Source organism: Streptomyces sp. NPDC001407 (assembly GCF_042895325.1).
Taxonomy (GTDB): domain Bacteria; phylum Actinomycetota; class Actinomycetes; order Streptomycetales; family Streptomycetaceae; genus Streptomyces.
On record NZ_JBIAWF010000019.1, the window covers coordinates 55,420 to 112,022 of the forward strand.

General features: G+C 72.1%; 49 protein-coding genes and 4 tRNA genes (1 of these 53 running past the window's edge). 19 read left to right on the forward strand and 34 right to left on the reverse strand.

The features are described from left to right. Nucleotides 1–68 precede the first annotated feature (68 nt). From ACFY1P_RS24420 to ACFY1P_RS24455, 8 genes are all read left to right on the forward strand, one after another. Nucleotides 69–140: transfer RNA gene (locus tag ACFY1P_RS24420), tRNA-Gly, on the forward strand. A 56-nt stretch (nt 141–196) separates the two neighbouring features. Next, a tRNA-Gly gene (locus ACFY1P_RS24425) sits at nt 197–268 on the forward strand. Nucleotides 269–345: 77 nt separating this feature from the next. After that, a tRNA-Gly gene (locus ACFY1P_RS24430) sits at nt 346–418 on the forward strand. Between the two features lie 266 nt (nt 419–684). Beyond that, on the forward strand, nt 685–1,689 hold the full coding sequence (locus ACFY1P_RS24435) for an ABC transporter ATP-binding protein (RefSeq protein WP_390751874.1): 1,005 nt from the start codon (nt 685–687) through the stop codon (nt 1,687–1,689). Then, nucleotides 1,689–2,483 (forward strand): ABC transporter permease, encoded by a 795-nt coding sequence (locus ACFY1P_RS24440; protein ID WP_390751875.1) that lies wholly within the window; start codon nt 1,689–1,691, stop codon nt 2,481–2,483. The genes ACFY1P_RS24435 and ACFY1P_RS24440 overlap by 1 nt, the downstream gene beginning before the upstream one ends. Nucleotides 2,484–2,523: 40 nt before the next feature. Further along, entirely contained in the window at nt 2,524–2,949 is a 426-nt protein-coding gene (locus tag ACFY1P_RS24445; RefSeq protein WP_390751876.1) for a hypothetical protein, read from the forward strand. An 8-nt stretch (nt 2,950–2,957) separates the two neighbouring features. After that, nucleotides 2,958–3,623, forward strand: a complete 666-nt coding sequence (locus ACFY1P_RS24450; protein ID WP_361527889.1) for a response regulator transcription factor — start codon at nt 2,958–2,960, stop codon at nt 3,621–3,623. Between the two features lie 34 nt (nt 3,624–3,657). Further along, nucleotides 3,658–3,730, forward strand: a tRNA-Gly gene (locus ACFY1P_RS24455). Nucleotides 3,731–3,847: 117 nt separating this feature from the next. Here the strand turns inward: ACFY1P_RS24455 and ACFY1P_RS24460 are convergent. Then, on the reverse strand, nt 3,848–5,230 hold the full coding sequence (locus ACFY1P_RS24460) for a HAMP domain-containing sensor histidine kinase (RefSeq protein WP_361527891.1): 1,383 nt from the start codon (nt 5,228–5,230) through the stop codon (nt 3,848–3,850). After that, nucleotides 5,227–5,919, reverse strand: coding sequence for a response regulator transcription factor (locus ACFY1P_RS24465; RefSeq protein ID WP_361527893.1), 693 nt, complete (start codon nt 5,917–5,919; stop codon nt 5,227–5,229). Before ACFY1P_RS24465 ends, ACFY1P_RS24460 begins: the two co-directional genes overlap by 4 nt. A gap of 151 nt (nt 5,920–6,070) precedes the next feature. On the opposite strand from ACFY1P_RS24465, the gene ACFY1P_RS24470 reads away from it, so the two are divergent. Next, nucleotides 6,071–7,258 carry a UDP-N-acetylglucosamine--N-acetylmuramyl-(pentapeptide) pyrophosphoryl-undecaprenol N-acetylglucosamine transferase gene (locus ACFY1P_RS24470; RefSeq protein ID WP_361527895.1) on the forward strand — a complete coding sequence of 396 codons (1,188 nt, stop codon included), beginning with the start codon at nt 6,071–6,073 and terminating at the stop codon, nt 7,256–7,258. Nucleotides 7,259–7,287: 29 nt separating this feature from the next. Beyond that, entirely contained in the window at nt 7,288–8,298 is a 1,011-nt protein-coding gene (locus ACFY1P_RS24475) for an SDR family NAD(P)-dependent oxidoreductase (protein WP_361527897.1), read from the forward strand. Nucleotides 8,299–8,621: 323 nt separating this feature from the next. Here ACFY1P_RS24475 and ACFY1P_RS24480 read toward each other — a convergent pair whose 3' ends face one another. From ACFY1P_RS24480 to purD, 4 genes are all read right to left on the reverse strand, one after another. Then, nucleotides 8,622–9,521 (reverse strand): phosphoribosylaminoimidazolesuccinocarboxamide synthase, encoded by a 900-nt coding sequence (locus ACFY1P_RS24480; protein WP_361531352.1) that lies wholly within the window; start codon nt 9,519–9,521, stop codon nt 8,622–8,624. Between the two features lie 69 nt (nt 9,522–9,590). After that, nucleotides 9,591–11,060: a N,N-dimethylformamidase beta subunit family domain-containing protein gene (locus tag ACFY1P_RS24485; RefSeq protein WP_390751877.1), complete on the reverse strand. Its 1,470-nt coding sequence runs from the start codon at nt 11,058–11,060 to the stop codon at nt 9,591–9,593. 180 nt (nt 11,061–11,240) lie between these two features. Then, complete coding sequence (locus ACFY1P_RS24490) at nt 11,241–12,938, reverse strand: hypothetical protein (RefSeq protein WP_390751878.1); 1,698 nt, start codon at nt 12,936–12,938, stop codon at nt 11,241–11,243. A 294-nt stretch (nt 12,939–13,232) separates the two neighbouring features. Then, nucleotides 13,233–14,480, reverse strand: coding sequence for a phosphoribosylamine--glycine ligase (gene purD, locus ACFY1P_RS24495; protein ID WP_361531376.1), 1,248 nt, complete (start codon nt 14,478–14,480; stop codon nt 13,233–13,235). A gap of 272 nt (nt 14,481–14,752) precedes the next feature. Here purD and ACFY1P_RS24500 point away from each other — a divergent pair, with 272 nt between their 5' ends. After that, nucleotides 14,753–15,484 (forward strand): SLATT domain-containing protein, encoded by a 732-nt coding sequence (locus ACFY1P_RS24500; RefSeq protein ID WP_205519200.1) that lies wholly within the window; start codon nt 14,753–14,755, stop codon nt 15,482–15,484. A 54-nt stretch (nt 15,485–15,538) separates the two neighbouring features. Here the strand turns inward: ACFY1P_RS24500 and ACFY1P_RS24505 are convergent, their stop codons facing one another. The 4 genes from ACFY1P_RS24505 to ACFY1P_RS24520 form a co-directional block, all read right to left on the reverse strand. Continuing rightward, on the reverse strand, nt 15,539–16,189 hold the full coding sequence (locus ACFY1P_RS24505) for a hypothetical protein (protein WP_361531361.1): 651 nt from the start codon (nt 16,187–16,189) through the stop codon (nt 15,539–15,541). Between the two features lie 910 nt (nt 16,190–17,099). Then, on the reverse strand, nt 17,100–19,586 hold the full coding sequence (locus ACFY1P_RS24510) for a dolichyl-phosphate beta-glucosyltransferase (protein ID WP_390751879.1): 2,487 nt from the start codon (nt 19,584–19,586) through the stop codon (nt 17,100–17,102). Between the two features lie 103 nt (nt 19,587–19,689). Then, nucleotides 19,690–20,361, reverse strand: coding sequence for a GntR family transcriptional regulator (locus ACFY1P_RS24515; protein WP_361531367.1), 672 nt, complete (start codon nt 20,359–20,361; stop codon nt 19,690–19,692). Nucleotides 20,362–20,496: 135 nt separating this feature from the next. Further along, nucleotides 20,497–21,852, reverse strand: coding sequence for an aspartate aminotransferase family protein (locus ACFY1P_RS24520; protein ID WP_390751880.1), 1,356 nt, complete (start codon nt 21,850–21,852; stop codon nt 20,497–20,499). A 317-nt stretch (nt 21,853–22,169) separates the two neighbouring features. Between ACFY1P_RS24520 and ACFY1P_RS24525 the strand changes: the two genes are divergently transcribed. Next, nucleotides 22,170–22,373, forward strand: a complete 204-nt coding sequence (locus ACFY1P_RS24525) for a cold-shock protein (protein ID WP_015607926.1) — start codon at nt 22,170–22,172, stop codon at nt 22,371–22,373. A gap of 93 nt (nt 22,374–22,466) precedes the next feature. On the opposite strand, the gene ACFY1P_RS24530 is transcribed toward ACFY1P_RS24525, so the two are convergent. Together ACFY1P_RS24530 and ACFY1P_RS24535 are read right to left on the reverse strand one after the other, a co-directional pair. After that, nucleotides 22,467–23,054: a Uma2 family endonuclease gene (locus ACFY1P_RS24530; protein ID WP_361531373.1), complete on the reverse strand. Its 588-nt coding sequence runs from the start codon at nt 23,052–23,054 to the stop codon at nt 22,467–22,469. A 167-nt stretch (nt 23,055–23,221) separates the two neighbouring features. Then, on the reverse strand, nt 23,222–24,508 hold the full coding sequence (locus ACFY1P_RS24535; protein WP_361535631.1) for an adenylosuccinate synthase: 1,287 nt from the start codon (nt 24,506–24,508) through the stop codon (nt 23,222–23,224). A gap of 175 nt (nt 24,509–24,683) precedes the next feature. Here ACFY1P_RS24535 and ACFY1P_RS24540 point away from each other — a divergent pair, with 175 nt between their 5' ends. After that, nucleotides 24,684–25,649: a diacylglycerol kinase gene (locus ACFY1P_RS24540; RefSeq protein WP_390751881.1), complete on the forward strand. Its 966-nt coding sequence runs from the start codon at nt 24,684–24,686 to the stop codon at nt 25,647–25,649. 330 nt (nt 25,650–25,979) lie between these two features. On the opposite strand, the gene ACFY1P_RS24545 is transcribed toward ACFY1P_RS24540, so the two are convergent. From ACFY1P_RS24545 to ACFY1P_RS24605, 13 genes are all read right to left on the reverse strand, one after another. Continuing rightward, entirely contained in the window at nt 25,980–26,639 is a 660-nt protein-coding gene (locus tag ACFY1P_RS24545; RefSeq protein WP_361533587.1) for a response regulator transcription factor, read from the reverse strand. Further along, entirely contained in the window at nt 26,636–27,964 is a 1,329-nt protein-coding gene (locus ACFY1P_RS24550; RefSeq protein ID WP_361533590.1) for a histidine kinase, read from the reverse strand. The genes ACFY1P_RS24545 and ACFY1P_RS24550 overlap by 4 nt, the downstream gene beginning before the upstream one ends. A 132-nt stretch (nt 27,965–28,096) precedes the next feature. Next, nucleotides 28,097–28,819, reverse strand: a complete 723-nt coding sequence (locus tag ACFY1P_RS24555; RefSeq protein ID WP_390751882.1) for an alpha/beta hydrolase — start codon at nt 28,817–28,819, stop codon at nt 28,097–28,099. Then, nucleotides 28,816–30,066: a kynureninase gene (kynU, locus tag ACFY1P_RS24560; RefSeq protein ID WP_390751883.1), complete on the reverse strand. Its 1,251-nt coding sequence runs from the start codon at nt 30,064–30,066 to the stop codon at nt 28,816–28,818. Before kynU ends, ACFY1P_RS24555 begins: the two co-directional genes overlap by 4 nt. Continuing rightward, nucleotides 30,059–30,910: a tryptophan 2,3-dioxygenase family protein gene (locus tag ACFY1P_RS24565; RefSeq protein ID WP_390751884.1), complete on the reverse strand. Its 852-nt coding sequence runs from the start codon at nt 30,908–30,910 to the stop codon at nt 30,059–30,061. Before ACFY1P_RS24565 ends, kynU begins: the two co-directional genes overlap by 8 nt. Nucleotides 30,911–31,127: 217 nt before the next feature. Beyond that, entirely contained in the window at nt 31,128–31,541 is a 414-nt protein-coding gene (locus tag ACFY1P_RS24570) for a DUF3151 domain-containing protein (RefSeq protein WP_361533602.1), read from the reverse strand. A 489-nt stretch (nt 31,542–32,030) separates the two neighbouring features. Further along, nucleotides 32,031–33,557 (reverse strand): DHA2 family efflux MFS transporter permease subunit, encoded by a 1,527-nt coding sequence (locus ACFY1P_RS24575; RefSeq protein WP_390751885.1) that lies wholly within the window; start codon nt 33,555–33,557, stop codon nt 32,031–32,033. A gap of 115 nt (nt 33,558–33,672) precedes the next feature. Then, nucleotides 33,673–34,695: a class II fructose-bisphosphate aldolase gene (gene fbaA, locus ACFY1P_RS24580; RefSeq protein WP_361533608.1), complete on the reverse strand. Its 1,023-nt coding sequence runs from the start codon at nt 34,693–34,695 to the stop codon at nt 33,673–33,675. A gap of 189 nt (nt 34,696–34,884) precedes the next feature. Further along, nucleotides 34,885–35,424 carry an orotate phosphoribosyltransferase gene (gene pyrE / locus ACFY1P_RS24585; protein WP_361521372.1) on the reverse strand — a complete coding sequence of 180 codons (540 nt, stop codon included), beginning with the start codon at nt 35,422–35,424 and terminating at the stop codon, nt 34,885–34,887. A 10-nt stretch (nt 35,425–35,434) separates the two neighbouring features. Beyond that, complete coding sequence (locus tag ACFY1P_RS24590; RefSeq protein WP_390751886.1) at nt 35,435–36,238, reverse strand: aldose 1-epimerase; 804 nt, start codon at nt 36,236–36,238, stop codon at nt 35,435–35,437. A 111-nt stretch (nt 36,239–36,349) separates the two neighbouring features. After that, nucleotides 36,350–37,171, reverse strand: coding sequence for an SRPBCC domain-containing protein (locus ACFY1P_RS24595; RefSeq protein WP_390751887.1), 822 nt, complete (start codon nt 37,169–37,171; stop codon nt 36,350–36,352). A 91-nt stretch (nt 37,172–37,262) separates the two neighbouring features. After that, nucleotides 37,263–37,910 (reverse strand): NAD(P)H-binding protein, encoded by a 648-nt coding sequence (locus ACFY1P_RS24600; protein WP_361521363.1) that lies wholly within the window; start codon nt 37,908–37,910, stop codon nt 37,263–37,265. 44 nt (nt 37,911–37,954) lie between these two features. Then, on the reverse strand, nt 37,955–38,578 hold the full coding sequence (locus tag ACFY1P_RS24605) for a DsbA family protein (RefSeq protein ID WP_390751888.1): 624 nt from the start codon (nt 38,576–38,578) through the stop codon (nt 37,955–37,957). A gap of 126 nt (nt 38,579–38,704) precedes the next feature. Here ACFY1P_RS24605 and ACFY1P_RS24610 point away from each other — a divergent pair, with 126 nt between their 5' ends. Next, complete coding sequence (locus ACFY1P_RS24610) at nt 38,705–39,622, forward strand: AraC family transcriptional regulator (protein ID WP_361521357.1); 918 nt, start codon at nt 38,705–38,707, stop codon at nt 39,620–39,622. Here ACFY1P_RS24610 and ACFY1P_RS24615 read toward each other — a convergent pair. Beyond that, entirely contained in the window at nt 39,597–41,192 is a 1,596-nt protein-coding gene (locus tag ACFY1P_RS24615; protein ID WP_390751889.1) for a polyamine aminopropyltransferase, read from the reverse strand. The two genes, ACFY1P_RS24610 and ACFY1P_RS24615, sit on opposite strands and share 26 nt — an antisense overlap. A gap of 98 nt (nt 41,193–41,290) precedes the next feature. Continuing rightward, nucleotides 41,291–41,809 (reverse strand): DUF2617 family protein, encoded by a 519-nt coding sequence (locus ACFY1P_RS24620; protein WP_361521352.1) that lies wholly within the window; start codon nt 41,807–41,809, stop codon nt 41,291–41,293. 846 nt (nt 41,810–42,655) lie between these two features. Between ACFY1P_RS24620 and ACFY1P_RS24625 the strand changes: the two genes are divergently transcribed. Further along, nucleotides 42,656–43,864, forward strand: coding sequence for a hypothetical protein (locus tag ACFY1P_RS24625; protein ID WP_361521349.1), 1,209 nt, complete (start codon nt 42,656–42,658; stop codon nt 43,862–43,864). 176 nt (nt 43,865–44,040) lie between these two features. Here the strand turns inward: ACFY1P_RS24625 and ACFY1P_RS24630 are convergent, their stop codons facing one another. Together ACFY1P_RS24630 and clpB are read right to left on the reverse strand one after the other, a co-directional pair. Further along, a complete protein-coding gene (locus tag ACFY1P_RS24630) occupies nt 44,041–44,571 on the reverse strand; it encodes a YbjN domain-containing protein (protein WP_361521346.1) in 531 nt (176 codons plus the stop codon). Between the two features lie 77 nt (nt 44,572–44,648). Then, nucleotides 44,649–47,318 (reverse strand): ATP-dependent chaperone ClpB, encoded by a 2,670-nt coding sequence (gene clpB / locus ACFY1P_RS24635; protein ID WP_390751890.1) that lies wholly within the window; start codon nt 47,316–47,318, stop codon nt 44,649–44,651. Nucleotides 47,319–47,519: 201 nt separating this feature from the next. On the opposite strand from clpB, the gene ACFY1P_RS24640 reads away from it, so the two are divergent. Continuing rightward, on the forward strand, nt 47,520–47,924 hold the full coding sequence (locus ACFY1P_RS24640; protein WP_361521340.1) for a TIGR03618 family F420-dependent PPOX class oxidoreductase: 405 nt from the start codon (nt 47,520–47,522) through the stop codon (nt 47,922–47,924). Between the two features lie 96 nt (nt 47,925–48,020). Then, entirely contained in the window at nt 48,021–48,392 is a 372-nt protein-coding gene (locus tag ACFY1P_RS24645; RefSeq protein WP_361521337.1) for a hypothetical protein, read from the forward strand. Between the two features lie 78 nt (nt 48,393–48,470). Here ACFY1P_RS24645 and ACFY1P_RS24650 read toward each other — a convergent pair whose 3' ends face one another. The 4 genes from ACFY1P_RS24650 to dnaK are packed head-to-tail and all read right to left on the reverse strand — an operon-like array spanning nt 48,471 to nt 52,649. After that, nucleotides 48,471–48,932, reverse strand: coding sequence for a heat shock protein transcriptional repressor HspR (locus ACFY1P_RS24650; protein ID WP_361521335.1), 462 nt, complete (start codon nt 48,930–48,932; stop codon nt 48,471–48,473). Nucleotide 48,933: 1 nt separating this feature from the next. Beyond that, nucleotides 48,934–50,106, reverse strand: coding sequence for a molecular chaperone DnaJ (dnaJ, locus tag ACFY1P_RS24655; RefSeq protein WP_361521332.1), 1,173 nt, complete (start codon nt 50,104–50,106; stop codon nt 48,934–48,936). A gap of 42 nt (nt 50,107–50,148) precedes the next feature. Further along, nucleotides 50,149–50,790, reverse strand: coding sequence for a nucleotide exchange factor GrpE (grpE, locus tag ACFY1P_RS24660; protein WP_361521329.1), 642 nt, complete (start codon nt 50,788–50,790; stop codon nt 50,149–50,151). Further along, nucleotides 50,787–52,649: a molecular chaperone DnaK gene (gene dnaK, locus ACFY1P_RS24665; protein WP_361521326.1), complete on the reverse strand. Its 1,863-nt coding sequence runs from the start codon at nt 52,647–52,649 to the stop codon at nt 50,787–50,789. Before dnaK ends, grpE begins: the two co-directional genes overlap by 4 nt. Nucleotides 52,650–52,926: 277 nt before the next feature. Here dnaK and ACFY1P_RS24670 point away from each other — a divergent pair, with 277 nt between their 5' ends. Together ACFY1P_RS24670 and ACFY1P_RS24675 are read left to right on the forward strand one after the other, a co-directional pair. Next, nucleotides 52,927–55,191 (forward strand): (Fe-S)-binding protein, encoded by a 2,265-nt coding sequence (locus ACFY1P_RS24670; protein ID WP_361521323.1) that lies wholly within the window; start codon nt 52,927–52,929, stop codon nt 55,189–55,191. Between the two features lie 207 nt (nt 55,192–55,398). Beyond that, on the forward strand, nt 55,399–56,331 hold the full coding sequence (locus ACFY1P_RS24675; RefSeq protein ID WP_390751915.1) for a YIP1 family protein: 933 nt from the start codon (nt 55,399–55,401) through the stop codon (nt 56,329–56,331). Between the two features lie 103 nt (nt 56,332–56,434). Here ACFY1P_RS24675 and ACFY1P_RS24680 read toward each other — a convergent pair whose 3' ends face one another. Beyond that, nucleotides 56,435–56,603 carry the final stretch of a phosphoribosyltransferase gene (locus ACFY1P_RS24680; RefSeq protein ID WP_390751891.1) on the reverse strand. The gene runs 329 nt beyond the window's last position, so only the last 169 of its 498 coding nucleotides appear in the window; the start codon falls outside the window, past its right edge; it ends in the stop codon at nt 56,435–56,437.

Here is a 56,603-nt window from a genome sequence, read left to right on the forward strand (position 1 = left end):
CTGTCACCCGCTCTGATCGTTCCGACGGTCGTCCCACATCTGTGGACCGGCCGCTCGTGACGACACTTGCGGGTGTAGCTCAGTAGTAGAGCGCCCTCTTTCCAAGAGGGAGGCGCAGTGTGCGATTCCTGTCACCCGCTCTGATCGTTCCGACGGTCGTCCCACATCTGTGGACCGGCCGCTCGTGACGACACTTGCGGGTGTAGCTCAGTAGTAGAGCGCCCCCTTTCCAAGGGGGAGGCGCAGTGTGCGATTCCTGTCACCCGCTCTCATCACGTACCGACCACTCCTGTGGTTCCGGTACAGTGGTGTTCGCACCGCCCGGTGAGAGCCGGTCGGCAGCATGCGGACGTAGCTCAGTTGGTAGAGCACCACCTTGCCAAGGTGGATGTCGCGAGTTCGAGTCTCGTCGTCCGCTCAGCGAACGAAGGCCCCGATCATGATGATCGGGGCCTTCGTCGTATCTCTGTTGTCTGTATCCCGTTGTGCGCGTCCCGCTGTCCGTATCCCGCGGTCCGCGTCTCGGTGTCCGTATCCCGCGGTCCGTATGCCGCCGTCCCGTACGGGTGCGTCCTCGAGTGCGTCCTCAACGCACGTTTCGCATGGGCTGCGGATGACATCCGTCATCGGAGGTCATGACAGCTCGCACTGCCTCCGCTCCGGATCCGGGGGGAGCCTTGAGACATGGACATCGGGGACAGTGTGATCGAGGTCACGGGGCTGCGGCGGCGCTACGGCCCGGTCGGTGACAAGGGGTTCGAGGCGGTGCGGGGCGTGTCCTTCACCGTGGGGCGCGGCGAGTTGTTCGCCCTGCTCGGCACCAACGGCGCGGGCAAGACCTCCACGGTCGAGCTGCTGGAGGGGCTGGCCCGGCCGAGCGGCGGCCAGGTGCGGGTGCTGGGCCACGATCCGTACGGGGAGCGCGGCGCGGTCCGGCCGCGGGTCGGGGTGATGCTCCAGGAGGGCGGCTTCCCCTCCGACCTGACGGTCACGGAGACCGTGCGGATGTGGGCGGGCTGCACCAGCGGGGCCCGGCCCGTCGCGGAGGCGCTCGGCCTGGTGGGCCTGGTGGAGCGCGGCGGTGTGCGGATCAAGCAGCTGTCCGGCGGTGAGCGGCGGCGGCTCGACCTCGCGCTGGCCCTGCTCGGCCGCCCCGAGGTCCTCTTCCTCGACGAGCCGACCACCGGTCTGGACCCCGAGGCCCGGCACACCACCTGGGAGTTGGTGCGCCGGCTGCGCGAGGAGGGCACGACCGTGCTGCTGACCACCCACTATCTGGAGGAGGCCGAGGCGTTGGCGGACCGGCTCGCGATCATGCGGGAGGGCCGGATCGTCGCGTCCGGGGCGCCCGGTGAGGTCATCGGCGCCTATCCGTCCCGGATCCGCTTCGCCATGCCGGTCGGCTGGTTCGTCGGTGATCTGCCGCCCCTGGCCGAGCTGGGCGTGATGCGGCACGAGGAGGCCGCGGGGCGGATAGAGCTCCAGACACGGGAGTTGCAGCGCACCTTGACCGGGCTGCTGCTCTGGGCGCGCGAGAAGGGCATAGAGCTGGAAGGGCTGGACGCGCGGACGGCCTCCCTGGAGGAGGCGTTCCTGGCCATAGCGGGCGGGGGCAAGGCCGCCGCGGGGGCCGATGCGGAGACGGGCGCGGCCGTCGGTGCGGGCGCCGGTGCGGGGAGGGGCGAGTGATGGCGACATCCACAGCGGCATCGAGGCCGGTGTCCACGCCGGTGTCGCGGGTGCTGGCGCTGGGGCGGGCGGAGCTGACCCTGCTCGGGCGGAGCAAGACCGCGCTGTATATGGGCCTGCTGATGCCGGCCGTCATGGTCTACGCGATGCACAACGCGACCGCCGGCGTCGATCTCGGCAAGACCGGCATGTCGGTCGCCGCGGTCTCGGTCACCGGGGGCTTCGGCTTCGTTCTCATCTTCGCCGTCTATCAGAACCTGGTCACCGCCTATGTCTCACGGCGCGAGGAGCTGGTGCTCAAGCGGCTCCGTACGGGCGAGGCGAGTGACATGGAGATCCTCGCGGGCACCGCGATACCCGCGGTGATCATCGCGCTCGCCCAGTGCGTGCTGCTGGTGGTGGCCGGAGTCGCCTGGCTGAAGCTGGGTGCGGTGGCCAGGCCCGAACTGCTCCTGGCCGGGCTGGTGTCGGGCATCGTCCTGTGCATCACGCTGGCCGCGGCCACCGCGGCCTGGGCCAAGTCGGTCGAGGGCGCACAGTTCGTGACCACCCCCATGTTCCTGATCTCCATGGCGGGTTCGGGGCTGGTCTTCCCCCTGGAGGCGATGCCGGACGCGATGGCGCAGGTATGCCGGCTGCTGCCGCTGACCCCGGCGATGGAGCTGATACGCGGCGGCTGGCTGGGCGGGCTGGACGCGGGCGGGGTGCTGCGGGCGCTGGTCACGGCTTTGATCTGGATCGCACTGGCCGTGTTTGCTGTACGGCGTTGGTTCCGGTGGGAGCCTCGGCGGTAGGCGGACCGCGAAGGCGGTGACGTAGGAGGGGGACGGGCGCATGAGCATCTGGGCACGGGCACGGGGCTGGCGGAGGCGCACCAGGGTCGCCAAGGTCGACAGCTACACGCGGTGGCTGCTGTATGTCCTGGTGTGCGCCTATCCCTTGCTGAACGGCGTGAGCGCGCTGTTCAGGAGCGAGTCGCTGCCCGCGCGGGTGATGGATGCCCTGTGCGTCGTCCAGGTGCTGCTGGGCGCGGCGGGGGGTGGGGCGCCGGGAGTGGGCGCACCGGAGGTCAGTGCACTGGGAGTCAGCGCACCGGGAGTCAGCGCACCGGGAGTCGGCGCGTCCCCGGGCCCGGCGGGCTCCGTCCCGGAGGAGGGGGGCCGTGCCGCCTCGGGTGGCAGCGGTGGCTCGGGGTCGCGGGGCGGGAGCGGTGGGCGCCCGGCGGTGGGCGCCGGTTCGTGGCTCGGAGGGGAAGCGTGACGGGCGGCATGGGTACGAGGGCCGTGGGTGGCGGGCCCGGAGCGGGGGGCGTCAACGAGGGGCGGCGCCCCGTACGGGTGATGCTGGCGGACGACGAGCATCTGATCCGGGGCGCGCTGGCCGCGTTGCTAGGGCTGGAGGACGATCTCCAGGTGGTCGCGGAGGCCGCTTCGGGGCCGGAGGCGTTGGCCATGGCCCGGGCCCAACGGCCGGACGTGGCCGTACTGGATCTCCAAATGCCAGGGGCGGACGGTGTGATGGTGGCCACATCCCTGCGGACCGAGGTGCCCGACTGCCGCACCATGATCGTGACCGGTCACGGGCGGCCGGGGCATCTGAAGCGGGCACTGGAGGCGGGGGTGCGGGGGTTCGTGCCGAAGACCGTCTCGGCGCAGCAGCTCGCCGAGATCATCCGGGCCGTGCACGGCGGAAGCCGTTATGTGGACCCGGAGTTGGCGGCGGACGCGATAAGCGCCGGGGACTCCCCGCTGACCGCGCGGGAGGCGGAGCTGCTGGAGCTGGCCGAGGACGGGGCGCCCGTCGCGGAGATCGCGGAGCGCGCCTCGCTGACGCCCGGGACGGTCCGGAACTACCTCTCGTCGGCCGTCGCGAAGCTCGGCGTCGAGAACCGTCACGCGGCCGCGCGCGTCGCACGTGCTCAGGGTTGGCTATAGTGGTGCACGCACCGCACGAGAGCGCGGCGCGAATGCGGACGTAGCTCAGTTGGTAGAGCACCACCTTGCCAAGGTGGATGTCGCGAGTTCGAGTCTCGTCGTCCGCTCAGCGAACGAAGGCCCTGGTCATGACGACCGGGGCCTTCGTCGTATCCGGGCCGTCCCGCATACGGCCTTCGTATCCAGGCCCGTGTGTCCGGCCCGTGTGTTCGGGCCCGGGCCGGTCAGCCTTCGGGGAAGCTCAGGCGGAAGCGGGCGCCGCCCGTCTCCGCGCGTTCCGCCGTCAGCTCGGCGCCGTGCGCGCGGGCGATCTGGCGGGCCATGGCGAGCCCGAGGCCGGAGCCGGGGAGGGCGCGGGCCTGCCGGGAGCGGTAGAAGCGGTCGAAGACGTAGGGCAGGTCCTCGGGGGCGATGCCGGGGCCGTGGTCGCGGACGGTGAGGTCGAGACCGTGGTCCGTGCGCGCCAGCCGCACCTCGACCATCGCGCCGGGCGGGCTGAACTTGGCCGCGTTGTCGAGCAGGTTGGACAGCAGCCGCGCGAGGCGGGCCGGGATGCCGGGGACGGTCACGGCGCCCGCCGAGTCCAGGTCGGCGGTGAAGGGCGTGCCGGGCCAGTGGCCGCGCGCGGCGGCCACACAGCGCTCGGCCAGCAGGTCCAGCCGGACCTGTTCGACGAGCTGCTGCGGTTCCTCGTCGCGGGCCAGCTCGATGAGGTCGTTGACCATGCCGGTGACCTCGCGGAGCTGGCGGCCGAGGGCGGCGGCGGCGCGGTCGCGCTGGGCAGGCGAGAGCCGTTCGGCGCGGGCGAGGAGCTCGGCGTTGGTGCGCAGCGCGGTCAGCGGGGTGCGCAGTTCGTGGGAGGCGTCGGCGACGAGCCGGCGCTGGGCGGCGACGGCCTCCTCCAGTTCGCCCAGCATGGTGTTGAAGCTGGTCGCCAGGCGGGTGATCTCGTCCTGGCGGCGAGCCTCGTAGGGCGGCAGGACGATGCGGTGGGCGGGGTCGCGGGTGGCGGCGATGCGTTCGGCGGTGGCCGTGAGCCGGGTCACGGGCCGCAGGGACGTACGGGACGCGAAGTAGCCGAGGCCCGCGGCGAGCAGCACCCCGGCGCCTCCGACACCGGCGAGGAGCAGCCCCGCCTGCCGCACGCCCTGGTCGACCGTGTCGGAGCGGACCGCGACCTGGAGGGCCCGGTCGTCCTTGAGGTGCGTGGTGAACATCCGCATGTCGCGGCCGTCGAGCTTGATGTTGCTGTAGAACTCCCCGAGCCTCCCGGCCGCGACGCGGCGCGTGGCCCCCGTCACCGGCAGCACGAGGCCGCCCTGGCCCGGCGCCGCGGGGTCGGCGCGGACCACCTGGGCGCAGGCGGGCGCGGCGAGCCAGTGGCACTCCCCGTAGAGGACCCCGGTGCTCCCCCGGCTCTGCTGGGTCATGATCCCGGCCTGCTGCTTGAGCTGGAGGTCGAGCTGGCGCACGAGCTCGTAGCGGATCACGACGTACGCGGCGGCGAGCACGCCGATGGCGACGACCGCGACGGCCGCCGACGTGACGAGCGCCAGCCGGGCGCGCAGGGGTCTGCGGCCGAGGAGGCGCGCGCGCAGTGCTCTCACCGTTCCGCCAGCCGGTAGCCGATGCCGTGCACGGTGTGGACGAGGCGGCGGGCGCCGCCCGCTTCCAGTTTCCGCCGGAGGTAACCGACGTAGACGGCAAGGGAATTGGAATCCGGTCCGAAATCGGTTCCCCAGACCCGTTCCTGGATGACCTCACGGGGCAGCACCTGGCCCGGGTGCCGCATCAGCACTTCGAGCAAGGCGAATTCGGTGCGGGTGAATTCGAGCGGATTGCCGCCGCGCCTGCCGGTGCGGGTCTGCGGGTCCACGACGAGATCGGCGAAGACCAACTCGTCGCTCTCCTCCGCCGGTTCGACGGGCGCCGCCCGGCGGAGCAGTGCCCGGAGCCGGGCGAGGAGCTCGTCCAGGGCGAAGGGTTTGACGAGATAGTCGTCGGCGCCCGCGTCCAGGCCCGCGACCCGGTCGGAGACGGCGTCGCGCGCGGTGAGGACGAGCACGGGCGTACGGTCGCCGACGCCGCGCAGCCTGCGGCACACGGCGAGGCCGTCGAGCACGGGCATGGCGAGGTCGAGGACGATGGCGGCGGGCGGGTCGGCCGCGACGGCGGACAGCGCCTCCAGGCCGTCCGCGGCGGAACGCACCGCATAGCCCTCCACGGTGAGGCCGTCGACGACGGCTGCTCTCACTTCGGGGTCGTCGTCGACGACGAGGACGCTCGTCTCGGCCATTTCGCCTCCGGCAGGGGTGCGCGTATCGATCACCTACCTTGTCAGAGGGTGTCTGAGAGGGCTCTTAGGACAGGTCCGTCCGGCGCCCGTGACCGCCGGGGACGCGGCCGGACTTAAAAGCCTCTTAGAGCGCGTCCGCACGCTGCCGGTCATGGCAAACGCATGCGACACCCTTTCCGTTGTCGTCGGTGCCGGTGGGACCGGGGGCCACATCTATCCGGGGCTCGCCGTCGCGGACGCGATCCAGCGGGCCGTGCCGGACGCGGTCATCAGTTTTGTCGGGACCGAGCGCGGGCTGGAGACCCGGCTGATCCCCCGGGCCGGATACCGGCTGCACACGGTCGACATGATCCCCTTCGACCGCTCGCTCGGCTCACGCCGCTTCCTGCTGCCCGCCGATCTGCTGCGCTCGGGGATGCAGGCACGCCGCGTGATCGAGGAACAGGGCGCGCACGTCGTCGTCGGCATGGGCGGCTATCCCAGCGCTCCCGCCGTGCTCGGGGCGCGGATGGCGGGGCGGCCCGCGCTCGTCCACGAGTCCAACGCGGTCCCGGGCCGCGCGAACCGGTTCGCCACCGCCCTCACCCCGCATGTCGCCCTCGCCTTCGACCGGACCCGCGACCACCTCGCGGCCCGCGCGGGCACCCGTGCCGAGACCGTGGGCATGCCGCTGGTCGGCGCGGTCGCCGGGCTGGACCGGGCGGCGCTGCGCGAGCCGGCCCGGCGGGCCTTCGGGGTGCCCGACGGCGCGCGGATGGTGCTGTTCAACGGCGGCAGCCTGGGCGCCGCGCGGCTGACCGAGGCCGCCGTCCGGCTGGCCGCGCGGTGGCGCGGACGGCCCGATGTCCACCTCGTGATCAAGACCGGCCCGCAGGCCCTGGAGGCGACCCGGGCCCGGCTGGCCGCCGACGGCGGCGACCGCGTCGCCACCGCCGTCGGCTACCTCGACCGGATGGACCTCGCCTACGCCGCCGCCGACCTCGTGGTGTGCCGCGCGGGTTCCGCGACGGTCGCGGAGCTCGCGACCGTACGGGTGCCCGCGGTGCTGGTCCCCTACCCCCACGCGCCCCACGACCACCAGACCCACAACGCCCGCGTGCTCTCCGACGCCGGTGCCGGGCTGCTGCTCCCCGACGCCGAGACGGACGGCGACCGGCTCGCGGAGCTGATCGAGCCGCTGCTCGCGGACCCGGCGCGGCTGGCCGCGATGAGCGCGGCGGCCGACCCCGGCACGCACGCCGTCGCCGCGGAGCTGATGGCGGCCTGGGTGCTGCGCCTCGCCGGGCACACCGCCGCCGTGCCCTCGGCGGGCGGCCCGGCCGGGCCGCTCGCCGCGTGATGACTTCCCGCATCCGAAAGGAACGCCTCATGACCACAAACCTCAACGCACAGAGCTGGCACGGCCGTACCGTCCTCGTCACCGGGGCCGAGGGGTTCATCGGCTCCACGCTCGTCGACCTGCTGGTGGAGCGGGGTGCGCGGGTCCGGGTGCTCGTGCACTACAAGCCGTACGCCGAGCGCGGCCACCTCGCCCGCTACCTCGGGCCCGGCTCGCCCGTGGAGACGCTCGCCGGTGACGTCCGCGACGCCGGGCGCGTGATGGACGCCGTCGCCGGGTGCGACACGGTATTCCACCTGGCGGCGCTGATCGGCATCCCGTACAGCTACGCGTCCCCGGAGGCATACGTCCAGACCAATGTGGCCGGTACGGAGAACGTCGCCGCCGCCTGCCGCCGGCATGGTGTGCGGCGCATGGTGCACACGTCCACCAGTGAGGTCTACGGGACCGCTCTCACCGCCCCCATCAGCGAGGACCACCCGCTTCAGCCGCAGTCCCCGTACTCCGCCTCGAAGATCGGCGCGGACATGCTCGCGCTGTCCTACGCGCACTCCTTCGAGCTGCCTGTCACCGTCGTGCGCCCCTTCAACACGTACGGGCCCCGGCAGTCCGCGCGGGCCGTCATCCCCACGATCCTCGCGCAGCTGCACTCCGGCGCCGACGAGATCCGGCTCGGATCCACGTCCCCGACGCGGGACTTCACGTATGTGACGGACACGGCGGAGGGCTTCCTCGCACTCGCCGAGTGCGACCGGGCGATCGGGCACGCGGTCAATCTCGGGACGGGGCGCGAGATCTCGATCGGCGATCTCGCGGAGTCCTTGATCCGGGCGTCGGGGCGCGAGGCGAAGGTCGTGGTCGACGAGGCGCGGCTGCGGCCGTCGGGGAGTGAGGTGGAGCGGCTGCTCTCCGACAACTCGCGGGCGCGGGAGTGGGCGGGCTGGGTGCCGTCGGTGGACCTGGAGGAGGGGCTGGCCCGGACGTCGGATTGGGTGCGGGAGAATTTGCGGCTCTTCGCGGCGGATCGCTATCAGGTCTGAGGGCGGGGGATTTCTTCCCCAGCCCCGCCCCTTCCCGAACTGGGGCTCGTGCCCCAGACCCCCGGCTATGGGCCGGTGGGCGCCTGCGGCGGGCTTTTTCCCCTACCCCGCCCCTTCCCGAAACTGGGGCTTCGCCCCAGACCCCTGACCGCGCTTCGCGCGGTGTCCTCAAACGCCGGACAGGCTGAATGTGCTGGCTACGGTCCGCACCAATCAGCCCGTCCGGCGTTTGAGGACGCGCCCGCAGGGCGCTCCCGCCGCAGGCGCGAACCGACCCGCAGCCGAGGGCCTGGGGTACGCGCCCCAGACGTACCCCACCGCCACTACACCCAGCTCAGCCCCGTCAACCGCTCATACGCCTCCACATACTTCGCCCGAGTCCGCTCCACGACCTCCAAAGGAAGCGGCGGGGGCGGGAGTTCGCCGTGGCGGTCCCAGCCGGAAGCCGGGGACGTCAGCCAGTCGCGGACGAACTGCTTGTCGAAGGACGGCTGGGCGCGGCCCGGCTGCCACTCGTCGGCGGGCCAGAAGCGGGAGGAGTCGGGGGTGAGGACCTCGTCGGCGAGGACCAGTTCGCCGTTGTCGAAGCCGAACTCGAACTTCGTGTCGGCGAGGATGATGCCGCGGTCCCGGGCGATGTCGCGGGCCCGGCCGTAGACGGCGAGCGTCGTCTGGCGCAGCTGCGCGGCGGTCTCCGCGCCGACCTGCCGGGCGACCTCCTCGTAGGAGACGTTCTCGTCGTGCTCGCCGACCTCCGCCTTCGTCGCGGGTGTGAAGATCGGGGACGGCAGCTCGGAGCCGTCGGTGAGGCCCTCGGGGAGGGCGAGCCCGCAGACGGTGCGGGTCTGCCGGTATTCGGCGAGGCCGGAGCCCGTCAGATAGCCGCGGGCCACGCACTCGACGGGGACCATGTCCAGGGACCGGCAGATCAGCGTCCGGCCCTCCCAGTCGGCGGGGGCGCCGGCGGGCAGCTCGGTGGACAGGACGTGGTTCGGTACGAGGTCGGTGAGCCGGTCGAACCACCACAGGGACAGCTGGGTGAGCACCCGTCCCTTGTCGGGGATCTCGGTGGGCAGCACCCAGTCGTAGGCCGACTGCCGGTCGGAGGCGACCATGACCAGCCGGCCGGCCTCGTCGCGGTAGAGGTCGCGGACCTTGCCCGTGTGCAGGTGCACAAGGCCGGGCACCTCGACCGGTTCGGGCTTCTCTACAAATCCGGACACGCGTCCTCCTGGTGGTTTGTCCAAGCACCACGATTCTGCCGTACGGCCGGACGCGCGGTCCGACGAGGGTCAGCAGCGCTTGCAGATGCGATCCAGGAGGTTGGCCGTGGCCCGCTGCACGCGGGCGTCCACATGGCCGGGCCGGTCCAGGGCCGGGGACCAGGCGAAGGTTCCGGAGGCGAAGACCAGGGCGCCGCTGGGGGCGCGGTAGAGCGAGGTCTCCTGGTGCCGCACGGCGCCCTCGGCGTCCTCGTACGGCGAGTGGGCCAGCAGGATGCGGCGGGTGTGCTGCGGCAGGGCCGTACGGGGGAAATAGCGGTCGGCCTCGCCCGCGACCAGGCCCGGGAGCTCGTCGCCCTCACCGGCGCCGGTGGCGTCCCACAGCCAGTGGCCGGCGTTGCGGACGACCATGGGGGACGGCTCGGGCACCCGGCCGCCGTACTGGATGCCCAGCAGCTGTTGTTCGGCGGGCGAGGCGTCGCGCCAGAGGGCGGAACTGCCCGGCCCGCGACGTTTTCGGCAGGTGAGCAGGCGGTCGGGGCCGGCGGGCGAGGGGGCCAGTTCGCACTGCCAGTACATGGTGTTCGCGGACAGGAACACCAGTGAGGTGCCGGAGTCGCGGGCCAGCTCGGCGGAGCGGCGCATGGCGGGCGACCAGTATTCGTCGTGGCCGGGGAAGACCAGGCCGCGGTAGCGCGAGGGGTCGACGCGGCCCGCGTGCAGGTCGCGGGTGTCGGCGTAGGCGAGGTCGTAGCCGTAGCGCTCGGCCCAGCGGATGAAGTCGTAGGCGTGCCCCACGTGGAGCGGCAGGCCGGCGCCCGCGAAGGGGCGGTCGAAGGAGACCGTGGTGGCCGCCTCGTCCTCGCCCAGCAGCCGCCCCTCCTCGTCCCACGCGTGGTAGAGGCTCGCGCCCGTGCGGCCGTCCTCGGGATAGAGGTTGTACGCCTGCCAGGTGATGTCGGGCAGGACGAGCAGCAGGTCGGCGGGGCGGCCGTCGCGGACCAGGAAGGGGATGTGGCTGCGGTGGCCGTCGGCGGTGGTCAGGACGGCCACATAGGCGCCGAGGCTCCAGTAGCCGGGGATCTGGAGGCGCCAGGACAGCCACCAGTGGTGGCAGGAGACCGTGCGGTCGACGGTGAGCGGCGGGGGCTGGACGATCCCCGACAGCCGGGGGCTGGTGGTGATCTTCGCGGCGCCGTCGCCCGCGTAGTGGCCGACGCGGTAGACGTCCACGCTGAACGGCTGCGGCGGGTCCACCGTGATGCGGAAGTCCATGGCCTCGCCGGGGGCGACGGCGCTGTTGGACGCGAAGCCCTTGATCTGCCGGCGCACGTCGTCGGCGGTGCGCGGCACGGGGACGCGGGAGCCGCGCCGCCGGTCGGGCACATGGCTCTCGGCGTACCAGGCGAGCAGCCGGCCCGACTCGTCGATGTAGGTCTCGCTGTCGCGCAGCCAGGGCAGCGGGCCCTGGCCGAAGGGGTCCGCGACGGCGTGTGCGAGCGCCCCCGACTCCCAGCGGCGGATCCGGTCCGTCCCCATCGCGCTCCCTCCCCGCGCTCCCGACGCGTACGCATTCCCGTCATCCGGCCCGGTGTCCCCCGGCGCGGCCGCACCCGTCGCCCCCAGCACACCACATGGAGCATCCGCACCGTCACGGTCTGTCGCACTTTTCGGTGGCGGGCGCCGGTCACACCGGCGGGCAGGGGGCGGCACGGGCCCTCACACCAGGCGGACCGGTTTTTCGGGTCGCACGCCGACCTCGCCCAGCCAGGCGCGCAGCGGCTCGGCGTCGCCGTCCTCGATCAGGCTCAGGACCGTGCGGGCCAGGTCGGCGCGGCGGGCGCCGCCGACCAGCAGGGCCGGGCCGTCCAGCCAGTCCAGGCCGGGGCGGGCGCCGGCGGTGTCGACGGCGGCACAGCACACCATGGCCGTCACATGGTCGGTGAGCAGCTCCCGGCCGCTGCGGGGCGGCTGGAGCGGGAAGAGCGGGGTGAGCCCGTCGAGCCAGGGCTCGGCCGCCGAGCCGAACGCGGCGCGGTCCACGGAGCTCTCCTCCAGGGCGGCCTCCCGGGCCACCTCGGTGCTCAGCCGCGCCTCCAGCTCCTCCGCGACCCCGGTGGCCGCCGGGCCGGTGAGGCGCTCCAGGACCCGGGCCACGGTGGGCGCGGCGGCACCCTCGGCCGGGCAGACGGGCGCGGGCAGGGCAGGCGGTGCGGCACGGGCGGGGACGGGAGCGGCGAGGCCGTCCGGGACAGGCGGCCCGTCCGCGGGTGCCGGATACGGGAGTGGGATGTCGTCCAGGACGCGGTGCAGGCGGGCCGCCTCCAGCCGCCACTTACGGTCCACGACCTCCTCCGGATACTGGCTCCAGGCGACCGGCGACCAATCGGGCCCCGCCATGGCGGGGCCGCCGTGGAAGAGGCGGGCGGCCAGCAGGGAGGCCGCCTCGTCCATCGCGCCGGGCTCCTCCAGCAGATCGCACGCGGGACGCTCGCCCAGCCGGGAGGTGAAGCCCTCGGCGAGGCGGTCGCGGCGGGAGAGCTCGGTGAGGGCGGAGACGACACCGGCGTCCAGCCGGGAGGGCCAGCGGCCCATGCGCCAGGCGGGGAGCGCGACGCGGTTCAGCAGCCGGTCCCAGCCGGCGTAGGCGAGGCCCACCTGCTCCTGGGCGACGACCCGCAGGCCGTAGTCCACGGCCTGGGCGCGCTCCGAGGCGGCGGCCGCAACGCCACGCTCCATCTCCGCGGCGTGGTTCCGGCAGGAGCGCAGCAGCAGCCGGGAGACGCCCCCGACGAAGGCGAGGGCCGGGCGCCCCGCGGCGACGGCCACGGCGGCGTCCAGGCCCCGGACGAAGCGGCGGGCCGCGGCTATGTCGGGGTGCGCGGAGGGGCCGGTGCCCGCGACGACCGGGGCCAGCAGGGCGCGCAGCTCGGCGACGCGCATCCACCACAGGAAGGGCGAGCCGATCACCAGCACCGGGGCGGCACCGGTGCGCCGCGAGACGCGCGGGACGGCGTGCGGGGGGCCGTGCGCGGGGTGCGTACGGTCCTCCAGCCAGCTGTCGCAGTCGGGGGTGAGGGCCATGGCGGAGGGCGCCGGGACGTCCAGCCGCTCGGCGAGGTCGCGGACCATCCGATAGAGATCGGGGGCCGTCTCCTCGGGGATCGGGACGGTGGGGCTCAGCGCGGGCCTGGCCCGGACGACCACGGTGCCGACGGCGGCCGCCAGCACCAGGGCCAGGACGGCCGCGCCGACGACGGCCCAGCGGGCCGCGCTCCAGCCGCCGCCGTCCGGGATGTGGCCCATGGCGACGCCCGCCAGCAGCACGACGGCCACGGCGGCCGGCAGGAGGGCGACGGCCAGCGCCGTGCTGCGGATGCGCAGCACCGCCAGGGCTCGGGCGCGTGCGACCAGCACGCCTGCTTCCGGACCTGCCACGAGACCGATCACCCCCTGTTGCCTTGTCCGGGCTCCGCCGAGGAGTGCGACAGCGGACGCAACGCGGAGTGCGTTGCCTATCCCCCCACTGTGGCACCGGCCACTGACACCGCAATGCCGGTGGGCCAGTTGCCGGATGCACTTGGCTTGCGCCGCACCCTAGTTGGGGGCGCCGCACGCGTCAGCCAGTTGGGCAACTGGTCACTCGATGGAATGGCTTTGGTCAAAGCAGTGGCCGGAAGCAGGCGATGTGTGAACCCGGATGCCCGGCCCTTACTGCTCGGACACCCGCTTCGCGATGTCCGTGCGGTGGTGGGAGCCCGCCAGGCGAATCAGGCCGACGCCCTCGTACGCGGCGGCGCGCGCGGCGGCCAGGTCCGGGCCCGTCGCCGTCACGGACAGGACGCGCCCGCCCGCGCTGACCACGGATCCGTCCGCGCCGTGGGCCGTGCCCGCGTGGAGGACGTACGCGTTCTCCAGCGCCGCGACCTCCGGCAGCCCCTCGATCACATCGCCGGTGCGCGGGGTACCGGGGTAGTTGTGCGAAGCCACGACCACCGTGACGGCCGCGCCCTCGCTCCAGCGCAGCGGCGGCAGGGTGGCGAGGGTGCCGGTCGCGGCGGCGTGCAGCAGTCCGGCGAGCGGGGTCCTGAGACGGGCGAGCACGACCTGCGTCTCGGGGTCGCCGAAGCGCGCGTTGAACTCGATCACGCGGACGCCGCGCGAGGTGATCGCCAGCCCCGCGTAGAGCAGGCCGGAGAAGGGCGTGCCCCGGCGGCGCAGCTCGTCGACGGTCGGCTGGAGAACGGTCTCCATGACCTCGTCGACCAGCTTGGGGTCGGCCCACGGGAGCGGGGAGTACGCGCCCATGCCGCCGGTGTTCGGGCCCTCGTCGCCGTCGAGGGCACGCTTGAAGTCCTGGGCGGGCTGGAGCGGGACGACGGTCTCGCCGTCGGTGACGGCGAAGAGGGAGACCTCGGGCCCGTCGAGGAACTCCTCGATGACCACGCGGCCGCAGGCGAGCGCGTGCTCACGGGCGGCGGCCAGGTCGGAGGTGACGACGACGCCCTTGCCGGCGGCCAGCCCGTCGTCCTTGACGACATAGGGCGCGCCGAAGGCGTCGAGGGCCGCGTCGATCTCGGCGGGGCTGGTGCAGACGTAGGCGCGGGCGGTCGGGACGTTCGCGGCGGCCATGACGTCCTTGGCGAAGGCCTTGGACCCCTCCAGCTGCGCCGCTTCGGCCGACGGCCCGAAGACGGGGATGCCGCGCTCGCGGACGGCGTCGGCGACGCCCGCGACGAGCGGGGCCTCCGGGCCGACGACCACGAGCTCCGCGTCCAGGGACGCGGCGAGGTCGGCGACGGCCGTGCCGTCGAGGGCGTCGACGGGGTGCACCTCGGCGACCTCGGCGATCCCGGCATTGCCGGGGGCGCAGTGCAGCGCGGTGACGTCGGGATCGATGGAGAGTGAGCGGCACAGGGCGTGTTCGCGGGCGCCGCCGCCGATGACGAGGACCTTCACACCGGTCACCCTATTGCCTCGTCGACTGATCGACTCCCGGGGCCGGTGCGTGACCCCACGGAAACGTCACTTCTCCGGCACGGCGGGGCGGCGGAGCCGCGAAGGGCCGGCGACCCGGTCCTGTCCACCCACTCTTTCGGGTGAGTGTGTTTGGCGCCTATACCGGATTCCTCAGCAATTACGGACGGAAAAGCATGGATCTTGTGTCCAAGACCGTCCGTTCGGCGGTAGGAAGGTGGCTCGCGATCCGTAGCGGCAGAGGGAGTGCACGGGTGAGTCAGCCGGAGATGCAGCCCGAGGGGCTCCCCCGCGAGCAGGGTGGGAGGCAGCGGGGCGACCTGCGTGGCCGCGCCTTCCCACTCGGCGACTGGGGGGAGCCCGCGGAGCGTCTCGATGAGCTGTACCGATGGGTGGAGAACGGCGCGCTGTATCTGGTCGACTGGTATCTCGCGGACCGCGCCTGGAAACGCCGCTGGGCACGGGCGCTGCGCATCTGCGCCGCGGTCTGCGCGACGGTGGGCGCGGCCCTTCCGCTGCTCCAGTTGACGAACGTGGTCCGCACCGGCGCCGCTTGGGGTTTCCTCGCGCTGCTCGGTGCGGTGGCCTGTGTGGCCGGTGACCGGTATTTCGGGCTGACGTCGGGCTGGATGCGGGCCGTGGCGACGGCGCAGGCCGTGCAACGGCGGCTGGAGGCCCTGCAGTTCGACTGGGCCTCCGAGTGCGTGCGCGAGGTGCTCGGCCCGACCGAGGGCACGGCCAGCGAGGCGGCGGAGCGCTGCCTGACGGTGCTGAGGCGCTTCTCGGAGGACGTCTCGGAGCTCGTACGGGCGGAGACGGCCGACTGGATGGTGGAGTTCCGGGCGGGTCCGACGCCGCTGGTGACGCAGTCGCTGGTGTCGTGGGGACCGCGCGGGGAGGGCGGCGGTCCGCTGCCGCGCTTCCCGCTGCCGCCGGGCACCCGGCCGAACATGCCGAGGCAGCGGCCGCCGGAATCACCGCGTTGACCTCGCAGGGGACCAACGGCACGGGAAGAGCCCCGTGCCGCTGGTCCTGTGCCGCTAGCTGAATACGATCATCGAGCCCTGGCCCAGGCTGCGGGTGGCCGCCGCGTGCAGCCCCAGCCAGACATGGCGTTCCCGCGCGAACGGGCTGTCGTCCTGCGGGCCCGGCGCGGCGGGCTCCTCCAGCCCCGTGGGCCGCTCCGGAGCGGCGGGCGCGTCCGGCGGGTTGGCGGGATCGATCCCCAAGGCCGGTGCCACGGCGTGCAGTTCCCGCAGCAGGCCCTGGCTGGAGCCCAAGGGCCCGCCGCCTTCGAGGAGTTCGTCGTTGGACAGCGGGTGCGCGAAGTCCACCGGTACGTACGCCCCCGCGTGGTCGTAGTGCCAGACCAGGTGCGACTGCTGGGCCGTCGTCTCGAACATCTCCAGCAACTGCTCGTAGTCCCCGCCCAGTTCGTCCACCGGCGTCACGGTGAGCCCGCACAGGTTCAGCAGGTGGGCACGGCGCAGGAAGTGCAGGGCGTCGTAGTCGAAGCCGGCGACCGGGGCCACGTCCCCCGAGAGCCCCGGCATGTACCCGAAAACGGGCACGGGCGGCAGTCCCGCCTCGTCGAGCGCCTTGTCGTAGACGGCGATCTCCTCGGCGAAGGGGTTGTCGGGGCTGTGGCACAGCACGTCGACGAGGGGAACAAGCCAGAGGTCACAGGCCACGTGAGCTCACTCTCGTTGGGGGTCTTGGGGGCGTTGCGCTGTGCTGTGCGGTGCCGGTGGTTCGGGCCAGGGTAGTGCGGATGGGGCGGTTGTCATACTGGGCGATTCGCTGTTGCCGGGGGCGTTTTTGGGTGCCGGTTGTGGGCGCCTGCGGCGAGCGGGCTGGGTTTGTGGGGCTCACCGTTGTCGAGTGCGGGTTGTGTGCGCCTGCGGCGAGCGGCCTCAAACGCCGGCCAGGCTGGGTTGTGGTGGGTGCGCTTTCCGCTGGGTGCGGGGGCGCGTTTTTGGGTGCCGGTTGTGTGCGCCCGCGGCGAGCGGCCTCAAACGCCGGCCAGGCTGGGTGTGTGGTGGGTGCCGGGGGTGGCGCCTCCGGGCTGGGAACCTGGAACGCGGTGCGGGCGCCCTTGTGCGTATTGGGTGCCCTGATTCACGCACCGCGTTCCAGAACCCCACCCTCCGACCCCACCCCCTCCCGCCGGAGGGCAACATCGGGTCGTGGGGCGCGCCATTCTTTCTTTTCGCTCGTCCGGGGCGCTCATTCCAGCCCGGGTGTGCCGTCTTGTCTTTTCGCCGGGCGCGCCATGCTTTTGTTTTTCAGCCCGCTGGGGGCACCTCTGGGGGCACCCCCGGACGGAGTCTGGGGGAGGTAGCTGGGGGAGGCAACGGACCCGCAGCTCGGGGTCTGGGGCAGCGCCCCCCACGCGGCGGAGCCGCAAATTAGATGCAGCCGGGAAGGGGCGGGGTAGGGGAAAAAGCCCGCCGCAGGCGCCCACCCACCCGCAGCCACGGGTCTGGGGCAGCGCCCCCACGCGGCGGAGCCGCACATCAGACGCAGCGAGGTGTGGTGGGGGGACAAGGCGCCCACGGCCCCGACGCCAGTCGGAATGACGGCGCTGAGGGAACCACTCCCTCAGCGCCCCGTCACGTCCCACACCCAGACCCCGCCCCGCTTCACCGGAGACCGCCCCGTCAAAGACGTCACCGCCTCCCGCAGCGCCGCCCCGTTCACCACCGGGTCCAGAATCAACGCGTCCGCCTTCCAGAAGCGGAGATCCGTCCGGAATTCGCGCCGCTGCTGGTCACCGATCGCCGGCAGGCTCCCCGTTTCGTAGACCTTGCGGAGGAGGTCGGACGTGGGGCGCGGTTCGGGGCCGTAGATGCCGATGCGGTCGGGGCCCCAGGGGCCGTTGAAGTAGCCGCCGGGGAAAGGGAAGCCAAGGCCGGCGCGGACCTGCCAGTGCAGTGCGACCGTCTCGGAGGGGCTCGGCACGGGGACGGGGACCAGGGAGTGGCCGGGGCGTACGTGCTCGCGCCACGTGCCGTCCGCGATGAACGCGGGCACCGGTTCGCGTTCGACCGTGCGGTACGGCGTGGGGACGAGCGGCAGCAGGGCCACGGCGAGGGCCGCCCAGCCGAGCAGCCGGTGCGAGCGTTCGCGTTCGCTGCGCATTCTGCGCACGGCCAGCCGGTCGCAGGCGAGGGCGAGGAGGAGGCCCAGGGCGGGCACGCAGATCATCGCCACGCGGGACTCGATGACCGACTCGAAGAACGGCAGCTTGCCGACGAGCCGCCAGGGGCCGGGCAGTGTCTTGTCCGTGCCGGGCAGCGGGATGTTGCGGCCCAGCGAGAGTACGGCGGCGGCGAGTGCGGTGAAGCCGAGGGCGCGTACGCGCGGCTGGTGCCACATCCGTACGACGAGGGCGACGGCGAGGACGACGAGGGGCCAGCCGAAGAAAGCGTTCTCCTCGGTCCGGTTGACGGACAGCGAGGCGGCGGTGCGCGCGTCACCGCCCAGTGAGCGGGTGGCGTACTCCAGCAGGGCCATCGGGTTGTTGCCGACGTCGCCGTGCAGCACGCTGTGGTAGCTCTGCGGGCCGAGGAACTGCCAGCCCAGCGGGAGGGCGACCAGTGGCACCGCGACGGCGGCGGCGATGCCGAGGCCGCGCAGCAGGCGCCCGGAGACGGCGCGGGCCGCGTCCGGGTCGGCGACCGCGTAACCGAAGGCGAAGAGCAGGAGGCCGGTCACGGCCAGCAGCAGCGCCTCCTCGCCGAGGAAGATCTGGTAGGCGAGGAACAGGCCGAGCAGCACCGCGTCACGCGTCGGCCGCGTGCCCTCGCACAGCCGCAGCATCCGGTCGATGATCAGCGGAATCACGAACAGGACGAGGAAGTTGGGGTGCGCGTTGCCGTGCGAGATCATCGGCGGCGCGAAGGCGCAGAAGGCGCCGCCCAGCGCGGCCGCCCAGCGGGAGCGGACGAAGCGCCGGGCGATCAGCCAGTACCAGGAGCAGGCGGTGGCGGCCAGGCCGCCGGTCAGCACGATCGCCCAGGTGACGTGCGCGCCGAAGGCGAGCGTCACGGGCGCGAGCGGCACGGACAGCCCGAGCATGGCGGTGTTGGCCATGAGGTTCACGCCGAGCGGGAAGTTCTGCAGCTCGGTGAAAAGCGGGTTGTGGAGGTGGGCGACGTTGTCCGCGGTGACGGCGAAGAACCACTCCCACTGCGTCTGGTCGGAGCCGGAGTCGGCGAGGTAGCTGTGGCCGAGGCCGCCCCACAGCCCGCCGTAGAGCACGAAGGAGGCGAGCAGGAAGAGCGCGGGCACGACGAGGCGCACGGGGTCGGCCGCGCGCCAGCGCAGGCGTACGAGGTCGGCGAGCACGGTGGGGTACGCCAGCGGCCGGATCTTGGAACCGGGCTGGTGGGACCAGCGGACGGGCACCTCGTCGACCTCCCAGCCCTGCTGGTGGAAGAAGCGCAGCAGCTCGACGTCGTAACTCCAGCCGTCGAGCCGGGAGCTCGCGAAGGCGGTACGGGCCTTGTCGCCGTCGAGGAGCTTGAAGCCGCACTGGGTGTCCCGTATCCCCGGCACGGCGGCGGCCCGTATCAGCCGGGAGCCCGCCCGGCCCATGAGCTCGCGCAGGGCGTGCTGGCGGACCGCTATCCGGGAGCCGGGCAGCGCGCGGGAGCCGATGGCGGCGGTGGCTCCCGCGTCCAGGCTGCGGCCGAGGAGGCCGAGTTCCTCGATGGGGGTGGCCAGGTCGGCGTCGGTGATCAGGACGCGGCGGCCGCGCGAGGCGAGCACCCCGGTGCGGACGGCGTGGCCCTTGCCGCGGTTCTCGGGGGTGCGCAGCAGCCGGATGCGGGGCTCGGTGGTGGCGGCGGCCTCGGTGATGCCGGCGGTGGCGTCCGTGGAACCGTCGTCGACGACGATCAGCTCCCAGGCGGGCGCGTCCTCCCCGGCGGTGAGGTGGGCGCGGATCGCCTCCAGTGTGGGGCCGAGCCGGTCCTCCTCGTCGTACGCGGGGACGATCACCGTCAGGTCGACGGCCGGGGCGCCCTCGGGCGGGGAAGCGGTGGCGCGGGCGGGTGGACGGGCGGACGGCTGTGAAGACGACATCACGGGATCTGGACGTCCTCAGGCACGGGCCGGTTCCGGGTTCGCGATTGTCTTCATTCCTGATTCCGTCCCCTCGACCGATGACCCGACCTGGCCTTCGACCCTATTCGGTCAGCCCGCTGATCAATGCCAGGGAATGTTCGTTGTATGCGGCAATGATGCTTTCCGCGGCCACCGCGTCCTGGGCCGTCACGGCCTCGACGAGTTCGCCGTGCCCGTGCCACAGGCGGCCGCGGAGGCTCGGCACGCGGCGCAGCAGCGGCACGGTGAAGATCCAGCTCTGCACCCGGACCCGGTCGAGGAAGTCCGATATGTAGGGGTTGCCCACCAGCCCGGCCAGCTCGCGCCAGAAGCGCAGGTCGTAGCCGATGAGGATGTCGAGGTCGCCCGCGAGCGCCGCCCGGGCGGCCTCCTCGGCCCGCCGCCGCACGGACGCGAGGGCCGCCGGCGTGGCCTCGCACAGCGCGCGTCCGGCGGAGCGCCGGAAGATGCCCTCCACGATCAGGGCGCGGGCCTCGACCATGTCCCGGAAATCGGCGTAGGTGAATTCGCGCACGCGGTAGCCCTTGTGCAGCTCCACGTCGAGCAGCCCCTGCGAGCAGAGGTCGAGCAGCGCCTCGCGCACCGGGGTCGCCGAGACGCCGTACTGCTCGGCGATCTCCTTGACCGTGAACTGGCGGCCCGCCGGGAGCCGCGCCGCTATCACCTCGTCGCGCAGGGCGTCGGCGATCTGCGAGCGCAGCGTCGTCCGTCTGACAGCCTCGCTGCCGGGCATTGTCGTCCGTCTCCCCTTCCGTGACCGCGCGCCCGCATGCGAACGGCCCCCGACCAAGATAGGCGAGGGCCGTCGCGGTGCGTACGGGCGTGCGCGCGGGAAGGAAGAACGCTACCTTCCACTTCGCCCGGCGTGTCAGGCGGTGTGCGCGTCGGCCACCGTGAGCGCCGCGTCGAGGAGGGCGAGACCCTCCTTGGCCTCCGCCTCCGTGATGGTGCATGGCGGCACGACGTGGGTGCGGTTCATGTTCACGAAGGGCCACAGCCCGGACTTCTTGCAGGCCGCGGCGAAGGCGGCCATGGGGGCGTTCGCCTCGCCGGAGGCGTTGTAGGGCACCAGTGGCTCGCGGGTGGCGCGGTCCTTGACGAGTTCGAGCGCCCAGAACGCGCCCAGGCCCCGGACCTCGCCGACGCTCGGGTGGCGCTCGGCGAGCTCGCGCAGGCCGGGGCCGAGGACGGTCTCGCCGAGGTGCGCGGCGTTCTCCACGATGCCCTCCTCGGCCATCGCGTTGATCGTCGCCACTGCGGAGGCGCAGGCGAGCGGGTGCCCGGAATAGGTGAGTCCGCCGGGGTAGGGGCGCTGGTCGAAGGTGGCGGCGATCTCGGCGGAGATGGCGACGCCGCCGAGCGGCACATAGCCGGAGTTGACGCCCTTGGCGAAGGTCAGCAGGTCGGGGGTGACACCGAAGGCGTCGGCGGCGAACCAGTGGCCCGTACGCCCGAAGCCGGCCATGACCTCGTCCAGGACGAGGACGATGCCGTGCCGGTCGCAGATCTCGCGGACGCCCGGGAGATAGCCGGGCGGCGGGACCATGATCCCGGCGGTGCCGGGCACGGTCTCCAGGACGATCGCCGCGACGGTCTGCGGCCCCTCGAACGCGATGGTGTCCTCGAGGTGGCGCAGCGCGCGCTCGCACTCCTGCTCCTCGCTCCGAGCGTGGAAGGGCGAGCGGTAGAGGAAGGGCGCCCAGAAGTGCACGACGCCGGCCGAGGCGGTGTCGGAGGGCCAGCGGCGCGGGTCGCCGGTGAGGTTGATGGCCGCGGCGGTCGCACCGTGGTACGAGCGGTAGGCGCTGAACACCTTGGGTCGGCCGGTGTGCAGCCGGGCCATGCGGACGGCGTTCTCGACGGCCTCGGCGCCGCCGTTGGTGAAGAAGATCTTGTCGAGGTCGCCGGGGGTGCGCTCGGCGATCAGCCGGGCCGCCTCGGACCGTACGTCCACGGCGAAGCCCGGCGCGATGGTGCACAGCTTCGCCGCCTGCTCCTGGATCGCGGCGACGACCTTGGGGTGCTGGTGGCCGATGTTGGTGTTGACCAGCTGGGAGGAGAAGTCGAGGTAGCGGTTGCCGTCGAAATCCCAGAAGTACGAGCCCTCGGCCCCGGCCACGGCCAGCGGGTCGATGAGGCCCTGCGCGGACCAGGAGTGGAAGACGTGCGCGCGGTCGGCGGCCTTGACGGCGGCGCCCCGGCGGGGGTCGGGCTGCGTGCTCACGGTCGTTACCTCGGATCGGTCGGATGCGCGGAACCGTCAGCGTAGGGAGCGCGGCGGCACCGGGGTACCGGCACTGTGTATGGTGCTCGCCACGCCCGCCGACACAGTGCCGGGCGGCCGCGGGCACCGGTGACGCCACGAAAAAATTGGCGCACGGAAATTCCCCGAAGTTCCCGGCGCGCGTGCTACGGTCGTTTTCCGTTGCGGTTTTGGATCCGTTTTTCCCTGTGCGCCTGACGGTCTGTGACCTTCGGGCGCACTTGCATTATTCCGTGCAGTTCGGAATTTCGGCACCGCTGTCTTGTAGGAGACCTGTCTTGGCTACCGGCACCGTTAAGTGGTTCAACTCCGAAAAGGGCTTCGGCTTCATCGAGCAGGACGGCGGCGGCGCCGACGTCTTCGCCCACTACTCGAACATCGCGACGCAGGGCTTCCGTGAGCTCCAGGAGGGCCAGAAGGTCTCCTTCGACGTCACGCAGGGCCAGAAGGGCCCGCAGGCCGAGAACATCGTTCCCGCCTGACGCGCTCCGCGCCTGAGAACGGCCGGGCCCCCGCACTGTGAAAAGTGCGGGGGCCCGGCCGTTCCGCGTCCGGCTGCGCTCGGGGACGCGGCCTCAGCGCACGTAGTTCTTCAGGATCCCGGTGTCCAGCGTGACGTTCACCGGGTCGGGCAGGGTGACCTCTTCACCGAAGGGGACCCGGTGGGTGTCCGCGTAGTAGCCCCGTTCCGGGTCGGGGTTGGTGTACACGACCACGGTGCCCGCGTCACGGTCGACCAGCAGGTGGACGGGAATGCCCGCTGCCGCGTAGGCGGCCGGCTTCTCCTTCCGGTCCCGGCGCTCGGTGTCACCGTCGTACGAGGTGACACCGACGGCCATCAGGACCCCTTCGGGATCCGACCACTCACCGTGCCCGGCGAAGTGCGCCTTCAGTGCCAGTACGCCATCGGGCCGCGCACGGCCGTTGCGGTAGGCCTCGACCTTCAAGCCGCGCCCGCTCGCATACAGCCAGAGGTCGGGGCGCTGTTGCATACAGCGCTCCTGCAACCACCTGATGATCTCCTCATGGTCCCCGTCCGGCACCGGCTTCTCCTCGATCCGTCCGTCGATGAACTCCAACGTGACGGTCTCGGGCTGGGTGGAAGCGATCTGCTCGAACTCTTCCACCAGCATGTGAGACGTGTGCTCGGCCATAACCGTCATGTTGCCCTCCTTTCCAGGCGAAGGCCAGGCTTTCGGAGTCCTGACGGAGATCGGCCCTCTTCCCCCGCAACCGAACGAGTGAGCGCGAGAACGCATGCCTGAACGGATACGCGACGGCGCCCCGGTGGTCGGTGACCACCGGGGCGCCGTCGCGTATCGCCGAGGACTTACGAGAGGAACGAGTTGATCTCGATCGTCTCGGTGCGGCCCGGGCCGACGCCGATCGCGGAGATCGGGGCGCCGGACATCTCCTCCAGGGCCTTCACGTACGCCTGCGCGTTCTTCGGCAGGTCGGAGAAGGTCTTGGCCTTGGTGATGTCCTCGGACCAGCCCGGCAGCATCTCGTAGACCGGCTTCGCGTGGTGGAAGTCGCTCTGGCTGTAGGGCAGCTCCTCGACGCGCTTGCCGTCGATCTCGTACGCGACGCAGACCGGGATCTGCTCCCAGCCGGTGAGCACGTCGAGCTTGGTGAGGAAGAAGTCCGTCAGGCCGTTCACGCGGGTCGCGTAGCGGGCGATGACGGCGTCGAACCAGCCACAGCGGCGGTCACGGCCGGTGGTCACACCGCGCTCGCCACCGATCGTGCGCAGCGCCTCGCCGTCCTTGTCGAACAGCTCGGTCGGGAACGGGCCGGCGCCCACGCGCGTGGTGTACGCCTTGAGGATGCCGATCACTCGGCTGATCTTCGTCGGGCCCACGCCCGCACCCGTGCAGGCGCCGCCCGCGGTCGGGTTGGACGAGGTGACGAAGGGGTACGTGCCGTGGTCCACGTCGAGCAGCGTGCCCTGGCCGCCCTCGAAGAGGACGACCTTGCCCTCGTCGATGGCGTTGTTGAGGATCAGCGTCGTGTCGGCCACGTACGGCTTGATCTGCTCGGCGTAGGTGAGCAGCTCCTCGACGATCGCGCCGGCCTCGATGGCGCGGCGGTTGTAGAGCTTCGCCAGGATCTGGTTCTTGAAGTCGAGAGCGGCCTCGACCTTCTGCGTCAGGATCGACTCGTCGTAGAGGTCCTGGACGCGGATGCCCACGCGGTTGATCTTGTCCGCGTAGGTCGGGCCGATACCGCGGCCCGTGGTGCCGATCTTCCGCGAGCCGAGGAAGCGTTCCGTCACCTTGTCGACCGTGGTGTGGTACGGCGTGATCAGGTGCGCGTTACCGCTGACCAGCAGCTTGGACGTGTCGACGCCGCGCTCGTTGAGTCCGCTCAGCTCGGAGAGCAGGACCGCCGGGTCGACGACGACTCCGTTACCGATCACCGGGGTGCACCCCGGCGAGAGGATTCCGGAAGGGAGGAGATGCAGCGCGTATTTCTGGTCGCCGACGACCACCGTGTGGCCGGCGTTGTTGCCACCTTGGTAGCGCACCACATAGTCCACGGATCCACCGAGGAGGTCGGTGGCCTTTCCCTTGCCCTCGTCACCCCACTGAGCACCGAGCAGCACAAGTGCGGGCACAGGCGTACACCCCTTCCGGGCGGGGCATGTCCAACGTGCGTGGTGGTGTTCACCCGCTTGCTCAGGGCGTACACCACCGCTAGAGCCGTCGAACCGGTGCCCCGGATAGACGAAGCCCCTGGCGCAACAGCGACAGGGGCTCTTGCACCGAGAGATTACCTGAGGAAGGACCGAGGTGTCGGCTCCAGACTCCACCGAGCAGCCTCTGCTCGTGGTCATCGACCCGGTCGCCCGCCGTGTGGACGGCGAGTCCGTACGGATCGCGAAGGATGTCCTCTGCGGCGGCGCGGTGGCCAAAATCTGCTTCCCCGAGGGGCCGCAGGACGTCGAGCGGGCCCTGGCCCGCCGGGGTCGCAGACGGCCCGTCGTCATCGGCGACGACCGGGCGCTGCTGCGTGTCGTCCAGCTGTTGCACCAGCGCCGTGACCTGCCGGAAGTCCCCGTCTCCCTGGTTCCGGTCGGGGCGCTGCCCGCCGTGTCGCTGGCCCGTGCGCTGGGGGTGCCCCTGGGCACGGTCGCGGCCTCCCGGGCCGTCCTGGACGGCGCCGAGCGGCAGCTGGACGCCCTGGTCGACGACGCCGGCGGGATGGTCCTGGGCGGGCTGTGGATCCCGGGGCCGGGAGGTGGCCTGAATCCGCCGCCGGATCCGCAGCCGAAGCCGGTGGCGACCGCTGAGCTGAACGGGTCGCCCGTGGCCCCCGTGATGGCCGCGACGGACGGCATAGCCGACGTGGCTGATGTCACTGAGGCGGCCGCCGAGAGCGGCAGCGGTGACCATCAGTCGTGGTGGTCACCCGCGGCCCGCACCGCCCGCTCGGCCCTGACCCTGCTGACGGGCCCCGCGGCCCGCCACCAGCTGCCGTCCTGCACACGGCTGCGGGTGGAGGCGGACGGGGTGCTCCTGGTCGATCTGGACGAGCCGGTGGCGCGGGTCGGGATCCGCGCGGTGGACGGTCAAGCGGAGGTGACCGTCCACGCGTACGCCACCACGGACGCCCCTGTCTCGGCCCTGGCCGAGCGGGTCTCGGTCTCGGGCCCTTCCTTCCACTACCGCGCGGACAACGTCCTCACGGGGCCGGTCCGCACGCGGACGTGGTCGGCGCGGGAGGGGGCGTGGGGGTTGGTCCTGCCACGGGGGTGAGCTTCTTGGTCCGCCTGCGGCGGGCGGCTTTTCTTCCCCAGCCCCGCCCCTTCCCGAAACTGGGGCGCGTGCCCCAGACCCCCGACTGCGGGTCCGTTGCCGCCGGCGGCGGAGAGCGGCCTGCGGCCGCGTCCTCAAACGCCGGACGGGCTGATTTGGCTGATGTGGGTACGCAATTCCAGCCCGTCCGGCGTTTGAGGACACCGCGCGAAGCGCGGTCAGGGGTCTGGGGGGCAGCCCCCCCCACGCGGCGGAGCCGCACATCAGATGCAGCCGGGAAGGGGCGGGGCTGGGGAAGAAAAAGCGCCCGCCGCAGGCGGACCAAGACAGTCATCCGCCCGGCGTCACCAGCCCCGCCTCGTACGCGAACACCGCCGCCTGCGTCCGGTCGCGAAGACCGAGCTTCACCAGGATCCGGCTCACATGCGTCTTCACCGTGGACTCGGCCACGACCAGACCCGCCGCGATCTCGGAGTTGGAGCAGCCCTGGGCCACCAGGACCAGGACCTCCGTCTCGCGCTCGGTGAGGTCGCCGATCCGCTCCTGCGTGGGCACCTTCGGCGTGCCGAGGCGGGAGAACTCCTGGATGAGCCGCTTGGTGACTGTCGGGGCGAGCAGCGCCTCGCCGGAGGCCACGATCCGCACGCCGTCCGCGAGCTGGCGGGCGGAGGCGTCCTTGAGCAGGAAGCCGCTCGCCCCGGCGCGCAGCGCTTGGTAGACGTACTCGTCCAGGTCGAAGGTGGTGAGCACCAGCACCTTCGCGTCGGCGTCGGCGGCGACGATCTCCCGGGTCGCGTCCAGGCCGTTGAGCACGGGCATCCGGATGTCCATCAGGACGACGTCGGGGCGCAGCTCGGCGACCCGCTCCACGGCCTGCCGGCCGTCCAGCGCCTCGCCGACGACCTCGATGTCGGGCTGGGCGTTCAGCAGGACGGAGAACCCTTCGCGGACCATCATCTGGTCGTCGACGATCAGCACGCGGATGGTCATGCGGAGGCCTCGCCCAGGGCCACGGGCAGGAACGCGGCGACCTCGTAGCCGCCGTCCGGCGTGGCCTCCGCGGTCATCTCACCGCCGAGCATCGCGACCCGCTCCCGCATGCCGAGCACGCCGTGCCCGGCGCCGGGCGAGGGCTTGGCCAGGCGGTCGGCCGGGCCGTTGGCGATGCGCAGGCCGAGGCCGCCGAGCACGTGGCTGATCTCCACCCGGACGTCCGCGCCGGGTGCGTGCCGCAGCGCGTTGCTCAGCGCCTCCTGCACGATGCGGTACGCCGACAGCTCCACGCCCTGCGGCAGCGGGCGCACCGCGCCCGTGGTGATGTGCTCGACGGCGGGACCGGCCGCGCGGACGTTGTCGATCAGCGCGCCGATGTCGGCGAGGGTGGGCTGCGGCGCCTCGGGCCCGGCGAAGGCCTCGGGGTTCTCCGACCGTACGACGCCGAGGACGCGGCGCAGCTCGGTCAGGGCCGCCACGGCGTTCTCGCGGATCGTCTGGAAGGCGGCGGCGAGCTCCGGCGGGGTGTCCTGGACGCGGTACGGGGCGGCCTCGGCCTGGATCGCGACGACCGACATGTGGTGGGCGACGACGTCGTGCAGCTCGCGGGCGATGGTGGTGCGCTCCTCCAGGACCGTGCGCCGGGACCGCTCCACCTCGGTGACGGCCGCCTGCGCGGCGACCTGCTGCTTGGACTCGCGCAGGCCGCGTACGGCCAGGACGACGAAGAGCACGACCCCGGAGAAGGCCATCGTCTCGAACAGGTCGGAGACGTAGAAGCCGTCGGAGTACGGGCGGAATGTCCTGAGGAACAGCTCGACGAAGACCCCCAGCGCGCCCGTGAGCAACCACATCTCGGCCGCCACGCGGGGGCGGGTCCGCAGGGCCACGAGCAGCATGACGCAGAGGTGGGAGAAGAAGGCGCCGGTGGACGACGGGCCGAGGCCGTAGCCGCTCAGGAAGGCCCCCGAGAACAGCAGCCCGCCCATCGACAGCCACCAGGCGCCGACCGGCCGGAAGAGCGTCGTGATGATCGGCACGCCGATCATCACCGCCATGAACAGTCCGTACAGGCCACCCCAGTGATCGAGGACCGCGAGCACGACGACGGCGGTGAAGCCGGCGACGACAGCGTGCGGGAACCACCGGGCGTAGCGCGCGGCGCGGCCCGGCGTCCTGCGGACGAGCCAGTGGTCGGCGCGCAGCGGTGGCAGCGGCCGGAAGGCGAAGGCGTCGGTGAAGAGGTCCTGGCGAAGCCCGCCGATGGCGCTCTTCGCCAGGCGCATCTCGCTGCGCAGACTGGGCTCATAGGTGTCGGTCACACCATCAAAGGTAGGCAAAGGCGCGGGCCTGCCGCGTCCGCACGATTGGGGATCTCCGGGGGTCCGTCTCAAGGACTACGCGGCGCTCCACCTGCGGTGATTCCCGCGGCCGGGGCTCGTGACCCGGCATGGTCAGGGCCCGTCGACTGCCGCGAGAACCTCGTCACACGCCGGTGTCCCCGGGGTCACCACGGCGAAGTGCCCGGTCCCCGGCAGCACCCTGAGATCCACCGGGCCGCCGACCGCCGCCACGTACCTCCGGGAGAAATCCACCGGCACCTCTTCGTCCGCCTCGCCGTGCACCAGCACCGTCGGCACCGGCGGTCGGCCGAGCCGCATCGGATCCGCCTCCGGCCGGTGCTCGCCGCCCAGCAGTTCGTCGGCCGCCCCGCCGCTGAGGCGCAGCACCCGTGCCCGTGCGAGGTCCGTGACCGCCGCTATGGCCACGACGCGGGCCACCGTGCCCGGCTCCGTGCCCGCCGCCCACAGCGCGAGGTGGCCGCCTGCCGAGTGCCCGGCGAGGACGTGCCGAGTGCCCGGCACCTCGCGGGCGAGCACCGTCGCCACGTCGTCGAAGGTCTCCGGCCAGCCGCCGCCACCGCCCACCCGGCGGTACTCCGCGAGGGCGACCTCCGCGCCGCGCGCCGCCAGCGCCGCGGCCAGGGGCGCGAGGTGGCGCCGGTCGTACGCCTCCCGCCAGAAGCCGCCGTGCAGGAGCGTCACACGGGTGCCGGAGGGCTCGGCCGGCCGGTAGAAGTCGATCACCTGGCTGGGGTGGCCGCCGTACGCGACGGTCTCGTCCGGCGGCACGTAATCCAGCGCCATCAGCGCGTCCGCCTCGGCCGCGGCGGTCATGGGGCCGGCACCTCCGCCGGCATCTCTGCCAGCACCTCCGCCAGCACCCGCGCCGCGCGCTCGGCGTCCGCGAAGCCCGTGTACAGCGGGGTGAAGCCGAAGCGCAGGACGTCCGGGGGGCGGAAGTCCCCGACGACGCCGCGGCGTATGAGCTCCTCCATCACCGCACCGGCGCCGGAACAGCACAGGGCCACCTGGCTGCCGCGCTCCGCGTGCGCGACGGGCGTGACGCTCTCGACGCGGCCACCGGGCACGTACTCCTCGACGCAGCGCAGGAAGAAGTCCGTCAGGGCGAGGCTCTTGGCCCGGACGTCCGCGAGCGACACCCCTTCCCACACGTCGAGGGCGGTGTCGAGGGCGAGGAGGGAGAGGATCTCCGGCGTGCCGACCCGGCCGCGCGCCGCGCCCTCGGCGGGGGCGTAGGCGGGGGACATCGCGAAGGGGTCGGCGTGGGAATTCCAGCCGGGCAGCGGGGAGTCGAAGCGGGGCTGGAGCTCGCGGCGGACGTGGAGATACGCGGGCGAGCCGGGCCCGCCGTTGAGGTATTTGTACGTGCAGCCCACCGCGAAATCCACGCCCCACGCGTCGAGTTCGACGGGCAGGGCGCCCGCGCTGTGGCACAGGTCCGCCACGACGCGGGCGCCGGCTCCGTGGGCGGCGGCGGTCAGGGCGGGCAGGTCGTGGAGGCGGCCCGTGCGGTAGTCGACGTGGTTGGCCAGCACGGCGGCGGTGCGCGGCCCGGCCTCCCCGGCCAGCTCCGCCGCGGGCACGGCGCGGACGTGGCAGCCCGTCATCCGGGCGGCGGACTCCGCGACATAGCCGTCGGTGGGGAACGTGGCCGCGTCGACGAGCACTTCGTCGCGGCCCGGGGCCTGCTCCCGGGCGATGCGGACGGCCGCCACGACCGCCTTGAAGACGTTCACGCTCGTGGAGTCGCCGACGACGACCTGGCCCGGCGCGGCCCCGACGAGCGCGCCGATCCGGTCACCGATCCGCTCGGGCGCGGACCACCAGCCGGACTCCGTCCAGGAGCGGATCCCCAGCTGCCCCCACTCCCGCCCGATGACGTCCGCGATCCGGGCGGACACCGCGCCGGGCAGGGCGCCCAGGGAATTGCCGTCGAGATACACGACCTTGTCGGCCAGCGCGAACTCGGCGCGCTTGGCGCGCAGCACATCGGCGGCGTCGCGCTCCGCGGCCTCCCGGCCGAGTGCCCCTCCCATGCCCGCTCCCTTCACGTCAGACATGGCTGCGTGCCGTCCACAGCTCGGGGAAGACGTTCTTCGCGGCCCGCTTCTCCAGCCAGGCCACTCCCGAGGAACCGCCCGTGCCGGGCTTGGCGCCCATCGCCCGGCGGGTGGCCACGAGGTGGTCGTTACGCCAGCGCCAGACCAGCTCGGCGACCTCGGTCAGGCTCTCGCCCAGGCGGCACTCGTCGCTGTGCCGGGGGCCCTCGTAGATCCGCTGCCAGACCCGCTCGACGCCCGGGTCCGCGGCATACCGCTCACAGACGTCGCGGTCGAGCACGGCCCGGGGTATCCCGTGGCCGAGCCGCGCCAGATAGCGCAGCGCCTCGTCGTAGAGACTCGGCTCGTGCAGCGCCTTCTCCAGCTCAGCGCCGTCACGGGGCGCGCCGCGATAGGGCGTCAGCATGGCCGCGGACTTCTCACCGAGCAGGAACTCCAGGCGGCGGTACGTGGCGGACTGGAAGCCGGACGCCTCGCCGAGCGCGCCGCGATACGCGTTGAACTGATTGGGCGTCAGGTGTGCGATGGGCCTCCAGGAGGCGTTGAGCGACTCCAGCTCGTACGCGGACCGCTTGAGCGCGGCCAGCGCGGCCTCCAGGTCGTCCCGCCGGAGGGCGTGCCGGGCCGTGCGCCACTCGTGCACGAGGACGGTGAACCACAGCTCCATCACCTGGGTGGTGACCAGGAAGGCCATCTCCCCGGGGTCGTCGGAGCGCGGCTCCTGGAGCCTGCTGAGCACCGAGGCCCGGACGTAGTCCTCGTAGGGCGTGGTGCCCTCGAAGTCGAGATTCGGGGAGGCGGCGGCCTCCGGGGCGGGCGGGCGGGGTGACTGCGGCTGCGACATCGCGCTCTCCTCGGCATGACGTGCTTCCGGGTAGCGGTCCGCCCCTTCCCGTCGGCATCGGAGCCCCGGTCCCCTGCCACGCATCATCCGTCCCTGCCGCCGCCCGCGGCAAGGCCTGTGGATAACCACGCCACAAGCCCGCCGGCAGCCCGTCGGCAGCTCACCGACAGCCGGAACGCCCCGCTCCGCGCGGGGCGTTCCGGCCGCTTCCGTCAGGTCAGCCCAGCGTGTTGGCGGCCGTCGGGGAGCTGTCCCGCAGGAACGCCGAGCAGCGCTCGTACTCCTCCTGCTCCCCGATCGCCTGCGCGGCGCGCGCGAGCGCGTGCAGCGCGCGCAGGAAACCGCGGTTCGGCTCGTGCTCGAACGGCACCGGCCCATGGCCCTTCCAGCCGCTGCGGCGCAGGGCGTCGAGCCCGCGGTGGTAGCCGGTGCGCGCGTACGCGTAGGACTCGACGACCCGGCCACCCTCGAACGCCTCGTCGGCGAGCTGCGCCCACGCGAGCGAGGACGCCGGATATTTGGCCGCCACCTCGGCCGGGGCCGCACCGGAGGCGAGCAGCTCGCGCGGCTCGGGATCGTCGGGCAGGTGGGTCGGGGGCGGTCCCCCGAGCAGGTTCTCGTGAATGGACATGGGCTCCAGTCTGCCTTGTCGCTGCGCTGGCTGGCTTGGTTGTGGGCTCGCCGTTGTCTTGTGCGGGTTGTGTGCGCCTGCGGCGGGCGGCCTCAAACGCCGGCCGGGCTGGGGTTTTGGGGCCGGGGGTGGGGCCTCCGGGCTGGGAACCTGGAACGCGGTGCGGGCACCCTTACGCGTATTGAGTGCCCTGAATCACGCACCGCGTTCCAGAACCCCACCCTCCGACCCCACCCCCTCCCACCGGAGGGCAACATCAGGCTTCGGGGTGCGAAATTCAGCCCGTCCGGCGATTGAGGACGCGCCCGCAGGGCGCTCTCCGCCGCAGGCGGCAACGGACCCGCACATCGGGGTCTGGGGCAGCGCCCCCCCCACGCGGCAGAGCCGCACATCAGGCGCAGCCGGGAACGGGCACCCACCCGCAGCCAGGGGCCTGGCGCGCGCCCCAGTGCGGGACGACGCAAGCCGGGGGCACAAGCCCGCCGCAGGCTACCGCTCGTCCCCCGGATCCAGCGGCGGAGCCGAGACCCCGCAGTGGTAAGTCGCCTCAGGCCGGCACCGCCGCCCCGGAGGGCGGACCGTCGACCAGCCGAGGAGCGCCCCCACCACCAGCGCCCCCGCGCACAGAAGCATCGAGCGGTGGAACGCCCCCGTGAACGCCCCGGGATCGCGGTACGTCCCGGGGCCCATCCCCGCGAGCAGCGGCAGCGCGGCCACGGCGATCAGGCCCGCCGCGCGGGCCGCCGCGTTGTTGATGCCGCTGGCGAGGCCGGCGCGGCCGACGTCCACGGAGGCCAGGACCGTCGAGGTGAGCGGGGCGACGAGTGCCACCATGCCCAGGCCGAGGACGACGAGGGCGGGCAGGACGTCCCGCCAGTAGACCGCGCCCGGTCCGACCCGGGTCATCAGCAGCATCCCCGCCGCGCACAGCAGCGGCCCGAGCGTCAGCGGGATCCGCGGGCCGATGCGCTGCGCGACGCGGCCGGAGCGCGCGGACAGCAGCAGCATCAGCACCGTCGTGGGCAGCAGCGCGGTGCCCGCCTCCAGCGCGGACCAGCCGACCACGATCTGGAGCTGGAGCACCGCCAGGAAGAAGAAGCCGCTGAAGGCGGCGTAGACGCAGACGGTGACGGCGTTGACCGAGGTGAACGTCCGGTTCGCGAAGATCCCCGGCGGCAGCATCGGCTCGGCCCGCCGCTTCTCCAGCCGCCAGAACGCCACGCCCAGCAGCACCCCGCCGACCGCCGGCCCGATCACCCAGGGCGAGGCTCCCTTCGCGGGGGCGGCGATCAGGGCGTACGTCACCGCGCCGAGCGCCAGCGCCCCCAGCGTCGCGCCCAGGACGTCGAACCGCCCGTGGGCTCTGGGGTCGCGGGTCTCCGGCACGTGCCGGAGGGCCACCGGCACGCACACGGCCGCCAGCGGCAGGTTGATCAGGAACACCCAGCGCCAGCCCGGCCCGTCCACCAGCCAGCCGCCCACGAAGGGACCGACCGCCGATGCCACCCCGCCCAGCCCGGACCAGGCCCCCACCGCCCCGGCCCGGTCGTCCGGGTGGAAGACCGCCTGGATCAGGGCGAGCGAACCGGGGGTGAGCAGCGCCCCGCCGATGCCCTGGAGCGCCCGCGCGGCGATGAGCACCCCGGCGTTCGGCGCCATCCCGCACAGCAGCGACGCGAGCGCGAACCACACGACGCCGACCACGAACACCCGCCGCCGCCCGAACCGGTCCCCGAGCGCGCCGCCCAGCAGGATCAGCCCGGCGAGGGTGAGCATGTAGGCGTTGATGGTCCACTGGAGCACGGCCAGGTCGGCGTTGAGGTCGGCGCCGATGTGGGGCAGTGCCACATTGACGACGGTGCTGTCGAGCATCGCCATCCCGGAGCCGAGCACGGCCGTCAGCAGCACGGCCCGCCCGGTGCCCGTGCCCAGCCGCACGCCGCCGGGTTCCCTCGACGACGGCGGCGTGCCGGAGGGACTCACCGTGCCGGGCGCCTCCCGCGAAGGGTCGCTCATACCGGAAATCATCCCCGCGCCGCGCGCGCCCAGCCAGCGCAACAGCCGAAAGGGCCCGGCCCCACTGCGGAAGTGGAGCCGGGCCCTTCGGCGCGGTGCGGGTTACCTCAGCCGCTTACTTCAGCTTCGTGCCCGTGGAGCGCAGGTCCGCGCACGCCTTGGTGACACGCTGGGCCATGCCCGCCTCGGCCAGCTTGCCCCAGGTGCGCGGGTCGTACGTCTTCTTCTCGCCGACCTCGCCGTCGACCTTCAGGACGCCGTCGTAGTTCTTGAACATGTGGGCCGCGACCGGACGGGTGAAGGCGTACTGCGTGTCCGTGTCGAGGTTCATCTTCACGACGCCGTTCTCCAGCGCGGTGCGGATCTCCTCCTCGGTGGAGCCGGAACCGCCGTGGAAGACGAAGTCGAAGGGGCTGGCCTTGCCGTACTTCGCGGCCACGCCCTCCTGGAGGTCCTTCAGCAGCTCGGGACGGAGGACGACGTTGCCCGGCTTGTAGACGCCGTGGACGTTGCCGAAGGAGGCGGCCAGCAGATAGCGGCCCTTCTCGCCCAGGCCCAGGGCCTCGGCCGTGCGCAGCGCGTCGTCGACGGTGGTGTAGAGCTCGTCGTTGATCTCGTGGCTGACGCCGTCCTCCTCGCCACCGGTCGGGGTGATCTCGACCTCAAGGATGATCTTGGCGGCGGCGGCCTTGGCCAGCAGCTCCTGGCCGATGGCCAGGTTGTCGGCGAGGGACTCGGCGGAGCCGTCCCACATGTGCGACTGGAACAGCGGGTTCTGGCCGTTCGCGACACGCTCGGCGGAGATGTCCAGCAGCGGGCGGACGTAGCCGTCCAGCTTGTCCTTCGGGCAGTGGTCGGTGTGCAGCGCGATGTTCACCGGGTACTTCTTGGCGACGACGTGCGCGAACTCGGCGAGCGCGACGGCGCCCGAGACCATGTCCTTGCTGTACTGACCGCCCAGGAACTCCGCACCACCGGTGGAGATCTGGATGATGCCGTCGCTCTCCGCCTCGGCGAAACCGCGCAGCGCGGCGTGCAGCGTCTGCGTCGAGGTCACATTGATGGCCGGGTAGGCGAACTTGCCTGCCTTCGCCCGGTCGAGCATCTCGTTGTAGACCTCGGGGGTTGCGATGGGCATCTGTCCGCTCCTTGTGATGTGCGGGTGGGCGAGGGGGCCCTGACCTAGGGGGCGACGTTCATCGTCGCCCCCATCTTCCCAGACTCGCCGAATTGCTCCACATGGGTCCTCGGCCGGGAAACCCGAAGGGCGGGCTGGTTTCACGTGAAACCAGCCCGCCCTTCGGGGACGCTTTTACGAAACCGCAGGTCAGGACAGGTCGAGGTCGCCGAGGGAGTAGCCCGTGACATAGCGCAGGCCCGCGCCTTCGATGGCGGAGGCGGCACCGCGGTCGACGATCGTCGCCACCGCGACGACCTCCGCGCCCGCCTCGCGCGCCGCCTCGACGGCGGTCAGCGGCGAGCCGCCGGTGGTCGAGGTGTCCTCGACCACCAGGACGCGGCGGCCCTTGATGTCCGGGCCCTCGATGCGACGCTGCATACCGTGCGTCTTCTGCGCCTTGCGGACGACGAACGCGTCGAGCTTGCGGCCCCGCGCGGCGGCGGCGTGCAGCATCGACGTGGCGACCGGGTCGGCGCCGAGGGTGAGGCCGCCGACCGCGTCGTAGTCCAGGTCGGCCGTGGCGTCCAGCATCACCTGGCCGACCAGGGGCGCCGCCTCGGCGTCCAGGGTGATCCGGCGCAGGTCGATGTAGTAGTCGGCCTCCTTGCCGGAGGAGAGGGTCACCTTGCCGTGGACCACGGCCTTGTCCTTGATCTGCTGCAGCAGGGCGTCACGCGCTTCGCTCATACCGAGGAGCTTAGGCCAGCGTCCGCCAGGTCCACGTCGTGGAGATCTCCAGGGGGTCGATCGGAGTGACGAGGCGCGGCAGGGTGTTGAGGCCGTTCGGAGGGCCGGACTGCGGCTCGACGCAGACCGCCTCCTTCTCCTCGTCGTAGACCACGACCCACTCGGCCCGGCTGGCGACCTTCAGCTCCAGCAGTCCGGGCCAGGTGAGGGTGACGTCCACGCCGTCGGGCATGCCGAAGCAGTCGTCCCAGGGGCCGGGCCGCGGGTCGATGCGGCGGCCCGTCGGCAGGTGGTCGGCGCCGCGTTCCTCCTGCCACTCCGCGTCGAACGCGAGCTCCACCTCACCGCCGGAGCCGAGGTCGCGCAGGAACCACGGGTGCCAGCCGGCCTGCGCCGGAAAGGAGTTGTCGTACGTCTCGACGCCCATGGTCAGCGTGAGGGAGTCCGGCGCCAGCTCCACCAGCTGGGTGACCCGGCCGGAGTACGGCCACGGCTCGGCGAGGTCGTACGTGAACGCGGCGGAGGTCTCGTCCGCGCGCGCCGTGCGCCAGGCGGTGTCGCGGCCGGTGCCGTGGATCGCGTGCGGGGGGTGGTTGACGGGCATCTGGTGGCGCTCGCCGCCGTTGCGGAACTGCCCCAGCTCGATGCGGCCGCACCAGGGGACCATCGGGAAGGCGCCGTATTTGGCACCCTGCCGCAGGAGTTCGGTGCCGCGGACGCGCAGGCTGGTGAGCCTGCATCCGTTCCGGGGATCCACGGTCAGCTCGGCGTCGCCGGCCTTCAGCTGGACCTGATTCGTGTTGTCGGTGCTCACGATGCGACCTTATGGGCAGGCCGCCGGGATTCGCCGCTTCGCCCCGAACCCGGGCGCCGGACGGGCCCGTCCGGCGCCGGTTCCGGAGAACACGGCTCCGCCGGCCACGGCTCAGCGCCTGCGGCGAAGCGCCCGGCTCACCACCACCGCCGAGGCCAGGGCAACCGCGGCCGCCGGGGCCGCCCAGCGCAGCGCGGCCGCCGTGGCCGACGCCGCCTCCGGGGCCGGGACGGGCGCGTAACGGCCGCGCGGCGGCGCGTGGTCGACTTCTTCCGCACTGCGTCCGATCATCGTGCGGCGCGCGTGCGCGGCCTCCGCGGGCGGCTCGTCGTCGACGTCGTCGTCCTCGTCGTCCACATCGTCCACATCGTCCACATCGTCCACATCGAGGTCGTCGTCCACCGAAGGGTCGAGGGACGGCGGCGGGACCGCGGTGTCGAAGACGCTGCCGCCCTCCAGCCGGGGGCCCTCGCCCGCGGCGCCCGCCTCCTCCTCCGCGTCCTCCCGCAGCTCCTCCACGAGCGCGGCGGCGAAACGGTCCAGCAGGCGGCGGGCCGTGGCCTCGGTGGCCTTCTCGTCGAACTCCGCCAGCCGGCCGGTGCTGCCGACCGTTCCCGTGCAGGTCAGCCGGGAGCCGTCGGCGGTGGCCGCCAGCACGCCGCGCAGCGCGAGCGTCACCGTGCCGGAGCCGCGCACCTCGCTGCCCTCGCCCGACAGCTCGTAGGAGCCGTCGTGCTCGGTCAGGTGCAGCGAGCCCCGGTAGGTGATGGTCGAGCCACCTATGCGCAGCCGGAGGCGCCCGGCCACCAGCGCGCCGGAGGCGTCCGCGACGTCCTGTTGGAGTCCGGGGACGCAGCGCACCACGCGGGCGGGGTCGGCGAGGACCCGGCGGACGGAGTCGACGGAAAACGGAACGAACACCTCATGCTCCATAGCAAGCGAGCCTACCCATCAGGCCCCTCACCAGTGCCTCTCAGGCCGAACTTTCCGTCGCGCCCCGCCCGCGGCGCCCCGAAGGGCGGTGTCAGTCGCCGACCGTGAAGCGCTCGCCCACATGCTGCGGGCGCTCGATCTCGTCGACGAGCGCGACCGCGTAGTCCTCGGCGGAGATGCGGCTCTTGCCGTCGGCGCCGACGACGAGGTCGTCCAGGGCGGTGCGGTACGTGCCCGTGCGCTCGCCCGGCTCGATCAGCCCGGCGGGGCTGATGTTGGTCCAGCGGACGTCGCTGACGGTGCGGTAGAAGTCCAGCGCGTCACCGTGCGCGTGCATGATCTGGAGCAGGAACTCGGGGAGCCCCTCGGCGTCCCAGACCTGCTTGCCGTCGGGCGTGCGCAGCGAGCCGGCGCCGCCGACCGCGATGATGCGCGGGGCCGCGTCACCGAGCGTACGCACGCCTGCCACCAGCGACTTCGCCGCCGGCTCGATGGTCGCGAGGTGGCCGGGGCCGTCGCCGCCGCCGACCGCGCTGACCACCACGTCCTGGCCCTTGGCGGCCGCGGCCACCGACTCCGGGTCGAGGACGTCACCGGTGACGACGGTCAGGCCGGGCGCCGCGGAGAGCTTCGAGGGGTCACGGACGACGGCGGTGACCTGGTGGCCGCGGTCCAGCGCCTCGCGCAGGATGCGGCTGCCGATGGTTCCGTTGGCACCGAAGAGAGCGATCTTTGCCATGGGGGGCTCCTCAGAGAGAAAAGAGTTGAGAGGGGGGAGGGGGGTCAGTGCTGGTCGAGCGCCCGGGTGAGCGCCGCCGCGGTCGCCGTCGGCCCGCCCAGACGCCGCACGCCGCCGGGGGTGTGCAGCAGCAGCGTCGGGAAGCTGTCGACGCCCAGTCGGCGGACCTCGCGGAAGTCCGCCTCCGCCTCACGGCGGGTGTCCGGGTCCGCGGCGGCGGCCACGACGGCCTCGCCGTCGACGCCGTCGAGCCCGGCGGCGACCGCCCGCAGGGTGTCCGGCTCGGAGAGGCTCAGCCCGTCGACGTACCAGGCGCGCTGGAGGGCACCGGCGAACTCCAGTGTCCTCTCGGGCGCCTGTCGGCGCAGCGCGACCAGGGCGGTGGCGGCGTCGGCCGAATCGAGCACGGCGGTGCCGTCGGCGAACGCCTTGGCGTAGCCGGGGCCGAAGACCGCGCCGGTCAGCTCGCCGATGCGGGCGTCGGACTGCGGGATGTAGGAGTACGCGGAGGCGGGCTGCGCCCGGGGCCCGGTGAAGAGGCCACCGCTGCGCACGGTCAGCTCGATGCGTCCGGCGTTCGCCGCGGCGAACTCCCGTACTGCCGGGCCGAAGCCGTAACACCAGCCGCAGTAGGCGTCGAATGCGTAAGTGAGCTTGTGCCGTGCCATGTCTTTCCCTGAAGCGGGCAGCTGTCCCAGCGGGGACGGCTGCTGTGGTGCACGCACTCCTTGTGGTGCGTTATGGCCACGCTATGGCCGTTTCCGGGGCCCTACCAGGTACGCTCAGGTCTCCTCATGGTGAAAAAGCGACACGCCCGTCAGGAAGAGATCGTCGAGCTCACCTACCGGGCCCCGCCGGGCACGCCCGAGGGGGTCGAGGTGATGACGCTCGCCCAGCTGCGCGCCCGCTCGCCCGAGGGCCTGCTCGCCAAGCCGCAGCGGCTGGACTTCCACCAGATCATCGCCGTCCGCTCCGGGTCCGCGGGACACACCGTCGACTTCACCGGTTACTCCCTGGAGGAGGGGTCGGTGCTGTGGGTGCGGCCCGGACAGGTGCAGCAGTACGGCGCGGTGGAGGGGATCGACGGCGCGGTCATCCTCGTGCAGCCCGGCTTCCTCTCCCCCGGCACGGCCGTCGCGGCGGTGGCGGACGATCCCTTCCGGCCGGTGCTGTGGCAGCCGGTCGGGCAGGACCGGGAGGCCGTCTTCTGCGCGGTGCACCACCTGGAGGCCGACTTCCGCACCAGCCGCGGCCTGCCCGCCGATGTGCACTCCGCCGTGCTGCGGCACCTGCTGTCCGTGCTGGTGCTGCGCCTCGCGCACCTCACGGCCCCGGTCGGCAGCAGCGTCCCCGCGCCGGGCGACGCCTTCGTGCGCTTCCGCGCGGCCGTCGAGCGGGACTTCGCGACCAGCCACCGGGTCGCCGACTACGCCCGCACGCTCGGCTACTCCCCCCGGACCCTCTCGCGCGCGGCCCTCACGGGTGCGGGGGTGGGCGCCAAGGAGTTCATCGACCGCCGGGTGATGCTGGAGGCCAAACGGCTGCTCGCGCACAGCGAGCTGCCCGCCGCCCGGATCGCCGAACGGATCGGCTTCGACGACGCGGCGAACTTCTCCAAGTTCTTCCAGCACCGCGCCGGTTGCTCCCCGGGCGCCTTCCGCGCCGCGCTCCGCCGGCCGCCCGGGGTCACTCCGCATAGCGCGGGTGCATGAGGGTCGACGGCAGCAGACCGGGCTCGCGGCTGCGCTCGGCGGCACGGCCGGCCGCGACCAGCTCCCCGGGCGTCAGTGACTGCAAGCAGGGCCGCACCGGCGGGAGTCGCAGGGATATGGACTCACGGGAGGCCAGGACGAAGCTCCAGTCGTCCTCCTGCCCCGCGCGCTCGACGGCCCGCCGCTCGGCCGGGCGCGCGGGGCCGCCGGGCGCGCCACCGCCCACCCGGTAGGCCCGGGTGCGCAGGCCCAGCGAGCGGATCGTGGCCTCCACCGTCCAGAAGACACGCGGGCGGGCGTCGACCGTGCCGGCGTGGACGGCGAGCCGCCCACCGGGCGCCAGGCGGCGCTCCGCCAGGCCGTAGAACTCCTGCGAATACAGCTTGGTGCTGGGCGTGATGCCCGGGTCGGGCAGATCGCAGATCACCACGTCGTACGGAGGGGCGTCGGCGGGCCGGCCGCGCAGCCAGTCGAAGGCGTCACCGACGACCGTGCGCACCCGCGGATCCCGGAAGGCGTCGTGGTTGAGCGCGGTCAGATCGCGGTCGGTGCGGGCCAACCGCAGGAGAGCGCGGTCCAGTTCGACGACGGTGACCGAGGCGACGTCCGCATAGCGCAGCACCTCGCGCAGGGCGAGGCCGTCGCCCCCGCCGAGCACCAGGACCCTGCGGTGCGGCCCGGACATCGCGGGGTGGACCAGCGCCTCGTGATAGCGGAATTCGTCCTCCCCGCTGACCTTCAGCCGCCCGTCGAGGAACAGCGAGAGCGGCTTGCCGCTGCCCCCTCCGCCGGTCAGCACGACCTCCTGCACGTCCGACTGCACGGCCACCCGCACATCCGAGCCGTAGACCGCCTGGCGCGCGGCCCGCTCGAAGGGGCCGGTGAGCACCGTGCCCGTGGCCAGCAGCGCCAGCACCAGCGCGTTGGCGACGAGGAGCGCCCAGCGCGAGCGCACGCTCAGATCGCCGCGGAAGAGCCAGAGCACCAGCGCCCCACCCGCCGCGGCGTTGACCGCGCCGGTGAGCAGCGCGCCCGTCAACTGCCCGAGCACGGGCAGCAGCAGGAAGGGGAACGCGAGCCCGCCGACCAGCGCGCCCACATAGTCGGCGGCGAAGAGGTCGGCGACCGCGCCGCCCGCGTCCTGCCGCCGGATGCGCTGGATGAGGGTCATCAGCAGCGGCACCTCGGCGCCGATCAACACCCCGATGGTCAGGGAGAAGGCGACCAGGGCCGGCCGCGCCTGGCCGAACCAGGCGAAGCAGGCGTAGAGCGCCATGGCCGACAGCCCGCCGGCCAGCGCCAGCACGGCCTCGACCGCGGCGAACCCCAGGGCGGCCCTGCCTCTCAGCCGCTTGGCGAGCAGCGAGCCGATGCCCATGGCGAAGACCATCACCGACAGCACGACCGACGCCTGGGTGACGGAGTCGCCGATGAGATACGAGGCCAGGGCGACCAGCTCCAGCTCGTACACCAGCCCGCAGGCGGCGCAGATGAAGACGGTGGTCAGGACCACGAAGCGGCCGAGCCCGGCCGGTACGGGCAGCCGCGCCGGTACCGGGCGGTAGATCATGATGGGAACGCTACGTCACGATCCGACAACCTTTTGTCACCCACAAGGGTTTATTACAGGTGTTCCATGGCGCGTTCGCGGGTGCCGCACAGGGGCGTTCAGAGGGTCGCGGCGGCCCGTACGGCCACTCTCGTGCGGGTGGCGACCAGCCGCCCTTCCTGCGGATACGCGTGCCAGGTGCGCCAGCTGACCTGGCCCTCGCGCCGCTGCGCGAGCAGCGCGGTGAAGGCGTGCGGGCTCCCCGGGAAGGTGCCGGCCAGTCCGTACGGATGCTCGGCGACCAGCGCCAGCAGCTCCTGCGCCCGGCCCGCGAAGGAGCCGTGCGACAGGGTCTCTATCCGGGCCGCGAACTCGTACTCCCAGGCGCCGACGCGGCGGGCCACGCCCAGTGGCAGCGGAGTGGCACTGCCCGGCAGACAGGCGACGGTCTCCGAGCAGACGCCACCCTCCTCCTCCAGCAGCACCTGATGGGAGGCGCCGAGCAGGCGCAGTTGGACGAGGGAGTCGGCGAGCCGCAGGTCGAGGACGGCCAGGGCGGGGAGGGGGTCCTTCCCCAGACACCAGGCGAGATCGGCGGCGCGGGTGTCGGTGTAGGTGGTCTTGAGGGTGGTGAGCATGGGTCGGCTCCGCAAGCACGCAGTGGAGGGTGGGCCGGCCCGCCGAGGAGGACCAGAGTCTTCGAGTGCGCCGGCTCATGCCCACATATGAGTGTTCCGTGGGGTCCGATGACAGTGATTCCGAGGATCCGTGAGGAGTCGTCTCCGACACGTGTCTCTGAATGAGAGGGAATCATGAATTGACCGGTGCTCACAGCGTTTTTACCCATCTCATCGTGCTTTCCATCCACCCGAGGGCCGGGCAGTTCAACTGTTCAGAATCATTGCGCGCGACAGGCCACCGACAAGAGGCCGGACGCATATGCGATCAGGCATGGGCCATCTGCAAATCCCCTGCTCAAACAGCGTTTCCGGGCGGTTCCGACGACATGGGCACGGGTTCTTCACCGATACGGGACGAGAAATGCACGACACCGGAGGGCGCATTGGGGCGCGCCCCGAAGGCGGGCGCATGAATGCCCACCACCCCGGCGCGCGGCGGGAGTTCACGGGGAAATCGCACGCCGCCCGGACACCTCCACGCGCGGACCGCCGGTGCCGGTGCCGGACGCCCTCCGCGCACACCGCGTCGCGACGCGCGGCCGACTGCGGCACACGCCCCCGGCAGACGGCGCGCGCCTGTCCGGGCCCGCCCCTCAGCACACCCGCGCTCCCCACTCGCGCAGACACTCCGCCGTGCCCGCCGAGCGGGTGGAAGGCGCACCGCTAACGGGCGTTCCGTGTCGCGCGCGTGACGCGCGGGACGCATGGTCGGTATGCCGAACCGCCCCCGTCCGTACCCGTGCCCCGGCCCCCGCACCGCCCCCGCGGCGGACACCGGGCCGCGCCCGCACCGGAGGTGCCCCCGTGTCAGCCGACACCGCCGTGCCCGTACGAGCGCCGGAACCGCACCCCGCGGCCCCGAGTGCCCGTGCCCGCCGCCTCGACCGGGTGCGCGACGCCCTGCGCAGGGCCGGCCCCGCGCTCGCGCTCTACGCCGCCGTCCGGCTCACCGGCATGTCGGTCATGGCGGGCTGGGCCTGGTGGATCGGACGCCATCCGCGCACGCTGCTCGGCCACTCCTGGGACGGCATCTGGTACGCCGACATCGCCCGGCACGGCTACGGGCTGATCATCCCCTCGCCCACCACCCGCGGGGTGGTCTTCAACGACCTGGCGTTCTTCCCGCTCTTCCCCGGGCTGGTGCGGGCGGTGATGACCGTGCTGCCGTTCACCGCGGTCACCGCCGGGCTGCTCGTCGCCTGGGTCTCGGCCGGCACGGCCGCCTGGGGCATCTACGCGATCGGCGAGCGGCTGCACGGCCGCCAGGCGGCCACCGCGCTCGTCGTCCTCTGGGGGCTGCTGCCGCACGCGATCGTGCAGTCCATGGCCTACACCGAGCCGCTGATGACCGCCCTCGCCGCCTGGGCGCTCTACGCGGCGATCACCGGCCGGCCGCTGTGGGCGGGGGCACTCGCGCTGCTCGCGGGGCTGTCGCGGCCCAACGCCGTCGCGGTGGCCGCCGCGGTCTGCGTCGGCGCCGCCCTCACCCTGGCCCGGGACCGGCGGGCCCGCGGGGACTGGCACGTCTGGGCGGGCGCGGCGCTCGCGCCGCTGGGCTGGTCCGCCTATGTGCTGTGGGCCGGGTTCCGCTCGGGCGGCGGGGTGCTCGGCTATTTCGACGTGCAGCGGCTGTGGGGGTCGCGGTTCGACTTCGGGCGGGACGCGTTCCGCTTCATCCGGCACCTCTTCATCGGCCGGGACGCCATGGCCTACTACGTGACCCTGGCGATCCTGGGCGTCGCGCTGGTCGCGCTCGTCCTGCTCTTCCTCGACCGGCCGCCCGCGGTCCTGGCGGTCTACGCGCTGGTGCTCTTCGTCATCGCCGTCGGCGGCTCCAGCTACTTCGCGTCCAAACCGCGCTTCCTGCTGCCCGCGTTCCCGCTGCTGATGCCGGCGGCCCTGGCGATGGCGAGAGCCCGGCAGCGCACCGTCGTCGTGACGGCCGGCGCGCTCGCCGGGCTCTCGTTCCTCTACGGGACGTATCTGCTCACAGTCGCCCGCATGCCGATGTGAGGCCGGCGGCACGTGGGCTCTGCCGGTCGTCGGCTGCGGGATGTTTCCGTCCCGCACCACCGCTCCGCGGTGGTGTCCTCAAGCTCCCCCGGCCAACGCCGGGAGGTGCCCCCAGCGGGCTGGTTCCGGCTGAGCTCAGCCGTTCGCAGCCCGCCTGCCCATCGAGGCCGGAATACTTACGCTTCTTCGTCCGGCTTGTCGTCGCCGGACTCGGCGTCGGCCTCCAGGCCGAGCTGCTCGATGAGCCACTTGTCGAACTCGATCGAGGCACGCACCCAGCTGACCGTGCTGGAGACGAAGTGCTCCAGGGAGACGCCGACGCCGATCAGCATCTGCGCCTCACCGATCAGACGGACGGTGCCGTCGTCGTTGGTGTGGGTGTAGACCTTCGGCCACAGGGTGCGGCGGTTCCAGTCGTCGACGACCTCGAGGAGCTGTGCCTTCTCCTCGATGCCGTGCGGGCGGTCGTAGAACGTCCGCACGGAGAAGACCTGCTGCTCGTCCTCGCCACGGAACATGAAGTACGTACGGAACTGCTCCCACGGTGCGGCGAGGTCTCCCTCGTCGTCCACGACGTACTTCAGCTCCATCTGCTCGAGGAGCTGCTTGACCAGGTCCTGGTCGGGGATGACGGGGCCGGCCGGGCCCGTCTCCTGCGGTTCGGGCTGGCCCCCGAAATTCGGAATCGAGGACGGGTCGATGCTCACCGTGAATTTCCCTTCGTACGGTTCCCGCCATCCTCCCCCATGCCGGGCGGGGGCTGGCAACCCCCGCCCCTGTCGGATCACGCCGCCGATGACGGACCCGCGAGCGCTTCCCGCCGCTCCGGCTCCACCGTCAGGCCGTCCCCGGCCGGATCGACGTCCACCTTTACAGTGTCGCCCTCCCGGATGTCACCGGCCAGGATCGCCCGCGCGAGGCGGTCGCCGATGGCCGTCTGCACCAGGCGGCGCAGCGGGCGCGCGCCGTAGGTGAGGTCGGGTGCGGCCCCGTCCGGGGCGTCGGGGCTCTGGCCGAGGGTGGCCAGCCAGCGCAGGGCGGGTTCGGTGACGTCGAGGGTGAGGCGGCGGTCGGCGAGGCGCCGCTGGAGGTGGGCGATCTGGATCCCCGCGATCCGCTCCAGCTGGCCCACGCCCAGGGCGTGGAAGACCACGAGGTCGTCGAGGCGGTTGAGGAATTCCGGCCGGAAGGAGGCGCGGACGGTCTCCAGCACCCTCTCCTTCTTCTGGTCCTCCTTGAGCAGCGGGTCCACCAGATAGGTGGAACCGAGGTTGGAGGTGAGGATCAGGATGGTGTTGCGGAAGTCGACCGTGCGTCCCTGGCCGTCGGTGAGCCGTCCGTCGTCGAGGACCTGGAGCAGGATGTCGAAGACCTCGTGGTGGGCTTTTTCGACCTCGTCCAGGAGGACGACGGTGTAGGGGCGGCGGCGGACGGCCTCGGTGAGCTGGCCGCCCTCCTCGTAGCCGACGTAGCCGGGCGGGGCGCCGACGAGGCGGGCCACCGAGTGCTTCTCGCTGTACTCGCTCATGTCGATGCGGACCATGGCCCGCTCGTCGTCGAAGAGGAAGTCGGCGAGGGCCTTGGCGAGCTCGGTCTTGCCGACGCCGGTCGGGCCGAGGAAGAGGAAGGAGCCGGTGGGCCGGTCGGGGTCGGCGATGCCCGCGCGGGAGCGGCGCACGGCGTCGGAGACGGCCCTTACGGCCTCCTCCTGGCCGATCAGGCGCTTGCCGAGCTCGTCCTCCATGCGCAGCAGCTTCTGCGTCTCGCCCTCCAGCAGGCGGCCGGCCGGGATGCCGGTCCAGGAGGCGACGACGTCGGCGATGTCGTCCGGGCCGACCTCCTCCTTGACCATGAGGTCGCGGGTGGCGGCCTCCTGCTCGGCCTCGGCCTCCGCCTCCGCTGCGGCCGCGAGCTCGCGCTCCAGGCCGGGAATCTCGCCGTAGAGCAGCTTGGAGGCCGTGTCGAAGTCGCCGTCGCGCTGGGCGCGCTCGGCCTGGCCGCGCAGGTCGTCCAGGCGCTCCTTGAGCTCACCCACCCGGTTGAGGGACTGCTTCTCCTTCTCCCAGCGGGCGGTCAGGCCCCGCAGCTCCTCCTCCTTGTCGGCGAGGTCGCGGCGCAGCTTCTCCAGGCGCTGCTTGCTGGCCTCGTCCACCTCCTTGGAGAGCGCGAGCTCCTCCATCTTCAGCCGGTCGACGGCGCGCTGGAGCTCGTCGATCTCCACGGGGGAGGAGTCGATCTCCATGCGCAGCCGGGAGGCGGCCTCGTCGACGAGGTCGATGGCCTTGTCGGGCAGGAAGCGGGAGGTGATGTAGCGGTCGGAGAGGGTGGCGGCGGCGACCAGGGCGGAGTCGGCGATCTGGACCTTGTGGTGGGCCTCGTAGCGGCCCTTGAGGCCGCGCAGGATCGCGATGGAGTCCTCCACGGAGGGCTCGGCGACCAGCACCTGCTGGAAGCGGCGCTCCAGGGCGGGGTCCTTCTCGATCCGCTCGCGGTACTCGTCCAGCGTCGTCGCGCCGACCATGCGCAGCTCGCCGCGGGCGAGCATCGGCTTGAGCATGTTGCCCGCGTCCATGGCGGAGTCGCCCCCGGCGCCCGCGCCCACGACGGTGTGCAGCTCGTCGATGAACGTGATGATCTGGCCCTCGCTGGACCTGATCTCGGCCAGGACGGTCTTGAGCCGCTCCTCGAACTCGCCGCGGTACTTCGCGCCCGCGACCATCGCGCCGAGGTCGAGCGAGACGAGCCGCTTGTTGCGCAGCGACTCGGGCACGTCGCCCTTCACTATCCGCTGCGCGAGGCCCTCCACGACGGCGGTCTTGCCGACGCCCGGCTCGCCGATGAGGACGGGGTTGTTCTTCGTGCGGCGGGAGAGCACCTGCACCACGCGGCGGATCTCGGCGTCCCGGCCGATGACCGGGTCGAGCCTGCCCTCGCGGGCCGCGGCGGTGAGGTCCTGGCCGAACTTCTCCAGCGCCTTGTACGTACCCTCCGGGTCCGGCGAGGTCACGCGCTGCCCGCCGCGGGCCGCCTCGAAGGCCGCCAGCAGCTTCTTCGCGGACGCGCCCTGCCGCTCCAGCAGCTCACCGGTGCGGCCGCCCTTGGCGGCGAGGCCGATGAGCAGGTGCTCGGTGGAGATGTAGGTGTCGCCCAGCTCGCGGGCGCGCTGCGAGGCGTCGGCGATGACGGCCAGCAGCTCGCGGTTGGGCTGCGGCGGCGCGACCGTCGAGCCCTGCGCGCTCGGCAGCCCGGCGAGCTCCCGCTCGGCGCCCGAGCGCAGCGCCGCGGCGTCGGCCTCGACGGCGGCGAGCAGGTCCATCACGTTTTCGTTGTCCTGGCCGGCGAGGAGGGCGAGCAGCAGGTGCGCGGGTGTCATATCGGCATGCCCTGCCGACACGGCCCGCTCACTGGCACCGCTCAGCGCCTCACGGCTCTTGTTGGTCAGCTCGGCATCCACGACTGTGCGCTCCTCCTCCGTACTGCTCCGCCGACTGTCCTGCTGAAGTCGGCGTGCGATAAGTTGAGCCTACTCCACTCAACTCTGCGTTGGCCAGCAGCTCCCGCCCCGTTCCATGCTCCGCCTGCGGGCGCCCACCCGCACGCGCGTACCCGGCCCGCTCCCCGCTTCGTCCGAGCGGGCCGCGGCTACGCTTCCCGCATGGCTCACGATCTGCGCAACCTCTCCCCCGCCTACGTCGAGTTCTGGCGGGAGCGGCACATCTGCACCCTGACCACCACGCGTCCCGACGGCAGCCCGCATCTCGTGCCCGTGGGGGTCACGTTCGATCATGAGGCCGGGATCGCCCGGGTCATCACCAACAAGGACAGCCGCAAGATCGCGAACATCCTGGCCGCCGGGCCGGACGGTGCCCGGGTCGCGGTGTGCCAGATAGGCGAGCGGCGCTGGGCCACGCTGGAGGGGGTCGCCGTCGTGCGCACCGAGCCCGAGGCCGTCGCGGACGCCGTCGCGCGGTACGCCGAGCGGTACGGCCGCACGCCCGCACCCAACCCCGACCGCGTCCTCGTCGAGATCACCGTCACCAAGGCGCTGGGACTGGCCTGAACCGTCCACGGTTGGCCCTGTGCTGATGCCGCGCGGCGCGGGCACTCGTACCGTCGGGATGACGGTCGTCTCGACGGCAAGAGGAGTACCCACGTCATGAGCGGCGCCGAGAGCGCGGATCACGTCAGCGTCCATCTGACCGGCTGCGGACACCAGGACGCGGGCGCGGTGTTCCGCGCCCTGGAGGCCGCGTTCCCCGAGGGCGCCGGGCCCCCGCGCAGCGAGACGAAGGCGGCGGGCCCGGAGCACCCCATGGTGTGGTGCATGGTCGTCGACGCCCGCACCCGCCGCGCGCCGTCGAAGGGCGCGCCGGTGCCGCTGTCCGGCCCGGTCGACGTCGACCTCTTCGGCGCCGCCGACCCCGTGCGCCAGGTCGGCGAGGAACTGGCCGCGGCCTTCACCGTGGAGAGCCGCGGGACGGTCCCGGGCGAACACGAGCTGGAGGTCCGCCTCCGCCTCACCGGCTGAAGCCGGCCTCCGGAGAAGACCGAGAAGACCGAAGGGGCCCGGAGAGCGGTCGCTCTCCGGGCCCCTTCACTTCACAGCTCAGCCCTGGTCGCGCCTGGGGCGCCAGACCACGAGCGCGCTCGTCTGCTGCACGTCCTGGTACGGGACCAGGTCGCGGCGGTAGGAGGCGTGCACCGCGGCCTCGCGCTGCTGCATGGCCGTGGCGGCGCCCTCGACCGCGCCCTGGAGCTCCGCGATGCGCGCCTTGAGGGCGGACACCTGGTTCTCCAGCTCGATGATGCGCTTGATACCGGCGAGGTTGATGCCCTCGTCCTGGCTCAGCTGCTGGACCTGCCGCAGCAGCTCGATGTCGCGCGCCGAATAGCGCCGGCCGCGCCCGGCCGTGCGGTCCGGGGAGACCAGGCCGAGCCGGTCGTACTGCCGCAGCGTCTGCGGGTGCAGGCCCGACAGCTGCGCGGCCACGGAGATGACGTAGACCGGCGACTCGTCGGTCAGCTGGAAAGGCTGTGCTGGTTCGAAACGCCGTCGTCGGCCGTCCATCTCATGCTCCCTTCGCGGCCTGGAACAGCTCGGCCCTAGGGTCCTCGCCCGCCGTCGCCTCGCGGTACGCCTCGAGGGCGTCCCGCGCCTTGTCGCCGAGCTCCTTCGGCACGGCCACCTCGACGGTGACCAGGAGGTCGCCGCGGGTGCCGTCCTTGCGCACCGCGCCCTTGCCCCGGGCGCGCATCGTACGGCCGTTGGGCGTGCCCGCCGGCAGCTTGAGGGTGACCGCGGGGCCACCGAGCGTCGGCACCTTCACCTCGCCGCCGAGCGCCGCCTCCGCGAAGGAGACCGGCACGGTGACGGTGAGGTTGTCGCCCTTGCGCCCGAAGACCGGGTGGGTGTCGACGTGGACGACGACATACAGATCGCCGTTCGGCCCGCCGCGCTCGCCCGGGGCGCCCTTGCCGCGCAGCCGGATCCGCTGGCCGTCGGAGACGCCCGCCGGGATGCGGACCTGCATGGTGCGGGAGGACGTGGCCCGGCCGCTGCCCTTGCAGACGTCGCAGGGGTTCTCGGGGATCAGCCCGCGGCCCTTGCAGTCGGGGCAGGGGTCGGTCAGCGAGAAGCCGCCGCCCGAGCCGTGCGACACCTGGCCGGTGCCGACGCAGGTCGGGCAGACCCGCGGCGTGCCGTTCTTGTCGCCCGTGCCGGAGCACGTCTTGCACGCCGCCGAGGAGGACATCCGCAGCGGGACCGTGGCCCCGTCGACCGCCTCGGTGAAGCTGAGCGAGACCTCGGACTCGATGTCCTGGCCCCGCCGCGGCTGCGTACGCGTGCCGCCGCCGCGGTTGAACAGGCCGCCGAAGACGTCACCGAGACCGCCGCCGAACCCACCGGCACCCGCCCCGCCCTGGGCGCCCCCGAAGAGGTCGCCCAGGTCGAAGTTGAAGGAGCCGCCGCCCGCGCCGCCCGGCCCGGGACGGAAGCCGCCGCTGCCGAAGAGGGCGCGTGCCTCGTCGTACTCCTTGCGGCGCTTGGGGTCGGCGAGGACGTCGTTCGCCTCGGAGATCTCCTTGAAGCGCTCCTCGGCCTTGGCGTCGCCCTTGTTGGCGTCCGGGTGGTTCTCGCGTGCGAGCTTCCGGTACGCCTTCTTGATCTCGGCCTCGGTGGCGTCCTTGGGCACGCCGAGGACCTTGTAATAGTCCTTCTCGACGAAGTCCTTGGTGCTCATCCCCGGCGTCCCTCCTTCCGGTCACTGCGGTCGGTCATAGCGTCAGCCCTTGTCCGGGCCACCGCTCTCCTCGGCCTCGTCGCCCTCGCCGTCGCCCTTCTGCGCGCCCGGCTGGGGCTCGGCGACCGCGACCCGCGCGGGGCGGATCGTCCGCTCGCCGATCCGATACCCCGGCTGCAGAATCTGCACGCACGTGGTCTCGGTGACGTCCGGCGCGTAGCTGTGCATCAGCGCCTCGTGCACCAGCGGGTCGAAGGGCTCGCCCTCCTTGCCGAACTGCTGCAGGCCCATCTTGGCGACGACCGTCTCCAGCGACTCGGCGACGGACTTGAAGCCGCCGACGAGCTCGCCGTGATCACGGGCGCGGCCGATGTCGTCGAGCGTGGGGAGGAGCTCGGACAGGAGGTTCGCGACCGCGATCTCCTTGACCGTGACCCGGTCCCGCTCCACCCGGCGGCGGTAGTTCTGGTACTCGGCCTGGAGCCGCTGGAGGTCCGCCGTGCGCTCGTTGAGCGCCGACTGGGCCTGGTCCAGCTGTGCCTGGAGCCCTACCTCGACCAGTTCTTCCCCGGCCGGGGCCGGGCCCGCCTGGTCGGCGGACCCGGCGCCCTGCGCCGCGTCTTCGGGGGTGGCGTCGGAGGGGACTTCAGGCTTCTCGTCGAAACCCGGGGTCTCCTCGGTCACGCCGCACCGCCCTTGGCGTCCTTGGGCTTCTCGTCGTCGACGATCTCGGCGTCCACGACGTCGTCCTCGGGCTTGGCCTGGCCGGCACCGGCGGCACCCTCGGCGCCGGCGGCGCCCTGGGCGGCCTGCGCGTCGGCGTACATCGCCTGGCCGAGCTTCTGGCTGACCGCGGCGACCTTCTCGGTCGCGGTGCGGATCTCGGCCGTGTCCTCGCCCTTGAGCTTCTCCTTCAGCTCACCGACGGCGGTCTCGACCTCGGTCTTGACCTCGGCCGGGACCTTGTCCTCGTTGTCCTTGAGGAACTTCTCGGTCTGGTAGACGAGCTGCTCGCCCTGGTTGCGGGTCTCGGCGGCCTCGCGGCGGCGGTGGTCCTCCTCCGCGTACTGCTCGGCCTCCTGGCGCATCCGGTCGACCTCGTCCTTGGCGAGCGAGGAGCCGCCGGTGACGGTCATCTTCTGCTCCTTGCCCGTGCCCAGGTCCTTCGCGGTCACGTGCATGATGCCGTTGGCGTCGATGTCGAAGGAGACCTCGATCTGCGGGACGCCACGCGGGGCCGGCGGCAGGCCGGTCAGCTCGAACATGCCGAGCTTCTTGTTGTACGCCGCGATCTCGCGCTCGCCCTGGTAGACCTGGATCTGCACGGACGGCTGGTTGTCCTCGGCCGTCGTGAAGATCTCGGAGCGCTTCGTCGGGATCGTGGTGTTGCGCTCGATCAGCTTGGTCATGATGCCGCCCTTGGTCTCGATACCGAGGGACAGCGGGGTGACGTCGAGCAGCAGGACGTCCTTGACCTCACCCTTGAGGACACCGGCCTGGAGCGAGGCGCCGATGGCGACGACCTCGTCCGGGTTCACACCCTTGTTGGCCTCCTTGCCGCCGGTCAGCTCCTTGACGAGCTCGGCGACGGCGGGCATGCGGGTGGAACCGCCGACCAGGACCACGTGGTCGATCTCGGACAGGTTGATGCCCGCGTCCTTGATGACGTTGTGGAACGGCGTCTTGCAGCGCTCCAGCAGGTCCGCGGTCAGCTGCTGGAACTGGGCGCGGGTGAGCTTCTCGTCCAGGTGCAGCGGGCCCTCGGCGGAGGCCGTGATGTAGGGCAGGTTGATCGTGGTCTCGGTGGACGAGGACAGCTCGATCTTCGCCTTCTCAGCGGCCTCGCGGAGGCGCTGGAGGGCCATCTTGTCCTTGGACAGGTCGACGCCGTGGCCGTTCTGGAACTGCTTGACCAGGTAGTCGACGACGCGCTGGTCCCAGTCGTCACCACCGAGGTGGTTGTCACCGTTGGTCGCCTTGACCTCGACGACGCCGTCGCCGATCTCCAGCAGCGAGACGTCGAAGGTGCCGCCACCGAGGTCGAAGACCAGAATGGTCTGGTCGTCCTTGTCGAGGCCGTAGGCCAGGGCGGCGGCGGTCGGCTCGTTGACGATGCGCAGGACGTTGAGGCCCGCGATCTCACCGGCCTCCTTGGTGGCCTGGCGCTCGGAGTCGTTGAAGTACGCCGGGACGGTGATGACCGCGTCGACGACCTTCTCGCCCAGGTAGGCCTCGGCATCCCGCTTGAGCTTCTGCAGGATGAAGGCGCTCATCTGCTGCGGGTTGAAGTCCTTGCCGTCGATGTTGATCTTCCAGTCGGTGCCCATGTGGCGCTTGACCGACCGGATGGTCCTGTCGACGTTGGTGACGGCCTGGCGCTTGGCGACCTCGCCGACCAGCACCTCACCGTTCTTCGCGAAGGCGACGACGGACGGCGTGGTCCTGGCGCCCTCGGCGTTGGTGATGACGGTGGGCTCACCGCCTTCGAGAACACTGACGACGGAGTTCGTCGTACCCAGGTCGATGCCGACCGCACGTGCCATGTCGATTCCTCCAGCTGACTTGAGTGGAACAGACTCAAGGGTGCAACACGGATCTCCGCCTGTCAACGGACATGAGTCGAGGCCACTCAACTCTTATGCGGGTCTTATGCGCAGGGAGAACGGAGTCCCGCCGTCAGGCCGGGTCGGCGCGGGGCCACTTGAGCGACACAGATCACCGGCGGTGCGCCTATATCGGGGGCGCGCGAGTGAGTAGTCTCGTACAGACCGGATAAGTTACTGATTAGTAATTCGCTCTCGCAGGTTCGAGGAGCCCGCCATGCAACTCGCCGCGATCATCGTGGTGCTGGTTCTGACTGCGGTCGCCGTGGCGCTGTTCGGCCGCGCCGTCACGCAGTTCGTCAAGTTCTTCAAGCTCGGCGCCCCGCTTCCGGCCGGTGCCCGCGTCGACGAACCAGGCCGCCGCACGCTCACCGTGGGCAAGGAATTCGTCGGCCACACCAGGATGAACAGGTGGGGTGTCGTCGGCGTCGCCCACTGGTTCGTGGCCGTCGGCTTCCTCACCCTGGGCGGCACGATCCTCACCGCCTACGGCCAGCTGTTCAAGGCCGACTGGACGATCCCGTACATCGGCACCTGGCTGCCTTACGAGCTCTACATCGAGTTCGTCGGCCCGGCGACGGGCCTCGGCGCCCTCGCGCTGATCATCATCCGGCTGCTGAGCCTGCCCTCCCGCGCGGGCCGCAAGTCCCGCTTCGCGGGCTCGACGGCGTGGCAGGCGTACTTCGTCGAGTACGTGATCCTGGTGATCGGCCTGGCCATCTGGGTGCTGCGCGGGCTCGAGGGCTCGCTCCAGGGCGTCGACCACTACGAGGCCGCCTACTTCAGCTCGTACCCGCTGATCATGGCCTTCAAGGGCCTCAGCACGGGCACCCTGCAGAACCTCACGTACCTCGCCGCGATGATCAAGCTCGCCGTGACGACGATCTGGGCCATCACGGTCGCCTCGAACATCGACATGAGCATCGCCTGGCACCGCTTCCTGGCGTTCCCGAACATCTGGTTCAAGCGCGAGTCCAGTGGTGAGGTGGCGCTGGGCGCGCTGCAGCCGATGGTCAGCGCGGGCAAGCCGATCGACTTCGAGGACCCGGGCGAGGACGACCAGTTCGGCGTCTCGCAGATCGAGCACTTCTCCTGGAAGGGCCTGCTGGACTTCTCCACCTGCACCGAGTGCGGGCGCTGCCAGTCGCAGTGCCCCGCGTGGAACACCGGCAAGCCGCTGTCGCCGAAGCTGCTGATCATGGCGCTGCGGGACCACTCGCACGCCAAGGCCCCCTATCTCCTCGCCGGCGGCGGCAAGGACATGGAGGGCACCGAGAAGGCCACCGCCGAGCAGCTCAAGGACGTCCCCGCGGCGGCCCTGGCCGAGGCGGAGCGGCCGCTGATCGGGACGCTGGAGGAGAACGGCGTCATCGACCCCGATGTCCTGTGGTCGTGCACCACCTGCGGTGCCTGCGTCGAGCAGTGCCCCGTCGACATCGAGCACGTCGACCACATCGTCGACATGCGCCGCTACCAGGTGATGATCGAGAGCTCCTTCCCGTCCGAGGCGGGCACGATGCTCAAGAACCTGGAGAAGAAGGGCAACCCCTGGGGCCTGGCCAAGAAGCAGCGCCTGCAGTGGACCAAGGAGGTCGACTTCGAGGTCCCGGTCGTCGGCAAGGACATCGAGGACCTCACCGAGGTCGACTACCTCTACTGGGTCGGCTGCGCCGGTGCCCTGGAGGACCGGGCGAAGAAGACCACCAAGGCCTTCGCCGAACTCCTGCACATCGCCGGCGTGAAGTTCGCCATCATGGGCGGCGACGAGAACTGCACCGGTGACTCCGCCCGCCGCCTGGGCAACGAATTCCTCTTCCAGCAGCTCGGCCAGCAGAACGTCGAGATGCTCAACATGGCGTTCGGTGAGGACGCGGAAGAGGGCGTGAAGGTCGAGAAGGCGAAGAAGAAGATCGTCGCGACCTGCCCGCACTGCTTCAACACCATCGCCAACGAATATCCGCAGCTCGGCGGCGAGTACGAAGTCATCCACCACACCCAGCTGCTCCAGCACCTCGTCGACGAGGGCAAGCTCGTCCCCGTCACCCCGGTCGAGGGCCTGATCACGTATCACGACCCCTGCTACCTGGGCCGCCACAACAAGGTCTACACCCCGCCGCGCGAGATCATCGCGAAGGTGCCGGGCCTGCGCAACGAGGAGATGCACCGCCACAAGGAGCGCGGCTTCTGCTGCGGCGCCGGCGGCGCGCGCATGTGGATGGAGGAGCGCATCGGCAAGCGCATCAACAACGAGCGCGTGGACGAGGCCCTGTCCCTCAACCCGGACATCGTCTCCACCGCCTGCCCCTTCTGCCTCGTCATGCTCACCGACTCCGTCAACGGCAAGAAGAACGAGGGCAAGGCCAAGGAGTCCATCCAGGTCGTCGACGTCTCCCAGCTCCTCCTCGAATCGGTCAAGACACCGGTCGAGCCCGAGGGCGACGGCGAGACCGCTGACGCACCCGAGCCCGAGCCGGTGAAGTAGCCGACTCGTACGCATCGCGTATTCCTGACGACGGCCGGTCCCCGCGTGACACCGCGGGGACCGGCCGTCCGCCGTCCCACACCTCACCGGGCCCTGACTTTTCCCCTAAGGGATGTCACAGGACAGCAGCAATGCCGGGGCCGATTCCCCGCCCCCGGCGCCGGGCCTGCCGGGAGCGGGTACGTTCGAAGCGTGGCTGGATTCAGGATGGGACGCGGACGGGACTCACACGACCCCGGTCCCGCGCGGCAAGGACAGCGCCCCGGGCAGCAGTACCAGGCCCCGTACGGCGGTCGGACCGACGCTCAGGGCGGCGGTCGGCAGTGGCAGCAGCCACCGGCGTACGACGAGCCGGAGTATTTCGGCGGCCCGCAGCAGGGCCACGCCCCGTACGGCCCGAACCCGGGCCAGGGCGACCCGTACTACGGCCGCGGCGCGGACGATCCGGGCCACACCCAGCAGTTCGCCTTCGGCGAGGCACCGGACGCGTACGGCCCGTACGGCGGCGACCCCTACAACGGCGGTCCGCAGCAGGGCTCGTACAACTCGGGCGACACCTACCGCGCCGGTCAGGCCCCGGCTCCCGCGCCGCCCGCCGGGCCGCGCCTGCCGTGGAAGGAGCTGCTGAAGGGCATCGTCCTGCGGCCCTCCGCCACCTTCTGGCAGATGCGGGACCACGCGGTGTGGGTCCCGGCCGTGCTCGTCACCTTCGGCTACGGCCTGCTCGCCGTCTTCGGCTTCGACAAGGCCCGTGAGGACGTCCTGCACGCCACGCTCGCGAACAGCATCCCGTGGGTGCTGATGACCGGCGTGATCGTCGTGATCTCCGGCCTGATCCTCGGTGCCGTCACCCACACCCTCGCCCGGCAGCTGGGCGGCGACGGCATCTGGCAGCCGACGGTCGGCCTGTCGATGCTGATCATGTCGATCACGGACGCGCCGCGGCTGCTCTTCGCGATGTTCCTGGGCGGGGACAGCACGGTCGTCCAGGTGCTCGGCTGGGCGACCTGGCTGGCGGCGGCCGCGCTGTTCACCTCGATGGTGAGCAAGTCGCACGACCTGCCGTGGCCGAAGGCGCTGGGCGCCTCGGCGATCCAGCTGATCGCCCTGCTGTCGATCATCAAGCTGGGCACGCTGTAGCGGCTGCCGCTCGGCATGAGGAGCATGGGGAAGGGCCCCGGTCGCTGCACTTCGCGACCGGGGCCCTTCCCTGTGCGTTCACGCGTTCACGCGCGTGGCGGACCTACGCGTCGAGGACCTGGCCCTCGCGCCGGACGACCGGCGGCTCCACGCTCCACGGGAAGTTGATCCACTCGTCGGTGCGCTTCCAGACGTACTCGCAGTCCACCAGGGAGTGCGACTTCTGGTAGATCACGGCGCTGCGCACCTCGGCGACCGTGCCGAGGCAGAAG

Coding starts and splice junctions, on each gene's coding strand:
- ACFY1P_RS24640 (WP_361521340.1), top strand. CDS start 47,520: ATGGCTCACGATCTGCGCAACCTCTCCCCCGCCTACGTCGAGTTCTGG.
- ACFY1P_RS24435 (WP_390751874.1), top strand. CDS start 685: ATGGACATCGGGGACAGTGTGATCGAGGTCACGGGGCTGCGGCGGCGC.
- ACFY1P_RS24510 (WP_390751879.1), bottom strand. CDS start 19,586: ATGTCGTCTTCACAGCCGTCCGCCCGTCCACCCGCCCGCGCCACCGCT.
- ACFY1P_RS24445 (WP_390751876.1), top strand. CDS start 2,524: ATGAGCATCTGGGCACGGGCACGGGGCTGGCGGAGGCGCACCAGGGTC.
- ACFY1P_RS24565 (WP_390751884.1), bottom strand. CDS start 30,910: ATGTCGCAGCCGCAGTCACCCCGCCCGCCCGCCCCGGAGGCCGCCGCC.
- ACFY1P_RS24670 (WP_361521323.1), top strand. CDS start 52,927: ATGCAACTCGCCGCGATCATCGTGGTGCTGGTTCTGACTGCGGTCGCC.
- ACFY1P_RS24515 (WP_361531367.1), bottom strand. CDS start 20,361: ATGCCCGGCAGCGAGGCTGTCAGACGGACGACGCTGCGCTCGCAGATC.
- pyrE (WP_361521372.1), bottom strand. CDS start 35,424: ATGAGCGAAGCGCGTGACGCCCTGCTGCAGCAGATCAAGGACAAGGCC.
- ACFY1P_RS24530 (WP_361531373.1), bottom strand. CDS start 23,054: ATGACGGTTATGGCCGAGCACACGTCTCACATGCTGGTGGAAGAGTTC.
- ACFY1P_RS24440 (WP_390751875.1), top strand. CDS start 1,689: ATGGCGACATCCACAGCGGCATCGAGGCCGGTGTCCACGCCGGTGTCG.
- ACFY1P_RS24555 (WP_390751882.1), bottom strand. CDS start 28,819: ATGACCGCCGCGGCCGAGGCGGACGCGCTGATGGCGCTGGATTACGTG.
- ACFY1P_RS24485 (WP_390751877.1), bottom strand. CDS start 11,060: ATGGGGACGGACCGGATCCGCCGCTGGGAGTCGGGGGCGCTCGCACAC.
- fbaA (WP_361533608.1), bottom strand. CDS start 34,695: ATGCCCATCGCAACCCCCGAGGTCTACAACGAGATGCTCGACCGGGCG.
- ACFY1P_RS24595 (WP_390751887.1), bottom strand. CDS start 37,171: ATGGAGCATGAGGTGTTCGTTCCGTTTTCCGTCGACTCCGTCCGCCGG.
- ACFY1P_RS24645 (WP_361521337.1), top strand. CDS start 48,021: ATGAGCGGCGCCGAGAGCGCGGATCACGTCAGCGTCCATCTGACCGGC.
- ACFY1P_RS24465 (WP_361527893.1), bottom strand. CDS start 5,919: ATGGCCGAGACGAGCGTCCTCGTCGTCGACGACGACCCCGAAGTGAGA.
- ACFY1P_RS24610 (WP_361521357.1), top strand. CDS start 38,705: ATGGTGAAAAAGCGACACGCCCGTCAGGAAGAGATCGTCGAGCTCACC.
- dnaK (WP_361521326.1), bottom strand. CDS start 52,649: ATGGCACGTGCGGTCGGCATCGACCTGGGTACGACGAACTCCGTCGTC.
- ACFY1P_RS24600 (WP_361521363.1), bottom strand. CDS start 37,910: ATGGCAAAGATCGCTCTCTTCGGTGCCAACGGAACCATCGGCAGCCGC.
- ACFY1P_RS24620 (WP_361521352.1), bottom strand. CDS start 41,809: ATGCTCACCACCCTCAAGACCACCTACACCGACACCCGCGCCGCCGAT.
- ACFY1P_RS24545 (WP_361533587.1), bottom strand. CDS start 26,639: ATGACCATCCGCGTGCTGATCGTCGACGACCAGATGATGGTCCGCGAA.
- ACFY1P_RS24605 (WP_390751888.1), bottom strand. CDS start 38,578: ATGGCACGGCACAAGCTCACTTACGCATTCGACGCCTACTGCGGCTGG.
- ACFY1P_RS24675 (WP_390751915.1), top strand. CDS start 55,399: ATGGGACGCGGACGGGACTCACACGACCCCGGTCCCGCGCGGCAAGGA.
- ACFY1P_RS24470 (WP_361527895.1), top strand. CDS start 6,071: ATGGCAAACGCATGCGACACCCTTTCCGTTGTCGTCGGTGCCGGTGGG.
- ACFY1P_RS24650 (WP_361521335.1), bottom strand. CDS start 48,932: ATGGACGGCCGACGACGGCGTTTCGAACCAGCACAGCCTTTCCAGCTG.
- ACFY1P_RS24450 (WP_361527889.1), top strand. CDS start 2,958: ATGGGTACGAGGGCCGTGGGTGGCGGGCCCGGAGCGGGGGGCGTCAAC.
- ACFY1P_RS24575 (WP_390751885.1), bottom strand. CDS start 33,557: ATGAGCGACCCTTCGCGGGAGGCGCCCGGCACGGTGAGTCCCTCCGGC.
- dnaJ (WP_361521332.1), bottom strand. CDS start 50,106: ATGAGCACCAAGGACTTCGTCGAGAAGGACTATTACAAGGTCCTCGGC.
- kynU (WP_390751883.1), bottom strand. CDS start 30,066: ATGTCTGACGTGAAGGGAGCGGGCATGGGAGGGGCACTCGGCCGGGAG.
- ACFY1P_RS24475 (WP_361527897.1), top strand. CDS start 7,288: ATGACCACAAACCTCAACGCACAGAGCTGGCACGGCCGTACCGTCCTC.
- ACFY1P_RS24615 (WP_390751889.1), bottom strand. CDS start 41,192: ATGATCTACCGCCCGGTACCGGCGCGGCTGCCCGTACCGGCCGGGCTC.
- ACFY1P_RS24570 (WP_361533602.1), bottom strand. CDS start 31,541: ATGTCCATTCACGAGAACCTGCTCGGGGGACCGCCCCCGACCCACCTG.